At 71.1% G+C, this 43,043-nt stretch carries 38 protein-coding genes and 4 pseudogenes; 20 read left to right on the top strand and 22 right to left on the bottom strand.

The genetic code is table 11. The annotated features are described in order from the left end of the window. Positions 1 to 106 precede the first annotated feature (106 nt). Positions 107 to 874 (bottom strand): GntR family transcriptional regulator, encoded by a 768-nt coding sequence (locus ACFU8Q_RS08410; RefSeq protein WP_384449641.1) that lies wholly within the window; start codon positions 872 to 874, stop codon positions 107 to 109. Positions 875 to 1,201: 327 nt separating this feature from the next. After that, entirely contained in the window at positions 1,202 to 2,086 is an 885-nt protein-coding gene (locus tag ACFU8Q_RS08415; protein WP_384449644.1) for an RNA polymerase sigma-70 factor, read from the bottom strand. A 154-nt stretch (positions 2,087 to 2,240) separates the two neighbouring features. Between ACFU8Q_RS08415 and ACFU8Q_RS08420 the strand changes: the two are divergent. Continuing rightward, positions 2,241 to 3,069: pseudogene (locus ACFU8Q_RS08420) on the top strand (alpha/beta fold hydrolase). Positions 3,070 to 3,126: 57 nt separating this feature from the next. Here ACFU8Q_RS08420 and ACFU8Q_RS08425 read toward each other — a convergent pair. Next, a pseudogene (locus ACFU8Q_RS08425) lies at positions 3,127 to 3,975 on the bottom strand (DMT family transporter); the annotation flags it as partial. 47 nt (positions 3,976 to 4,022) lie between these two features. Here ACFU8Q_RS08425 and ACFU8Q_RS08430 point away from each other — a divergent pair. From ACFU8Q_RS08430 to ACFU8Q_RS08440, 3 genes are all read left to right on the top strand, one after another. Continuing rightward, complete coding sequence (locus ACFU8Q_RS08430; protein WP_384449647.1) at positions 4,023 to 5,516, top strand: PLP-dependent aminotransferase family protein; 1,494 nt, start codon at positions 4,023 to 4,025, stop codon at positions 5,514 to 5,516. Positions 5,517 to 5,608: 92 nt separating this feature from the next. Beyond that, positions 5,609 to 7,189: an alkaline phosphatase D family protein gene (locus ACFU8Q_RS08435; protein ID WP_384449650.1), complete on the top strand. Its 1,581-nt coding sequence runs from the start codon at positions 5,609 to 5,611 to the stop codon at positions 7,187 to 7,189. 707 nt (positions 7,190 to 7,896) lie between these two features. After that, positions 7,897 to 9,393 carry a GNAT family N-acetyltransferase gene (locus tag ACFU8Q_RS08440; protein ID WP_384449653.1) on the top strand — a complete coding sequence of 499 codons (1,497 nt, stop codon included), beginning with the start codon at positions 7,897 to 7,899 and terminating at the stop codon, positions 9,391 to 9,393. On the opposite strand, the gene ACFU8Q_RS08445 is transcribed toward ACFU8Q_RS08440, so the two are convergent. Then, positions 9,329 to 10,621: a trans-sulfuration enzyme family protein gene (locus ACFU8Q_RS08445; RefSeq protein ID WP_384449656.1), complete on the bottom strand. Its 1,293-nt coding sequence runs from the start codon at positions 10,619 to 10,621 to the stop codon at positions 9,329 to 9,331. The two genes, ACFU8Q_RS08440 and ACFU8Q_RS08445, sit on opposite strands and share 65 nt — an antisense overlap. A 59-nt stretch (positions 10,622 to 10,680) precedes the next feature. Between ACFU8Q_RS08445 and ACFU8Q_RS08450 the strand changes: the two genes are divergently transcribed. Next, positions 10,681 to 11,178 carry an Lrp/AsnC family transcriptional regulator gene (locus ACFU8Q_RS08450; protein ID WP_384449659.1) on the top strand — a complete coding sequence of 166 codons (498 nt, stop codon included), beginning with the start codon at positions 10,681 to 10,683 and terminating at the stop codon, positions 11,176 to 11,178. A 115-nt stretch (positions 11,179 to 11,293) separates the two neighbouring features. Continuing rightward, positions 11,294 to 12,979 carry a DUF885 domain-containing protein gene (locus tag ACFU8Q_RS08455; RefSeq protein WP_384449662.1) on the top strand — a complete coding sequence of 562 codons (1,686 nt, stop codon included), beginning with the start codon at positions 11,294 to 11,296 and terminating at the stop codon, positions 12,977 to 12,979. A gap of 167 nt (positions 12,980 to 13,146) precedes the next feature. Here the strand turns inward: ACFU8Q_RS08455 and ACFU8Q_RS08460 are convergent. Beyond that, positions 13,147 to 13,520 (bottom strand): annotated as a pseudogene (locus ACFU8Q_RS08460) (rhodanese-like domain-containing protein); the annotation flags it as partial. Between ACFU8Q_RS08460 and ACFU8Q_RS08465 the strand changes: the two are divergent. Continuing rightward, a pseudogene (locus tag ACFU8Q_RS08465) lies at positions 13,509 to 13,604 on the top strand (Lrp/AsnC family transcriptional regulator); the annotation flags it as partial. The pseudogenes ACFU8Q_RS08460 and ACFU8Q_RS08465 sit on opposite strands and share 12 nt — an antisense overlap. On the opposite strand, the gene ACFU8Q_RS08470 reads toward ACFU8Q_RS08465, so the two are convergent. The 3 genes from ACFU8Q_RS08470 to ACFU8Q_RS08480 all read right to left on the bottom strand — a co-directional run bounded on the left by ACFU8Q_RS08470 (position 13,594) and on the right by ACFU8Q_RS08480 (position 18,867). Next, positions 13,594 to 16,830 (bottom strand): AAA family ATPase, encoded by a 3,237-nt coding sequence (locus tag ACFU8Q_RS08470; RefSeq protein WP_384449665.1) that lies wholly within the window; start codon positions 16,828 to 16,830, stop codon positions 13,594 to 13,596. The pseudogene ACFU8Q_RS08465 and the gene ACFU8Q_RS08470 overlap by 11 nt on opposite strands. Then, on the bottom strand, positions 16,827 to 17,993 hold the full coding sequence (locus ACFU8Q_RS08475; RefSeq protein ID WP_384449668.1) for an exonuclease SbcCD subunit D: 1,167 nt from the start codon (positions 17,991 to 17,993) through the stop codon (positions 16,827 to 16,829). The genes ACFU8Q_RS08470 and ACFU8Q_RS08475 overlap by 4 nt, the downstream gene beginning before the upstream one ends. A 247-nt stretch (positions 17,994 to 18,240) precedes the next feature. Next, entirely contained in the window at positions 18,241 to 18,867 is a 627-nt protein-coding gene (locus ACFU8Q_RS08480) for a YigZ family protein (protein WP_384449671.1), read from the bottom strand. Positions 18,868 to 18,925: 58 nt separating this feature from the next. On the opposite strand from ACFU8Q_RS08480, the gene ACFU8Q_RS08485 reads away from it, so the two are divergent. Then, the gene (locus ACFU8Q_RS08485; protein WP_384449674.1) at positions 18,926 to 19,336 is read left to right on the top strand and encodes a CoA-binding protein; all 411 of its coding nucleotides are present in this window, start codon (positions 18,926 to 18,928) and stop codon (positions 19,334 to 19,336) included. 73 nt (positions 19,337 to 19,409) lie between these two features. Continuing rightward, the gene (locus tag ACFU8Q_RS08490; RefSeq protein WP_384449677.1) at positions 19,410 to 20,234 is read left to right on the top strand and encodes an aminoglycoside N(3)-acetyltransferase; all 825 of its coding nucleotides are present in this window, start codon (positions 19,410 to 19,412) and stop codon (positions 20,232 to 20,234) included. Between the two features lie 35 nt (positions 20,235 to 20,269). Here the strand turns inward: ACFU8Q_RS08490 and ACFU8Q_RS08495 are convergent, their stop codons facing one another. Beyond that, positions 20,270 to 20,830 carry a YbaK/EbsC family protein gene (locus ACFU8Q_RS08495; RefSeq protein WP_384449680.1) on the bottom strand — a complete coding sequence of 187 codons (561 nt, stop codon included), beginning with the start codon at positions 20,828 to 20,830 and terminating at the stop codon, positions 20,270 to 20,272. A gap of 44 nt (positions 20,831 to 20,874) precedes the next feature. Then, entirely contained in the window at positions 20,875 to 21,447 is a 573-nt protein-coding gene (locus ACFU8Q_RS08500) for a helix-turn-helix domain-containing protein (RefSeq protein ID WP_384449683.1), read from the bottom strand. 93 nt (positions 21,448 to 21,540) lie between these two features. On the opposite strand from ACFU8Q_RS08500, the gene ACFU8Q_RS08505 reads away from it, so the two are divergent. Continuing rightward, positions 21,541 to 22,407 carry an EamA family transporter gene (locus tag ACFU8Q_RS08505; protein WP_384449686.1) on the top strand — a complete coding sequence of 289 codons (867 nt, stop codon included), beginning with the start codon at positions 21,541 to 21,543 and terminating at the stop codon, positions 22,405 to 22,407. 22 nt (positions 22,408 to 22,429) lie between these two features. Here ACFU8Q_RS08505 and ACFU8Q_RS08510 read toward each other — a convergent pair whose 3' ends face one another. Then, a complete protein-coding gene (locus tag ACFU8Q_RS08510) occupies positions 22,430 to 23,185 on the bottom strand; it encodes an acyltransferase (protein WP_384449750.1) in 756 nt (251 codons plus the stop codon). Between the two features lie 181 nt (positions 23,186 to 23,366). Between ACFU8Q_RS08510 and ACFU8Q_RS08515 the strand changes: the two genes are divergently transcribed. Further along, positions 23,367 to 23,897 (top strand): gamma carbonic anhydrase family protein, encoded by a 531-nt coding sequence (locus ACFU8Q_RS08515; RefSeq protein WP_384449688.1) that lies wholly within the window; start codon positions 23,367 to 23,369, stop codon positions 23,895 to 23,897. A 203-nt stretch (positions 23,898 to 24,100) separates the two neighbouring features. Here ACFU8Q_RS08515 and ACFU8Q_RS08520 read toward each other — a convergent pair whose 3' ends face one another. Both ACFU8Q_RS08520 and ACFU8Q_RS08525 read right to left on the bottom strand, forming a co-directional pair. Continuing rightward, positions 24,101 to 24,760: a DedA family protein gene (locus ACFU8Q_RS08520; protein ID WP_384449691.1), complete on the bottom strand. Its 660-nt coding sequence runs from the start codon at positions 24,758 to 24,760 to the stop codon at positions 24,101 to 24,103. A 162-nt stretch (positions 24,761 to 24,922) separates the two neighbouring features. Next, a complete protein-coding gene (locus tag ACFU8Q_RS08525; protein ID WP_384449694.1) occupies positions 24,923 to 25,375 on the bottom strand; it encodes a DUF4442 domain-containing protein in 453 nt (150 codons plus the stop codon). 138 nt (positions 25,376 to 25,513) lie between these two features. On the opposite strand from ACFU8Q_RS08525, the gene ACFU8Q_RS08530 reads away from it, so the two are divergent. After that, on the top strand, positions 25,514 to 26,581 hold the full coding sequence (locus ACFU8Q_RS08530) for a hypothetical protein (RefSeq protein WP_384449697.1): 1,068 nt from the start codon (positions 25,514 to 25,516) through the stop codon (positions 26,579 to 26,581). 63 nt (positions 26,582 to 26,644) lie between these two features. Then, complete coding sequence (locus ACFU8Q_RS08535) at positions 26,645 to 27,943, top strand: MFS transporter (RefSeq protein ID WP_384449701.1); 1,299 nt, start codon at positions 26,645 to 26,647, stop codon at positions 27,941 to 27,943. Here ACFU8Q_RS08535 and ACFU8Q_RS08540 read toward each other — a convergent pair. The 3 genes from ACFU8Q_RS08540 to tuf form a co-directional block, all read right to left on the bottom strand. Then, positions 27,905 to 28,750, bottom strand: a complete 846-nt coding sequence (locus tag ACFU8Q_RS08540; protein ID WP_384449703.1) for a spermidine synthase — start codon at positions 28,748 to 28,750, stop codon at positions 27,905 to 27,907. The genes ACFU8Q_RS08535 and ACFU8Q_RS08540 overlap by 39 nt on opposite strands. A 22-nt stretch (positions 28,751 to 28,772) precedes the next feature. Beyond that, positions 28,773 to 29,618: a patatin-like phospholipase family protein gene (locus ACFU8Q_RS08545; protein WP_384449706.1), complete on the bottom strand. Its 846-nt coding sequence runs from the start codon at positions 29,616 to 29,618 to the stop codon at positions 28,773 to 28,775. A 72-nt stretch (positions 29,619 to 29,690) separates the two neighbouring features. Beyond that, positions 29,691 to 30,860, bottom strand: coding sequence for an elongation factor Tu (tuf, locus tag ACFU8Q_RS08550; protein WP_384449709.1), 1,170 nt, complete (start codon positions 30,858 to 30,860; stop codon positions 29,691 to 29,693). Positions 30,861 to 31,289: 429 nt separating this feature from the next. Between tuf and ACFU8Q_RS08555 the strand changes: the two genes are divergently transcribed. Both ACFU8Q_RS08555 and ACFU8Q_RS08560 read left to right on the top strand, forming a co-directional pair. After that, positions 31,290 to 32,003, top strand: a complete 714-nt coding sequence (locus tag ACFU8Q_RS08555) for a TVP38/TMEM64 family protein (protein WP_384449712.1) — start codon at positions 31,290 to 31,292, stop codon at positions 32,001 to 32,003. A 215-nt stretch (positions 32,004 to 32,218) separates the two neighbouring features. Further along, positions 32,219 to 33,091, top strand: coding sequence for an undecaprenyl-diphosphate phosphatase (locus ACFU8Q_RS08560; protein ID WP_384449715.1), 873 nt, complete (start codon positions 32,219 to 32,221; stop codon positions 33,089 to 33,091). Between the two features lie 441 nt (positions 33,092 to 33,532). Here the strand turns inward: ACFU8Q_RS08560 and ACFU8Q_RS08565 are convergent, their stop codons facing one another. The 3 genes from ACFU8Q_RS08565 to ACFU8Q_RS08575 form a co-directional block, all read right to left on the bottom strand. After that, on the bottom strand, positions 33,533 to 33,832 hold the full coding sequence (locus tag ACFU8Q_RS08565; protein WP_384449718.1) for a hypothetical protein: 300 nt from the start codon (positions 33,830 to 33,832) through the stop codon (positions 33,533 to 33,535). 131 nt (positions 33,833 to 33,963) lie between these two features. Further along, positions 33,964 to 34,212 (bottom strand): hypothetical protein, encoded by a 249-nt coding sequence (locus ACFU8Q_RS08570; RefSeq protein WP_384449721.1) that lies wholly within the window; start codon positions 34,210 to 34,212, stop codon positions 33,964 to 33,966. A gap of 456 nt (positions 34,213 to 34,668) precedes the next feature. Beyond that, the gene (locus ACFU8Q_RS08575; RefSeq protein ID WP_384449724.1) at positions 34,669 to 35,595 is read right to left on the bottom strand and encodes a hypothetical protein; all 927 of its coding nucleotides are present in this window, start codon (positions 35,593 to 35,595) and stop codon (positions 34,669 to 34,671) included. Between the two features lie 249 nt (positions 35,596 to 35,844). Here ACFU8Q_RS08575 and ACFU8Q_RS08580 point away from each other — a divergent pair, with 249 nt between their 5' ends. From ACFU8Q_RS08580 to lnt, 3 genes are all read left to right on the top strand, one after another. Further along, the gene (locus ACFU8Q_RS08580; RefSeq protein WP_384449727.1) at positions 35,845 to 36,708 is read left to right on the top strand and encodes a universal stress protein; all 864 of its coding nucleotides are present in this window, start codon (positions 35,845 to 35,847) and stop codon (positions 36,706 to 36,708) included. Between the two features lie 69 nt (positions 36,709 to 36,777). Further along, a complete protein-coding gene (locus ACFU8Q_RS08585; RefSeq protein WP_384449730.1) occupies positions 36,778 to 37,275 on the top strand; it encodes a nuclear transport factor 2 family protein in 498 nt (165 codons plus the stop codon). A gap of 92 nt (positions 37,276 to 37,367) precedes the next feature. Next, the gene (lnt, locus tag ACFU8Q_RS08590) at positions 37,368 to 38,990 is read left to right on the top strand and encodes an apolipoprotein N-acyltransferase (RefSeq protein WP_384449733.1); all 1,623 of its coding nucleotides are present in this window, start codon (positions 37,368 to 37,370) and stop codon (positions 38,988 to 38,990) included. Between the two features lie 25 nt (positions 38,991 to 39,015). Here the strand turns inward: lnt and ACFU8Q_RS08595 are convergent, their stop codons facing one another. The 3 genes from ACFU8Q_RS08595 to ACFU8Q_RS08605 form a co-directional block, all read right to left on the bottom strand. After that, positions 39,016 to 39,363 carry a hypothetical protein gene (locus ACFU8Q_RS08595; RefSeq protein ID WP_384449736.1) on the bottom strand — a complete coding sequence of 116 codons (348 nt, stop codon included), beginning with the start codon at positions 39,361 to 39,363 and terminating at the stop codon, positions 39,016 to 39,018. Positions 39,364 to 39,537: 174 nt separating this feature from the next. After that, positions 39,538 to 40,437 (bottom strand): Gfo/Idh/MocA family protein, encoded by a 900-nt coding sequence (locus ACFU8Q_RS08600; RefSeq protein ID WP_384449739.1) that lies wholly within the window; start codon positions 40,435 to 40,437, stop codon positions 39,538 to 39,540. A gap of 83 nt (positions 40,438 to 40,520) precedes the next feature. Continuing rightward, positions 40,521 to 41,732 (bottom strand): FAD-dependent monooxygenase, encoded by a 1,212-nt coding sequence (locus tag ACFU8Q_RS08605; RefSeq protein ID WP_384449742.1) that lies wholly within the window; start codon positions 41,730 to 41,732, stop codon positions 40,521 to 40,523. 76 nt (positions 41,733 to 41,808) lie between these two features. Between ACFU8Q_RS08605 and ACFU8Q_RS08610 the strand changes: the two genes are divergently transcribed. Both ACFU8Q_RS08610 and ACFU8Q_RS08615 read left to right on the top strand, forming a co-directional pair. Continuing rightward, positions 41,809 to 42,426, top strand: coding sequence for a TetR/AcrR family transcriptional regulator (locus ACFU8Q_RS08610; protein WP_384449745.1), 618 nt, complete (start codon positions 41,809 to 41,811; stop codon positions 42,424 to 42,426). A gap of 74 nt (positions 42,427 to 42,500) precedes the next feature. Further along, entirely contained in the window at positions 42,501 to 42,950 is a 450-nt protein-coding gene (locus ACFU8Q_RS08615; RefSeq protein ID WP_384449748.1) for a hypothetical protein, read from the top strand. Positions 42,951 to 43,043: the final 93 nt, after the last annotated feature.

Here is a 43,043-nt window from a genome sequence, read left to right on the forward strand (position 1 = left end):
ATGTCGAGGAGCAGCTTTTCGCTGTGGAGGGAACGGTGACGGCCCGCCGCTGAGCGCGACGGGCCGTACGCGAACTGAACGTCTCGGGCGGGCGGGGCCGACCGTGTCAGGAGGCTTGGCGCTCCTGGCCGTGATGGCTGATCTCCAGGTCGCCCGAGTCGCCGAAGGTGAGTCGGCACGTGTCGGCCCGGTAAGTGGCGATGGAGAGCGCAGCGGTGCCACCGGCCGCGAGGTAGCGGGTAGTGACGACGAGAACGGGGGCGCCGGGAAGCCGGTCGAGCTCCTTGGCATCGTCCACCCGCGCCGAGCCGAGCTCTACCGAACGGTCCTGGCCATCGAGGCCGAGCCGGTGCAGTTCGCGCAGGACACTGCGGGCCCGGGCAGGACCGGCGGGGGCGTCGATCATGGAGAGTTCGGGCACGGACGACGAGGGGACGTACAGGAGTTCCGCCGCGACCGCCTGTCCGTGGGTGATCCGGATCCGGCGGACGATGTGCACCGGCTCGTCGCTTTCCACGTCGAGCACGGCCACCACTGACGCCGGTGCGATCGCCGTCGTGCAGTCCACGGGCTGCCATGCCTCGCCGGCACCACCGTCGGCCCAGTCGCGCTGTGCCGTGGAGACGGCGACCCCGACCCGCGGCGGGGCGACAGTGGTCCCGACGCCACGACGGCGTTGCAGCCTGCCTTCGAGTTCGAGCTGTTCCAGAGCTTGCCGGAGCGTCGCCCTGGCGACTCCGAACCGGGCGGCGAGTTCACGCTCGTTGGGCAGGATCTCGCCCACCGCAAAGTCCGAGTCGAGTGCCTCACTGAGCACGGTCTTGAGGTGCCAGTACTTCGGCTCCTGCACCGTTTCCAGCTGCGTGGTCCCCACCCTGTCCTCCGCAATCGCCCAGCGGCTATTCCGCGACGTTATTTATTAAAGGTTCCTGTCTTAACGTTGAGACCATAGGACGGGACACCCCCTTGGTCAAGACCAATCCTCCTCCGGTCACGCAGCGAAACGGACCCCTGCCACAGAGCGTTCACAGGACGTTCTTGGTGCCGTGAGCGCCGCCCGCAGCACAAGACCCCACGGCCCGGCGGCGTGGGGATTCGGGCAACCGTGGGGCTTCGAGGCAGGGCGACAGACGGGTTCCTGCACAAACCGGAGGCGCTTGCGCCAGCTGGAAACGCGCGGCCCGGCGGCCGGAATGTGCGGCTATTCCCCAGCCAGACTGGCGAGCTTGTCAGGATTACGCACGATATATACGCACTGAATGAGCCCGTCCCTGACATCCACCTGGAAGACGGAGTCGGGCCTTCCACCCGAGAGCACCAGCAGGCCCGGCCCGCCGTTGAGCTCCAGGAACCGGATGTCGAGGTCCGGGACCTGATCGTGAACGACCGCGAAGAGGAAACGGCCGACCTTTCCGGCGCTCTCGATGACCCGTAGCGGCGCCTTGGACTTGCCACCACTGTCACCGACGAGCCGCACATCGGGTGCGAGAAGGACCAGCAACTCCTCGATGTCGCCGCCCGCCGCCGCGGCGAGGAACCGCTCAGTAAGGTCACGGCGGTGGACAGGGTCGACGTCGTAGCGCGGCTTGCGCTCCTCGACATGGCGCCGCGCACGTCCCGCGAGCTGGCGCACCGCCGCCTCGGACCGGTCCAGCGTGGTGGCGATCTCCGTGTACGGAAAGCCGAAGGCCTCGCGCAGAACGAAGACGGCCCGTTCCAGAGGTGACAGCGATTCGAGGACGACAAGCACGGCGATGGACACGGAATCGGCGAGAACGGCCTGTTCCGCGGTATCCGGCACGGTCGGCCCGAAGTCGGTGACCACGGGCTCCGGCAGCCACGGCCCGACATATGCCTCGCGCCGCGACTTCGTCTGCCGCAGTCGGTCGATGGCCAGTCGCGTGGTGACCCTTACGAGGAAGGCGCGCGGCTCCCGCACATCCTCGCGCGATGCCGACGACCAGCGCAGCCACGCTTCCTGCACGACATCCTCGGCGTCGGCGATCCTGCCCAGCATGCGGTAGGCAACCCCGGTGAGCATGGAGCGGTGCTCCTCGAAGACGTCGGTCGCGGTGTCAGTCGTCACCCCTTCATCCCAGCCGACCCACCGCACCCTGTCCAGCACGAATCACCCAGCCCCCTTGAACTGCAAGCTACCGAACGGTGATTGTTATTGACAAGGCGTCTAAGTCACCTTCAGGCGTGGCTCGTTCATGCCGGATCATCCCGGGAGAACCAGCATGGCCACCACGGTCTCGTTCGACGTCGACTCACCGCAACCCTCGGAGCGTATCCGTGGCGTATGAACGGACCGGTTCCGGTGAGCCGTTGCTGCTGCTCCACGGCATTGGCCACCACCGTCAGGCCTGGGATCCGGTGCTGCCCGTCCTCACCACGGAACGAGACGTGATCGCTGTGGACCTTCCCGGTTTCGGTACCTCTCCGGCGCTGCCCGAGGAGGTTCCGTACGACCTGGCGAGTGTGGTCCCGGTGCTCGGTGCGTTCTGCGCACAACTCGGCCTGGACCGTCCGCATGTGGCGGGCAATTCGCTCGGCGGTCTGCTGGCCCTGGAACTGGGCCGGGAGAAACTCGTGCGATCGGTGACGGCGCTGTCGCCCGCCGGTTTCTGGACGGAGGGTGAGCGTCGCTATGCGTTCGGGACGCTGCGCGCGATGCGGCAGGGCGCACTGTCGATGCCCATGCCGGTGATCGAACGGCTCTCGCGCAGCGCGGTTGGCCGGGCCGCCCTGACCAGTACCATCTACGCCCGGCCGGGGCGCCGTTCACCCGGTGCCGTTGTCGCGGAGACCCTCGCGCTGCGCGAGGCGACTGGTTTCCACCAGACGCTTGCCGTCGGGCGGAGTGTCGCGTTCACCGACGATGTGCCGGGGCTGCCCGTGACCGTCGCCTGGGGCAGCCGTGACCGGCTGTTGCTGCGCCGTCAGGGAATCCGGGCCAAGCGCACCATCCCCGGCGCCCGGCTGGTGCGGCTGCCCGGTTGCGGCCATGTTCCGATGAACGACGATCCGGCCCTCGTGGCGCGCGTCGTCCTCGACACCAGTCGCTGAATGGGCGCCCGGCGCCACGTCGCGCCCCGCCAGGAATCCCGAACCCAGCACCACTCCCAGACCGACCAGAAGGCTGCCGCCGGCCTGCGGGATGCCGTACGAACCGGTGCCGACGAGCGGTGCGGTGAGCGCGGCGGAGACCGGGATCAGGCCGGAGAAGAGCGTGGCGCGTTCGGCGCCGATGCGGTGCATGCCCATGTACCAGCAGACGAAACCGACGACGGTGACCACGACCGCCTGCCAGAGCAGCGCCATCGCCTCGCCAGGTGTCGGCGTCCGCAGAACGCCCCCGCCGTCGAGCAGTACACCGAGCAGCACGGACTCCGCGGTGGCGATTCCGCAAACGGTGGCGGCCAGCAGCTTCGGCCCCAGCGGGCGCAGCACCGGTACGGCAAGGACCGCGAAGCCGACCTCGCCCGCCAGTGCGCCGACCGAGCAGAGGATGCCTGCCAGGTCCGTACGGCCCCATCCCTGGACGGCGAACGCTCCGGCGGCAACGAGCACGGCCGCGTACAGGACCGTTCGCGTCGGCCGACGCCCGTCCAGCAGCGGCAGGAGAACGGCTACGAGGATCGGAGCGCAGCCGACGAACACCCCTGGAACGGCGGGTTCCGCCGAGCGTTCCGCGCCGAGGACGGCCAGATTGAAGCCGACCATGCCGACGGCCGCCAACAGCGCGAGCCGTCCCCACTCGCGCAGGGTGAGGGCACGCAGCGCGGCAGCCGGGCGGGACTTTCCGTCGCGGGCCAGGAGGGGCAGGAGCAACACCGCCGCGAGGCCGTACCGCAGTGCCTGACCGCCCACGTACGGGTAATGGCCGAGGACGCTGTTGACGGTGAAGGAGGCGCCCACGAGCATGCAGGCGAAGGCTGCGAGGAGCGCCCCGCGCAGAGAAGTGGCGTTCATGGAGCCGACGCTAGGCAGCCCTGCGGTCCGGTTTAAGGTCCACTTTCATGACGTCTTCGGGGACCAATCCGTCATCGGACCGTATGAAGACCGGGGATTTCGGCTCCGCTGCCTGGGAGTTGCTGCTTCCGGCTGCCGCCACCCCGGCACGCCGGCGCGGCCGCGCGCTCCAGTCGGCTCTGCGTGAAGCCGTGCGCTCCGGCAGTCTCGTTCCGGGTACGAGACTGCCGTCCAGCCGGGCGCTCGCCGCCGATCTGCGGGTGTCGCGAGGACTGGTCACCGAGGCGTACGAACAGCTCACGGCGGAGGGGTACCTGCGCAGCGGACGGGGTGCGGGCACATGGGTGAGCGAGACCGTTCGGGCCGCCACCCGGGACGCGCGCGATCGCGCTCCGCGCGCGCCCGGCGCACGTGTGGACTTCCGTCCAGGTACGCCGGATCTGTCGCTGTTTCCGCGCAGCGCGTGGGCCGCGACCTACCGTTCGGTGCTCGGTCGGCTGCCGCACAGCGCACTCGGATACCCCGATCCGCGCGGGCTGCCCGACCTGCGCGAAGCCCTGGCCGCCCTGCTGACCAGGCGCCGGGGAGTGGTCGCCGATCCGGAGCGCCTGGTGGTGTGCTCCGGCGTGGCGCAGGCGATGACGCTGCTCGGGTTCGTTCTGCACGGGCGGGGGATACGGACCGTCGGCGTCGAGGATCCCGGCAGTCCCGAGCATCCCGCGCTGTTCGCATCGGCCGGCGTCACCACCACCCGGCTGCCGCTCGACGACGAGGGCCTGGCCGCCGAGGCTCTCGGACGCTCGGGCGTCCGCGCGGTCGTGACGACTCCGGCACACCAGTTCCCCACCGGAATCGCCTACTCAGCCGCCCGACGGGGCAGGCTCCTGGACTGGGCACGCACCACGGACGGCCTGATCGTGGAGGACGACTACGACGGCGACTTCCGCTACGACCGCGCGCCCGTCGGCTCGCTGCAGGGTCTCGACCCGGAACATGTCGCGTACACCGGTTCGGTGAGCAAATCGCTGGCCCCGGGGCTACGGCTGGGCTGGCTGCTCGCACCGGCGACGATGACCGACGAGATCGTCGCCCGCAAACGCACGATGGATCTGGGCAATCCGGCCGTCGACCAGGCGGTCCTCGCCGACTTCATCGTGCGCGGCGGCTACGACCGGCAGTTGCGCCGCTGCCAGCGCGCCTACCGTGAGCGCCGCGACGCGATGACCGCGGCGTTGACGGAGCACTTCCCCGGTACCGAGGTCAGCGGGGTCGCCGCCGGTCTGCACATCATCGCCCGACTGCCCGAACGGTACGGACCCGAGCCGGTGTTCCTGGCTCACGCGGACGAGGCCCGAGTGGCCCTTCGACCGCTGAGCGACTTCGGCACCCTGCCCTTCGCCGACCGAACGGTGAACCTGGCGCTCGGCTACGCGCATCTGCCTCCCCCGGACATCGCGGCAGGGGTGCGGTTGCTGGCGGCGGCTCAGCGGGATGCGAAGGGGCCGGACACCGGTGAGAGCAGTAGCCGGGTGTTCACCTGAGGTTGGTGCGTGCGCCGCCGACGGGCACAAGGGTGGGATCGGCCGGCCGGCCACGCCGCTTCGTCCGCTGACCCCTGCCCGGAGGCGCCTCGATGTCGTACCGTCCGCGTATTCCGTCCCTCGACCGCCGTGGTGTGCTGCGCGGTTCGCTCGCCGCATCGGCCGCGCTCACGCTCCCCGTGGTGGGTGCCGCGGCCCCTGCCTTCGCTCTGTCCGGCCGGCCGCGCGCCGCATGGGGCGTGCAGGTGGGCGATGTCACCTCGTCCTCGGCGCTGGTGTGGGTTCGTTCGGACCGCCCGGCACGGATGGTCGTGGAGACGTCGGCGACGGAGTCCTTCCGGCGGGCCCGCACCTGGCACGGTCCGCTGGTCAGTTCCGGCACCGACTACACCGGAACGACACCGCTCTACGGGCTGCCGCCGGGTGAGCAGGTGCACTACCGGGTCACACTCGCGGACCCCGAGGACCCCCGCCGCACCGGCGAACCGGTGTACGGAACCTTCCGTACCGCGCCCGCCCGGCGCCGGGACGGGGTGCGTTTCCTATGGTCCGGCGACATCGCGGGCCAGGGCTGGGGCATCAACCCGGACATCGGCGGCTACGTGGTGTACGACGAGATGCGCCGCCTCGACCCGGACTTCTTTCTCTGCAGCGGCGACAACATCTACGCGGACGGGGTGATCGAGCCCAGCGTGAACCTGCCCGACGGGCGGGTCTGGCGCAACATCACCACCGAGGAGAAGGCTAAGGTCGCCGAGACCCTTGCCGAGTACCGTGGGAACTTCCGCTACAACCTCCTCGACGAGAACGTTCGCCGGTTCAACGCACAGGTACCTTCGATCGTTCAGTGGGACGACCACGAGGTGCGCAACAACTGGTACCCGGGGCAGATCCTCGACGACTCCCGCTACACCGAGAAGAACGTCGATGTGCTGGCGGCCCGTTCGACGCGTGCGTTCCGTGAGTACTTCCCGGTGTCCACACTGCGTGCCTCGGCCGGCGAGGGCCGGATGCACCGCGTGGTGCGGCACGGTCCGCTGCTCGATGTGTTCGTTCTCGACATGCGGTCCTTCCGCAACGCCAACTCCCCCGGCCGGCAGCCCGACGACACCACCGGGATCCTCGGCGCCGAGCAGCTCGGTTGGCTGAAGCACGAGTTGTCGCGATCCCGCGCGGTGTGGAAGGTGATTGCCGCGGACATGCCGCTGGGGCTGGTGGTCACGGACGGTGCGACGGACTTCGAGGCGGTCGCGCAGGGCGATCCCGGAGCGCCGCTCGGCCGTGAGCTCCAGATCGCGGAACTGCTCCGGTACATCAAGCACCGAAAGATCACCGGCACCGTCTGGCTGACGGCCGATGTGCACTACACATCGGCGCAGCACTACGATCCCGAGCGTGCGGCATTCAAGGATTTCGCACCGTTCTGGGAGTTCGTGTCGGGCCCTCTGGCCGCCGGCCAGTTCCCGGCAAACGCACTCGACGCGACGTTCGGTCCCGACCGGGTCTTCGTGCGGGCGCCCGACCGCGCGAACGTGTCGCCGATGGAGACTCCGCAGTACTTCGGTGAGGTCGACATCGACGGCCACAGCGGCGAGTTGACAGTGCGACTGCGGGCACAGGGTGGCTCCGTCCTGTTCAGCAAAGTGCTGCACCCGGGCCGCGTAGGACAGTGAACCGGCCTGCTGTGCCAAGGCCCCGGGTTGTGGTCCGGGCCGATTGTCAGTGCCGGGTTCTACGGTTCTTGCATGACCCGATCCGTGCAGGGCATTGGCCTACTCACGCCCGTCCGCCCTGGAGTTCTCGCAGGCCGGACAGAACCTCGGCCTGGAGACTTCAGGTGGCCTCACACCGCGCGGCACCGAACCACATCGGTGGGCACCGAGCCGATACCCGGGCTCGCCGAAACGGCCGGGCGCGGCGGATCGTCACAGCTGGTACGTCAAGCGGTGCGCCTGAGGACGGTCTGGAAGCAGAGTCCGGGACCGAGGTAACGGCCCAGGACATCGTGGCGTAACCGGCAGCGACCTGTAAGGCCGATGGGTTCCGCCCGGGCCGGGAGGAGCGATGAGTTCCGCCCGGGCCGGGTGACAGCGTCCGGGCAGCACCGCGGTCTGCGTGGCGCCGTCCGGCCCGAGGGCACCCCTCCGGGCCCGTCGTCGCCCGCCCTCCGGGCCCTCGCAGGAGCTGTACGGGGCCGGGCAGGAGCTGCCGTACCCGCTGGCTCACAACCCGGGTTCGGCGGCCCAGCCGTACTGCTCCGAACCGTAATCGATCAAGACATCAATCGACCAAAATAGGTGATAGTGGACTAGATCCATACTTAACCCATCAGTCACAGAGCGTTCGTGATCAGGCAACACCACTCAGTCACAGTGAAGGCATGACTGATGCGACCTCCGCCAAGACTGCCCGACGCTCCCACCACTGGCGGCGGGACGTGACCGAACTGGCCGCGCTGTTCACCGCCGTCGCGGTGGCCGACGCGATCGCCAACCTGATCGGGCACCAGCCGGACGGACCGTATCTCCTGATCGCCTCGGCCGTGGCCCTGGCTGTGACAGCCGCGTTCCATACCTGGTGGGCACGGCGCCACAGCCACGCCCCGCCGCCGACCGGCACCGACCTCATCACCGATACCGGCAGCACCGACAGCTCGGCCCCGTACAACAACACCAAGAGCACCAGCGACACCGGCAACAACACCCACGGCGGCCACAACAATCACACCGCCGCGACAGTGCTCGTGACCGCGACCGTCGCCAAGGGCTCGGGCCCCTCCCCCGAGGACACGGTGTTGTGGCGGATGCGCACGACCGTTCGGGACGTCCCGGGCAGTCTGGCCGCACTGTGCAGCACGCTCGCCCGGCACCGGGTCGACATCCTCACCCTGCAGACGCACCCGCTGGCACAGGGCACGGTCGACGAGTTCCTGCTGCGCGCCCCCGCCCCTCTCCAGGCTCCGCAGCTGAGCCGGGCGATCTCCGCAGCGGGGGGCGGCTCGACCTGGATCGAACGGGCGGACGCGCACGACCTGGTGGACGCCCCGACACGCATCCTGGGTCTCGCCACGCGTACGGCTCTGGATGCGGCCGAACTCCCCCTCGCCCTGCGTCAGTTGCTCGGCCGCTGCACGATCCACTCGCTGCCCGCCGTCTCGATCACCGGCCGCGCAACGGGTGAGACCGCCCTTGTGGAGGGTCTGCAGGAGGAGACGGTGATGCGGCTGCGCGACCCGTCCGGAGGCGCCATCACCATCGAGCGGCCCTATCTTCCATTCACCCCGACCGAGTTCGCCCGGGCCCGCGCCCTGGTGGAGCTGGACGCCCGGCTCGGCCCCCGCGTCCCGCGCAGCGAGCACGTCCTCACGCTCCCCGAGGGCGACGAGATCACCGTGCGCCGCGCGGACCGCCGCGACCTCGGAGCCGCCCGCGCCATGCACGACCGCTGCTCCGAGCAGACCCTGCGACTGCGGTACCAGGGCCCGGTCCGTGACGCCGACCGTTACCTGGACCACCTGCTGAGCCCCCGCTTCGGCCGCACCCTGGGGGTGCAGACCGCCTCGGGCCGGCTGGTGGCCCTCGGCCACCTCCTGTGGGACGGTGACGAGACCGAGGTCGCCCTCCTCGTCGAGGACGAGTGGCAGCGTCGCGGGATCGGCTCCGAAATCCTCGGCCGCCTGGTGGCGCTCGCCATCGAGGCAGGCTGCGAGAGCGTCTACGCCGTCACCCAGTCGTCCAACACCGGCATGGTCGCGGCCATGCGCGCGCTGTCCCTGCCGCTGGACTACCAGATCGAGGAGGGCACGCTGGTCATCACCGCCCGGCTGGATGCGACTCCCGTCCGTTCGCTGCCGCCGTACGAGCAGGCCGGCCGCTGACACCCCCCTGACGTCCGCCGTCCTGCCGGCCGACGCCGTGCGAACCGTCCTCCCTGCGGCCGTCCGGCTCCTGTGAGCTCAGCGCCTGACACAGGTCGGCCCACAGATCCTCGACGTCCTCCAGACCGACCGACATCCGCAGCAGCCGGTCCCCGACCCCGGACGCCTGACGGTCTCCCTCATCCACGATGCGGTGGCTGATGGAGGCCGGATGCTGGATCAGGGTGTCCACACTGCCGAGACTGACCGCGGGCGTGACGAGCCGTACGGCCGAAATCACCCGGTGCGGATCCCCGTACACCTCGAACGAGACCATCGCCCCGCCCAGCTTCGGGTAGTGGACCCGGGCGATACGCGGATCGGCCGTCAGCCGACGGGACAGTTCGGCCGCGCTCGCGGATGCCGCCCTCACTCGCACCGGGAGTGTGGCGAGCCCGCGCAGCAGCAGGTACCCGGCCATCGGATGCAGCACTCCGCCGGTGGCGAAGCGGACCTGACGCAGACGGGCCGCGAACTCCTCGTCACAGGCGACGACCCCGCCCATCACATCGCCGTGCCCGCCGAGGTACTTGGTGGCGCTGTGCAGCACGATCCGCGCGCCGTGCTCGACGGGACGCTGGAGCACGGGTGTGGCGAACGTGTTGTCGACGAGCAGCGGGACGGAACCGCAGGAGTGGGCGATCGCCCGGATGTCGACCTCGGCGAGCGTCGGGTTGGCGGGCGTCTCTACCATCACCAGACCCGTGTCCGGACGGAGCGCCTCCGCGATGCCCGCCGGGTCGGTCCAGGTCACTTCGGTGCCCAGCAGACCGGCACCGAGCAGGTGATCGCTGCAGCCGTAGAGCGGGCGGACGGCGACCACATGGCGCAGTCCCATGCTTGCCCTGACCAGCAGGACGGCGGTGAGCGCCGCCATTCCGCTGGCGAACGACACCGCGCTCTCCGCTCCTTCGAGCCGAGCGAGGGCGGTCTCGAAACGGGCCGTCGTCGGGTTGTCCAGCCGCGCGTAGACGGGCGGCCCTTCGAGTCTCGCGCCGGTGGCGGCGAAGGTGTCGATCCGCTCGGCCTCGCCCCTGGAGTCGTACGAGGGGTAGGTGGTGGACAGATCGATCGGTGGGGCGTGCAGGCCGAGCGCCGCGAGATCGTCGCGGCCCGCGTGCACGGCTTCGGTGGCCAGCGCCCTGGACCGGGTTGTCGTCGAGGGCGCCATCAAGGGTTCGGTGTCCATGACAGCACCCTGAACAAATGCCGGGTGATCACGAGTACCTCCCGTGCTACGTTCGGCAGATGGCCGATTCAGTCGTTCTCGACCCGGTGGATCTGCACATTCTGCGGCTGCTGCAGAACGATGCCCGGACCACCTACCGCGAACTGGCCGCCGAGGTCGGCGTCGCGCCGTCGACCTGCTTGGACCGGGTGGCCAGGCTGCGCCGCTCCGGCGTCATACTCGGCCACCAACTGCGTCTGGACCCGGCGAAGCTCGGCCGCGGTCTGGAGGCGTTGCTCTCCGTACAGGTCCGTCCGCACCGCAGAGAGCTCATCGGCCCGTTCGTCGAACGCATCAGGACGCTGCCCGAGTCCCGCGCGCTCTTCCATCTGACCGGGCCCGACGACTATCTGGTCCACGTCGCGGTCACCGGCACCGCGGATCTGCAACGCCTGGTGCTGGACGAATTCACCTCGCGCCGCGAAGTGGCCCGGGTCGAGACCCGGCTGATATTCCAGCAGTGGGAGTGCGGCCCCCTGCTGCCGCCCGCCACCGGACGGCCCGGGACGGGCGGCTGAGAACGCACGCCCGGCGTGCCACCGAGGCCGGATGATGGTGACGTGCAGGCCCCCGGCGGGCCACCGAGGCCGAATGATGGTGACGCGCAGGCCCCCGGCGTACGAGGATGTCCGCATGTCAGATATTTCCAGTAGCGCACTGCCCCGCCAGGTCGCCGACGCCTATGTCGACGCGTTCATCGAGCTCGACCCGATCGCCGGCACCTACCTGGGTGTCGCGGAGAGCTCGCGCCACCTTCCCGACTTCTCCCCCGCGGGGCAGGAAGCCCTCGCCGAACTCGCCCGTACCACCCTGGCGAAGCTCGACGCCGCCGAGCAGCTGCCCGGCGCGGACAGCGATGCCGAGCGCCGTTGCGGCCGCCTTCTGCGCGAGCGTCTCACGGCGGAACTCGCCGTCCATGAGGCCGACGAGAAGCTGCGCGCCGTCTCCAACCTCTCCTCCCCGCCGCACAGTATCCGTGAGGTGTTCACGGTGACACCGACCGAGACCGACGAGGACTGGGCGGCGGTCGTGGACCGGCTGCGCGCGGTTCCCGCCGCGCTGGAGGGCTACCGCGAGTCGCTCGCGCTCGGCCTGGAGCGCAAGCTGTACGGCGGCCCGCGCGCCACCGCCACCTTCATCGGCCAGCTCGACGAGTGGTCCGGCGACGGCGGGACGGGTTTCTTCCAAGACTTCGCGGCCGCCGGCCCGGCGTCCCTGCGTACCGATCTGGACGACGGCGCCCGCCGGGCCACGGAGTCGGTCGTGGCGCTGCGGGACTGGATGCGCGATGTGTACGCCCCCGCGATCGAGGGCGCGCCCGACACGGTGGGCCGTGAGCGGTACGCGCGCTGGGCGCGCTACTTCAACGGCACCGATCTCGACCTCGACGAGGCGTACGCATACGGCTGGTCCGAGTACCACCGGCTGCTCGCCGAGATGAGGACCGAGGCCGAGAAGATCCTGCCCGGCGCCGGTCCCTGGGAGGCACTGGCCCATCTCGATGTGCACGGCAAGCACATCGAGGGAGTCGACGAGGTCCAGGCCTGGCTGCAGCGTCTGATGGACGAAGCGATCGAGGCACTCGACGGAACGCACTTCGAACTCGCCGAGCGGGTGCGGAAGGTGGAGTCCCGCATCGCCCCGCCCGGCGGCGCCGCCGCCCCGTACTACACGGGCCCGTCCGAGGACTTCTCCCGCCCCGGCCGCACCTGGCTGCCTACCATGGGCGAGACCCGCTTCCCGGTGTACGACCTGGTCTCCACCTGGTACCACGAGGGTGTACCGGGCCACCATCTGCAGATCGCCCAGTGGACGCATGTCGCCGACAGTCTCTCCCGCTATCAGGCGTCGATCGGCGAGGTCAGTGCCAATGCCGAGGGCTGGGCGCTGTACGCGGAGCGGCTCATGGACGAGCTGGGCTTCCTGCCGGACGCCGAGCGCCGTCTCGGCTATCTGGACGCGCAGATGATGCGGGCCTGCCGGGTGATCGTGGACATCGGCATGCATGCGGAGATGGAGATTCCGGCAGACTCGCCGTTCCACCCGGGCGAGCGGTGGACCCCGGACCTGGCCCAGGAGTTCTTCGGCAACCACAGCGGCCGCCCGGCCGACTTCGTGGAGAGCGAACTCACCCGCTATCTCTCGATGCCGGGTCAGGCGATCGGCTACAAGCTGGGCGAACGCGCCTGGCTGCTCGGCCGGGAGAACGCCCGCAAGGCGCACGGCGACGCGTTCGACGCCAAGGCCTGGCACATGGCCGCGCTGTCGCAGGGGTCACTCGGTCTCGACGATCTCGTGGACGAACTGTCCAAGCTCTGACCACCGACGCACTGTCCACACTCTGACCGTGGACGAGCTGTCCAAACTCTGACCTGCCCCTCGCCCCCTCCCGTCGCCGCCTCCGGACCTCCGCACCACTCGCGGAACGCCCCGGCAAGGGCGGCAGGAAGGGGCGAGCGGGAGGGGCACGCGTCCGGCGCAGCCGGTCAGCAGTCGCCGGAGTCGACCGGTGCGGCGAGCGGGTCGGTGTCGAGCCGTTCGCGCCCCTGCCAGGTCTCGAACGCGAAGCCCTCGCGCACCCAGTACTCGAAGCCGCCGAGCATCTCCTTGACCTGGTAGCCGAGTTCGGCGAGGGCGAACGCGGCGCGTGTGGCGCCGTTGCAGCGGGGCCCCAGCAGTACGTGACCACGGGGACGGCCGGGCAAGAAGGCTGCGGGCCTGCTCCGGTATGAGGGCGGTCGGCAGATGGACCGCGCCGGGGACGTGTCCCTGGTCCCAGGATTCGGTGGAGCGCGGGGTCGAGGAGTACGAAGCCGGGGTCGCCGTCGGCCACGAGCGCGGCGGTGACATCCAGGACGTCCGGGGAAGGATCGGCGCCCTCGCTCCGTCACCCACGAGCGTCGTCTACTCCTCGCCGCTCCCTCGGCGCGCCATCAGCCGCTGACCCCGCCCGCGGTGCGGTGCCGTACCGCCGATCCGTATCGCTCCTTCACCACTTCGAGCTGTGCGGGGATGCGGCGGCGCAGGTCGCCGACATGGCTGACGATGCCGACGCTGCGGTCCCGTTCGCGCAGCGAGTCCAGCACGTCGAGCACCTCGTCGAGGGTCTGGTCGTCCAGGCTGCCGAAACCCTCGTCGATGAAGAGGGTGTCCAGTCGTACGCCGCCGGCCTCGTCGGTGACGACATCGGCGAGGCCGAGCGCGAGGGCGAGCGAGGCGAAGAAGGTCTCGCCGCCCGAGAGCGTCGCCGTGTCGCGTTCACGTCCGGTCCAGGCGTCGACGACGTGCAGGCCGAGGCCCGATCGGCGGCCTCCGGTGCGGGCATCGGAGTGGACCAGCGTGTAACGGCCGGACGACATGCGCTGCAGCCGTGCGGTGGCGGCGGCCGCGACCTGTTCGAGCCGGGCGGCGAGCACGTAGGACTCCAGCCGCATCTTGCGTTCGTTGTCCGCGGAGGTACCCGCGGTGAGCCCGGCCAACCGTGCCACCCGGTCGTACTCCTCGCGCAGCGGTCCGAGCCCGCGTACCTCGTCCGTGGCACTGCGCGACAGCCTGACCAGCTCGGCGCAGCGCTCGCGTGCGGCTGCCAGTGCCGCGGAGGCGTCCCGCAGCAACCGTTCGGCCGTGTCGTACGCGGCCTGCGCGGCGTCCACCGCGGCGGGCGGGGCGTCGGCGGCGGCTCGGGCCGCGGTCTCGGCGAGACGGTCGGCGACAGCGGCCGCTTCGGACTGCCAGGCGTCGATCAGACGCTGGAGTCCGCGCTGTTCGGCCTCGGTGAGGAGGACCCCGGACGCGGCCTGCGGGGTGTCGAACCCGGCACGGAACGCGGCGTCCGCGAGTCGGCCGTCGGCCTCCTTGCGGCGCTGTGCGGCCGATTCCTCCTCGCGCACCGCCGCGGCGGCGGAGGCGAGCAGACCGACCCGGCGCTCCAGCAGCTCGGCGTGCTCGGCGACGCTGCCGGACTCCCCTCGGGCGACCGCCAGCTCTGCTTCCAACGTGGCCTGTTCACGGTCCAGGCCTTCCCGCCGAGAGGTACGGGCCGCAGCCCGGCGCTCGGCCAGTTGCCGGCTCTCGAGGCGTTCGGCGTGTTCCCGCTCGGCCACGGCGAGTGCCTCGCGCGCCGCGTGCATGCCGGCGGCGGTCCGGTGCGCCTCGGCGTGTCCGCGCGTCAGCCTCTCGACGAGCGCGGCGAGTTCGGCGGCGGTGGGATCGGCGACGGGCTCGTCCGCGGAACCCGGAAGGGGCCGCTCGCCGCAGGCCGCATCGGTCGCAGCCGCCTCGGTCCCGGCGCCCGGCGCGGGCGGCGCCGACCCGGCAGCAACGCCTCCGGCCACCGATACGGACACCGCCGACTCGGCCGCGACGCCCCCGGTCCCCCGCCCGGAGGCATCCGGGTCGGCGGCAGCTGCGCCGTCCCTCGGCTGCGGCACCCTCGGCTGTGCGGCGGCGGCGCGGGCCGCCAGGTGTTTCTCGCGTACGACCCCGAGCTCCCGGTCCGCCTCCATGCGCGCCTCCTCGGCCCGCCGGTACGCGTCGAGAGCCCGCTCCTCGGTGGCCCGGTCGACATGGCCGTCACCGGTATGTGCGGGCCTGGGGTGGTCGGCGGAGCCACACACCTTGCAGTCCTCGCCGTCCACGAGCTCGGCGGCCAGTTCCGCGGCGATGTCGCGGAGCCGTCGCTCGCGAAGCTCCAGCCACTTCTGGTGGGCGTCCGAGGCCCGCTCGCGGGCCTCCGCCAGCCGCTCGGCGGCGGCCGACGCCCGGATGGCGAGCGCGTCACGGCGGCGGGCCGCTTCCAGCCGTGCGCGGGCCGGATCCATTCGGCCGGCGAGCTGTTCAGCGCGGGTAGCGGCCTCCTGGGCCTCCTCGATGCGGGCCCGCAACTCGTCACGGGTGGCTTCCCAGTCGGCCAGCCAGCCCTCCGCCTCGCGGATCAGCTCGTCGTCGGCCCGGGCCTGGCGTTCCATCCCGGCCCGCTCGGCGTCGATCTGCGCGCTGCGCCGCTCGGCGCGCTGCGCGGCATCGAGCCCGCCGAGCTCCTGGCGGTGTCTCCGTTCCGCTTCCGCCAGTTGTTCGGCACCGGCGTCGGCCAGGGTGTCGGGCAGCAGTGCCCGGGCGCCGTCGCGGGCCTCGCGGGCCGTGCGGTACGTGCGCTCGGCCTCGTCGAGCAGCTCCAGTGCCGGTGCGACGAGGTCCGCCTTGCGGGCCCTCGCAAACCGTTCACGGTGCCGGTCGTGGTCGGGACGGCCGGCTTCGAGTGCCTCGGCGCGGCGCTGAGTCTCCTCGTACCGCTGCTGGAGCGCGGCACGTTCGCGTTCGCTGTCGAGGGCCAGGCGGGCGGCCGACTGCCGCCCTTCGGCCGTGGCCAGTACGGACGCGGCGATGTCGAGCCGTTCCCGGGCGCTGCTGCGGGCCGTCGCGGCCCATGCCAGCACGCCGTCGGCGAGCCCGGGTTCGCCTGGCTGGATGTCGGGCAGCGGCGATTCGCGGGCGGCCGGTCCGGCGGCCTGGGCGATCCGCTGGGCGACCGCGAGGATCCGTTCGTCCCCGCCCCTGACCTGTGCTTCGGCGGTACGGCGCAGTTCGGCGAGGCGCTCCTCGACGGCGGCGAAACGGCGGGTGTCGAAAAGCCTGCCGAGCAGTTTGCCGCGCGCCTCGGCATCCGCGCGCAAGAAACGTGCGAAGTCGCCCTGGGGCAGGAGGACCACCTGGCAGAACTGGTCCCGGCTCATCCCGATGAGCTGGGTGATCTCCTCACCGATCTCCTGGTGCGAGCGGCTCAGCGGCCGCCAGCCGTCGTCCGGGTCGTACTCCCGCAGCCAGCTCTGGGCCTTCTCCGTGGTGAAGCCGTTGCCCTTCTTCTTGGGGCGGGGCTGTGCGGGGCGCCGGGTGACTTCGAGGCGCCGGCCGCCGACGGTCAGTTCGAGCGTGACCTCGGTGGGGAGGCCGGCCGGGGCGTGGTCGCTGCGCAACGACGTGCCAGGGCTCTGACGGGCGCCGGGCACCGCGCCGTACAGGCCGTAGCAGACCGCGTCGAGGACCGAGGTCTTCCCGGCACCGGTCGGCCCGTGGAGCAGGAAGAGCCCGGCCGAGGAGAGTGCGTCGAAGTCGACGTCCTGGGTGGCGCCGAACGGCCCGAAGGCGGTGAGGGTGAGCCTGTGGAGTCTCAACGGTTCACCTCCCGAACACCGTCGTCGACCCGTACGTGGTCGAAGGCGCCGCGCAGCACCGTGCGCTCCTGCTCGTCCGCCGAAGCCCCGCCCCGCACATGTGCCACGAAGTCTTCCGCGATCTGCTGGTCGTCGCGCCCCTGGAGGCGCTGTGCGTACGAGGCGAGCGGGTCGTCGGGGGCCCGGTCGGGTTCGAATACGAGACTGAGGGTGTGCGGGAACCGCTCGACGAGGCGGGCCATCGGCTCGACCGGACGCACCGGGTCGGTGAGCGTGGCCTCCACCCAGGCGTCCCGGTGCCGCTCCAGCGCGGGGTCGTCGACGAGGGTGTCGAGGCGGCCGCGGAGTCTGGCGAGCGGACGGGGCACCGGGCAGTCGATGCGTTCGGCGGCGATCGCGCCCGAGGCGTCGAGGTCGATCAGCCACATCGTCTTGCGGTGGGCTGCCTCGGAGAAGGAGTACGCGAGCGGCGAGCCCGAGTAGCGGACCCGCTCGGTGACGGTCTGGCAGCCGTGCAGATGCCCGAGCGCCACGTAGTCGACGCCGTCGAAGACTCCGGCGGGTACGGCGGCCACCCCGCCGACGGTGATGTCGCGTTCGCTGTCGCTGGGCTCGCCGCCCGCCACGAAGGCATGGGCGAGCACCACGGACCGGGTGGTGTCGGGGCGGCTCGCGAGGTCCGCGCGCACCCGGTCCATGGCTGCGGTCAGCACCGCCTCGTGCCCGGCACGCTCCGCCTTGAAAACGTCCTTCACCAGGGCGGGTTCCAGATAGGGCAGCCCGTAGAACACCACGTCGCCGTGTGCGTCGCGCAGGACGACGGGGGTGGCGCAGTGGGCGGGGGCGGTACGCAGGTGGATTCCGGCCCGCTCGATCAGACCCGCGCCCACGCCCAGTCTGCGTGCCGAGTCGTGGTTCCCGGAGATCATCACGGTGGGCACACCGGCGGCGGCGAGCCGGTGCAGCGCGTCGTCGAAGAGTTCGACGGCGGGGAGCGGCGGAACGGCCCTGTCGTACACGTCACCCGCGACGAGGACCACGTCCACCTCGTGTGCGTGCACCGTGGCCACCAGGTGGTCCAGGTAGGCGGCCTGGGCTTCGAACAGGGAGACCCGGTGGAACGACCGCCCCAGGTGCCAGTCCGATGTGTGCAGAATCCTCAAGAGCCGACTCCGACCTGCGTCATTCTCTTCCTCCGCCCCCGGGGCCCGGCTCCGCCGCGCACCGTGACCACACCGGCCGTCGCGGGTACCGGTCGCACCTGCACCGGTGGGCCCCTGTTTCCTCACCGGCCCCCAGTCTCCCATCACCGCCGACCGCCCCGGGCCTTCGGCCGGACTTGTCGCGCGGGCGTGGGACCTGGACAGCGTGGCCCGGACCCCGACCCCGGCTCCGGACCCGACCTCCCGGTCAGACGTCCCCGTACGCCTCGCCGCCCAGCTCCAGCCGGGCCTCGCCCGCCGTCGCGTCGGCCAGCCAGCCGCGGAATCCCTCGACGTCGGCGTCCGGCAGCCCGATCTCGATGACTACGGCCTCCGCGTACCGGACCTCGCGCACCGTCCGTCCGGTGGCCCGGAGGTCGTTCTCCAGCTTGCCCGCGCGCTGATGGCCGACGGTGATCGTGGCGAGGCGGAACCGCTGCCGGGTGAGGGTGCCGATCGCGTCGAGGGCCTCGCCCACCGCTCCCCCGTACGCCCGGATCAGTCCGCCCGCGCCGAGCTTCACACCACCGTAGTAGCGGGTGACGACGGCCACGACGTACCGCATCTCACGGCGCGTCAGCATCTGCAGCATGGGCACACCCGCGGTGCCGCCGGGCTCTCCGTCGTCGCTCGCCTTCTGTACGGAGGCGTCGGCGCCGATCACATAGGCGAAGCAGTTGTGGGTGGCGGTCGGGTGTTCCTTGCGAACGCGTGCGACGAAGTCCTGCGCCTCCTGCTCGGTGGCGGCGGGGGCGAGCGAGCAGATGAAGCGTGACCGGTTGATCTCGGTCTCGTGCACGCCCGCTCGGGCGACTGTCCGGTACTGCTCCTGCATCCGGCCAGCCTATGCCCCGGCCGGGAACAGTCCGGGGCCGCCGTCCGTTGTCCGGATCATGTACGCAGACGCAGAGACGATCCGCAGGATTCTCCGGGACACGGGCGAGACCTGGGCCGTGGTGGGCCTGTCCAACAACCGGTCGCGCGCGGCCTACGGCGTCGCCGAGGTGCTTCAGCGCTTCGGCAAGCGCGTGGTCCCGGTGCATCCGAAGGCGGAGCGGGTCCACGGCGAGGACGGCTATGCCTCGCTGGCCGACATACCGTTCCCGGTCGATGTGGTGGACGTCTTCGTCAACAGCGAACTGGCGGGCGGCGTGGCCGACGAGGCAGTGACCGCGGGCGCGAAGGCGGTCTGGTTCCAGCTCGGGGTGGTCGACACCGAGGCGTACGACCGCACGCGCGCGGCGGGGCTCGACATGGTCATGGACCGCTGCCCCGCCATCGAGATTCCGGCGCTGAGCCAGTAGCCGCAGCGGCCCCGTCGTTCGTCCGAATGTGCGTGGTGTCACACTCGCGGCCCGGCTGGGAGAATGGCCCGCTGTGGGTACTACGACTGCGCCGATCGTCCGTCACGGCCGAACCGGGCTGGCCGGGCAACTGTCCGAGCTCGGAGTGGAGCGGAACGGCGTCCTTCTGGTGCACGCGTCGATGCGGGCGGTGGGCACGGTCGGCGGCGGGGTCGGGGCGGTGGTCGGTGCGTTGCGCGACGCCCTCGGCGGGCGCGGCACACTCGTCGTCCCGGCTTTCACTCCGGAGAACTCCGACACCTCTCCGCACTATCTCGACCGGGTGCGCGGTCTCACCGACCAGGCCCGGGAGGCGGTGCGGGCGAGCATGCCGCCGTTCGACGCGGCGACTTCGGCCGCGCCGTCGATGGGCCGCCTCGCCGAGGCGGTCCGGCTGACCGAGGGGGCGGTACGCAGCGGACATCCTCAGACGTCCTTCGCCGCGCTCGGGCCGCTGGCCGGGAATCTGGTGGCGGACCACCGATCCGACTGCCATCTCGGCGAGGACTCCCCGTTGGCCCGCCTCTACGACCTGCGGGCCCAAGTGCTCCTGCTGGGCACCGGCTTCGACACCTGCACCGCGTTCCATCTCGGTGAGTACCGGGTACCCTCCCCGCCCCGCCGCAGCTACCGCTGTGTGGTGACGACCGAGGGCCGACGCCATTGGTGGGAGTACGAGGACGTCGCGCTCGACGACAGCGACTTCGCGGCCCTGGGAGCGGACTTCACCCGCTCGGACCACGGTGCGGCGGTCCGCACCGGTCCGGTGGGCGCGTCGACGAGCCGGCTCTTCCGCCTCACCGATGCCGTCGACTTCGCCTCCCGCTGGCTGTCGTCACACCGCAGCGGATGCCGGTGAGGGCCCTTCGCCGCACGCACGGCTGAGCGGCGGCCTCAGACCCTGACGCCCAGGCCCTCGACGATCACCGCGCCCGGCAGCGCGGCCAGCGCCTTGCCCGGAACGATCAGCTTGCCCCGGCGCCTGCCGCTGCCGATCAGCACCCACTCCTCGTCGACGACGGCGGGATCGATCAACAGCGGCCATCCGGCCGGGAGTCCGATCGGTGTGATGCCGCCGTACTCCATGCCGGTCTCGCCGACCGCCGTGTCCATCGAGGCGAAAGACGCCTTGCGGGCACCGAGGTGCTTGCGGACCGCGCCGTTCACGTCGACGCGGGAGTGGGAGAGGACGAGGCAGGCCGCCAGCGTCACTTCGCCGCCGCGCTTGCCCGCCACCACGACGCAGTTGGCCGAGCGGTCGAGCAGTTCCGCGCCGTGGTGCTCGACGAAGACCGCGGTATCGGCGATGGCCGGATCGGTGTCGACGTGGATGACATGCTCGGCGGGGACCCCGCCCCAGCCCTCGGTCACAGCTGCGGCGACGGGCTCGGTGAGCAGGTCGAGGCGGTCGGCCGCCGGGCAGGCGTTCTCGAAGGATCCGATGGGTGCGCGCATGCGCACCACGCTAACAGCGTCCTGGAGGCGGCCGATGGGCCGTCTCACCGTACGGGTGGGATCGAGACCACCATCGTCACCTCGGTGGGCTCGGAGCCGTCGTTGCGGTAGGCGTGCGGGTGATGCGCCTCGAAGGTGGCGGATCCACCGGCCGGTACGCGGTACGAGGAGCCGTCGACGACCAGAGTGAGCTCGCCCGCCGTGACATGGAGCAGTTCGACGGTGCCCTCGGGGTGCGGATCGGAAGTGCTGCTGTCGCCGGGCATCAGGCGCCACGACCAGAGTTCGAGCGGACCCCTGGCCTCCGTACCGACGAGCAGGGTGGTGGCGCTGCCCGCCTCCGTGGACCACATGCGTACCGCCTGGCTCTCGGGCACCAGCCGGACCGGTGAGCCCTGTTCATAGTCGAGCAGGGTGGTGATGCTGACGCCCAGCGCGTCGGCGAGCTTGACCGTGGTGCCGACGCTCGGATTGGTGCGGGCCTGCTCGATCTGAATGATCATGCCGCGGCTGACCCCGGCACGAGCGGCGAGTGCGTCCAGGGTGAAGCCGCGTTCCCCCCGCCAGCGTTTGAGATTGCGCGCCAGCGACTGAGTGAGCTGATCCAGGTCAGACACATTCCGTCCAATATTTTGGATGACAGGGTCAAAAATACTGCACTACGGTGTGGTGGACCACACCGTTCATCGCACTGTACTGCGAGGCATGCCATGACAGCACTGTTCGCCCTGGCCACCAGCCTGCTCTGGGGGTTGGCCGACTTCGGCGGCGGGCTGCTCACCCGGCGGACGCCCGCACTCACCGTGGTCGTCGTCTCGCAGGCCGCCGCGGCCGTCGTGCTGGGTGGCATCGTGATCGCGACCGGCGGCTGGAGCGAGGCAGGTCCGCACCTCTGGTTCGCCGTCGCGGCGGGTGCCGTCGGGCCTGTCGCGATGCTGAGCTTCTACAAGGCCCTGGCGCTCGGCCCGATGGGCGTGGTCTCACCGCTCGGATCACTGGGTGTCGCCGTTCCGGTGAGCATCGGGATCGCCGTCGGGGAGCGGCCGGGGCTGCTGCAGTTCGCGGGAGTCGGCGTGGCCTTGGTGGGCATCGTGCTGGCGGGTGGTCCACAGTTGCGCGGGGCGCCGGTGCAGCGCCGGGCGGTGCTGCTGACCCTGGTGGCCGCCTTCGGCTTCGGTTCGGTGATGTCCCTGATCGCAGAGGCGTCCACCACGGTCACCGGGCTGTTCCTGGCGCTCTTCGTCCAGCGCCTGACCAACATCGCGGTGGGCGGTACGGCCTTGTACGTATCGGTGCGGCGCGGGGCGCGCGCACTGCCCGAGGAGGGCGGTGTCGCCGTGGTGCTGGCCGCGCTGCCGGCCCTGGCGTTCGTCGGGCTCGCGGACGTGGCGGCCAACGGCACTTACTCGATCGCCGCACAGCACGGCCCGGTCACCGTGGCCGCCGTGCTCGCCTCGCTCTATCCGGTGGTCACGGCCCTGGCCGCGCGCGGCGTGCTCAAGGAACGACTGCGCGGGGTACAGGCGGCCGGGGCCGGTCTCGCGCTGGTGGGCACAGTGCTGCTGGCGACCGGCTGAGGGCCCCCGGCGGCCGCCGCCCTCAGTCGCCGGACGGACCCGAAGCCTCGCTCGGTTCCGCCAGGGACAGCAGCTGCTCGGGCGTGACGCCCGACGGAATCGGTACCGGGGCAGGGGTGCGCAGCGGGGGCTGCCAGCCCTTCTCGGGGTCCCAGCTGCGCACGACACGGGCGGGAGCACCGGCCACCACCGCGTGGTCGGGCACCTCTCCGCGTACGACCGCGCCAGCCGCGACCACCACGTTGCGCCCCAGCACGGCCCCCGGCAGGATCACCGCTCCGGTGCCGATCCAGCAGCCCGGCCCGATGGCGACGGGCTCCATGCGGGGCCACTGCTTGCCGACCGGCTCGTGCGGATCGTCGTAACTGTGGTTCGTGGACGTGATGTACACATACGGCCCGCAGTACGTGTCAGAACCGATGGTCACCCTGGTGTCGGCGACGACATGACTGCCGCGGCCGAGCACCACTCCGTCCCCCAGGGTCAGGATCGGCTCGGCGCCGAGGTCCAGGTCGGGCATGAGTCCGGCCGTCAGCGTGACCTGCTCACCGATCACACAGTGGGCGCCGAGCTCGATCCACGGCTCTCCGAAGACCGTGCCCTGCGGGAAGGCGAGCCGGGTGCCTTCGCCGATCCGGCCGAACCGCAGCCCGCCGGGGTGTTCCGCGGTGACCGCGCCCGACTCCTGCACCCAGCGCCAGCCGCGATGGACAGCCCGGGACACGGCGCGCCGCCGCCAAGCGGCGAGGGAAGAGCACGCGTTCCAGTTCTTGGGCACTCGCACACGGTAGTCGGCGGCGCCCGGCGTGATCACCGGGGCACCCTGTGATGTTCACCCCACTCGGCGTCAGCTCTTCGCCCGTCGCATACCGTTTCTCCGACGCGATCGGACAGCGGCGGACGGGCCGTGGCGGTCGGACGACGCGACCGCACCACACCTGAGCACGGAGGAACGGGCGATGGCAGAGCAGGCGTTGATCACGGGAATCGGCGGCAAGGAACCGGACATCGATGCGGAAGCCTTCACCGCACCGATGTCGGTCGTGATCGGCGAGATCACGATGGCGGCCGGCTCCAGCCTCTGGTACCAGGCCGTGCTGCGCGCCGACTGCGGCCCCATCGCCATCGGCGCCGACAGCAACATCCAGGACAACTGCAGCGTGCATGTCGACCCCGGGTTCCCGGTAACGGTCGGCGAGCGTGTCTCGGTCGGGCACAACGCCGTACTCCACGGCTGCACCATCGAGGACGACGTCCTGGTCGGCATGGGGGCCACGGTCCTCAACGGCGCCCGCATCGGCGCCGGTTCGCTGGTCGCGGCACAGGCGCTGGTTCCGCAGGGGATGCAGGTACCGCCGGGGTCGCTCGTCGCCGGCGTCCCCGCCAAGGTCAAGCGGCAGCTGACCGAGGAAGAGCTCGAAAGCATCAAGTTCAACGCGGTGGGCTACGTGGAACTGGCCAAGGCACACCGCCAGGCACACGCGAGCTGAGCGGAACGCGACAGTACGGAGCGGAACCCGGAGGCACGGGCGGGCCGGCGGAGGGAAGCGAAGGAAGCATCGGACAACGATTCCCGCAGGTCCGTTCCACCCCCGGCCCGGCCTACACCCCAGACCCATACAGCCCCGGCCGGGACGGTTCATCCCGGCCGGGCCCCGTACGGCCTCAGCCGGGATGCTCCGGCCCGGCGCGGTCAGTCCACGGCCGGCACGGTCTCCGCGTCGGGCGCCGATGCGGCCGACGCCTGTGCCGCCGCCTTCTTGGCGCGGTTCTTCAGCACCAGCATGGACGTCACACCGATCAGCACCGCGGCGACCAGGCCGAGGTACGAGAACCGCTTGAGCCAGGCCTCGGCGACGACACCCATCGAGTAGACGACGGCCGTGGTGCCACCGGCCCAGACGATGCCGCCCAGCACGTTCGCGATCAGGAACCTCCAGTACGGCATGTGCAGCACACCGGCCAGCGGACCCGCGAAGATCCGCAGCAGTGCGACGAAGCGGCCGAAGAACACCGCCCACATGCCCCACTTCTGGAACGACCGTTCCGCCATGCCGATCTGGCTCTCCCCGAAGTGCTTGGGGAACTTCCCGCCGAGCCAGGCGATCAGCGGCCGTCCGCCCTTGCGGCCGATGGCGTAGCCGACCGAGTCACCGACGACCGCGCCCGCCGATGCGCAGGCGCCGAGGATCCAGGGGTTGATTCCGTCGTGTCCGACGGCCAGAAGCGCCGCGCTGACCAGGACGATCTCGCCCGGCAGCGGAATGCCGAGGCTCTCCAGCCCGATGACGACGCCCACCAGGACGTACACGCTGACCGCCGGGACGGTCTCCAGCCACTCCTGGATGTGCAACGCCGATTCCTCCCGTAACTGATGTCCGGTTGTCCGCCGGTCAACTCCTCGGCGCACCGCGGGAATGCTACCTGCCTGGCCATCCGCACGAACAGCGCGAAGGACCGCCACGGCCCCTGGGATCCAAGAGTGCGGGGCGGCCCTTCGCAGAGCCGTTCCTGGTCAGGCGTTCGAACGCAACGTCCAGACGACCGTCATCTCACCGGTCACCGCGCCGTCCGCGCGCCGGATCTCGATGGCCACGGGGAACTCGGGGCGCATGCCCTCGTCCAGTTCGGCGATGACCTCGGCCACCGGGCGGCCGAGGGTTGCCGTGGCCGTGACGACCCCCTTGGCCAGCTTCTTGTAACCGATCTCCGCTTTCACCGCCAGCGGAACTGCGCGGGACAGCTGGTCGCCGAAGGCGGCGAGGACGATCGCACCGCTGGCGGACTCCGCGAGCGTGAACATCGCGCCGGCATGGGGTCCGCCGACGTGGTTGTGGTAGTCGGCCTGGTCCGGCAGACGGACCACCGCACGCTCGGCGGTCGTCTCCAGGAACTCGAGGTTGAGGGTCCGGGCCATCGGGACCGTCGCGGCGAGCATCTCGCCGACGGTTGTCTGTTCAGCACTCATGACCAGATGTTACTTACGAGTAGAACTGTTTGGCCATCCCGGGGTCCGGTGCGTCCGGTCCCGGGATCGCTTCCTTCACGGTTCGCTCGCAGGGGCGGGCGTGGCCGACCGGGCACCGCACCTCTATCGTTACTCGCCATGTGGCCAGGACAGCAGCCGCCCGGGGGCGAGCAGAACCCGCAGGACCAGAGTCAGAACCCGTATCAGCAGCCGGGGTACCAGCAGCCGAATCCCTATCAGCAACCGGGATATCAGCAGCAAGGACAGCCCGGGCAGCAGCCGGGGTACCCGCAGCAGGGTCAGCAGCCCGGCTATCCGCAGCCGAACCCGTACCAGCAGCCGACCGTGCCGCAGTACGCGGTGCCCGGCCCGCCCGGTGGTCCGCGGCCCGACGGCGGCAAGAAGAAGACCACCGCCGTCGCGATCGTCGCGGCCACCGCCGTCGTCGTGGCTGCCGTGGTCACCGGTGTCGTCGTGATGAACAAGGACGACAACAAGGGCAAGGACGTCGCCGACGGCAAGAACTCCTCGGCGCCCGCCGAACCGTCCGAATCCGCGTCCTCGCCCGAGGCGAACCCGCGCGGCACCGGCGGGGACGCCAAGCCCCAGATCGCGGGCTGGAAGGTCGTCACCAACCCCAAGTGGGGCACGCAGTTCGACGTGCCGGGCGACTGGGAGGTCAGCGCTCCCGGCACGTCCTCGTTCTTCGAGGACGACAAGAAGGGCGACGGCACGCCCCTCATCGGTTTCTCCGCGCCGACGTACTACCAGAAGAAGTGGTGCGTGGACGATTCCGACAAGGACGGCATCACGGAGAACATCAGCCTCGCAAGTGCTGGTACCCGGGGCGCCCAGGGCGCCACCGATGCCGCCAAGAACGCCCACAGCGAGGCCGGCACCTGGGCATGGGCCGCCTATGCGCAGCACATGCCGCAGAGCACCATCAAGTTCACCCCGGCCAAGCAGTACACCACGAAGTCGGGGCTCACCGGCCAGGTCGTCACGGCCACCGCTCCCAACGTCACGAAGCGGAAGAAGTGCGACAGCGACGGCAAGACGATCGCCTTCACCTTCAAGAACAAGAAGGGCGAGTTCGCGTCCTGGATCCTGTACGGAGCGGACAACGTCAAGAACGAACTCCCTGATACGACGATCCAGAAGATTCTGAGCACTGTGCGGCTGGTGGACGCCGCCCCGTCCCCCTGACCCACTCCCCCGCGTCCCGGAAAACAATTGGCGGGGCGGGCCCGCGGCGGCGATAGTCCCTTGGTGACTGCCGCTCCCGCCTCCCCCGTCCGCCGCCCCGGCCGCAACTATCGTCTGCTGACCGCCGCCGCGATCATCACGGGCCTGGGTACCCATGGTGCACTGATCGCGGCGGCGTTCGCGGTTCTGGAGGCGGGCGGTGACGGCGGCGACGTCGGCCTGGTGGCCGCCGCCAGGGCCGCACCGCTGGTGCTCTTCCTGCTGATCGGCGGGGCGGTCGCCGACCGGCTGCCACGCCACCGCGTGATGGTCGCGGCGAACGCCCTCAACTGCGTCTCGCAGGCCGCCTTCGCCTGGCTGGTCCTGGCCGGCGATCCGAAGCTGTGGCAGATGATGCTGCTCACCGCGTTGTGCGGCACCGGGCAGGCGTTCTTCAACCCGGCAGCCGAGGGCATGCTGATGTCGAGCGTCAGCCGTGAGCAGGCGAGCCGCGCCTTCGCCCTGTTCCGGATGGCCATGCAGGGCGCGACGATCGGCGGTGCGGCGCTCGGCGGCGCCATGATCGCCGCGATGGACCCGGGCTGGGTGCTGGCCATCGATGCGGCGTCCTTCGCTTTGGCGGGTGCGCTGCGTGCCTTCCTCGACGTCAGCCACATTCCGTCGCGCGTGCCGGGCGGCGGCCTGCTCGCCGATCTGCGGGACGGCTGGCAGGAGTTCGTCGGCCGCCCCTGGCTGTGGAGCATCGTGGCGCAGTTCTCGGTGGTGGTCGCCGCGGTGGGGGCCGCCGAATCGGTGTACGGGCCACTGGTCGCCAGGGACGAACTCGGTGGCGCGCGTCCCTGGGGCTTCGCGCTCGCCGCGTTCGGGGCCGGCACGCTGGGCGGGGCGTTCCTGATGACGCGCTGGAGGCCCCGGCGGATGCTGCTGGCCGGAACTCTCTGTGTCTTCCCGCTGGCGCTGCCGTCGGCGGGACTCGCGGTGCCGTTGCCGGTGGTGGGGCTCTGCGGGGTGATGTTCGTCAGCGGCGTCGCCATCGAGGTGTTCGGGGTCTCGTGGATGACGGCCATGCATCAGGAGATCCCGGAGGAAAAGCTGTCGCGGGTCTCGGCGTACGACTGGTTCGGCTCGGTGGCGATGATGCCGGTCGCCACCGCGCTCGCCGGTCCGGTGGAGTCCCTGGTCGGGCGCGGTCCGGCCCTGTGGGGCTGCGCGGCGCTGATCGTGCTGGTCACCGGTGCCGTGCTGTTCGTACCCGAGGTACGCAATCTGACCCGAGCCGCCGTCACCACCGAGGTGGTGACGGCCAAGGCCCTGGCGTCGGGCTCAGCCGATGCCGAAGGCTCCGTCGGGCGGCTCGGGTGAGGCGACCGCCTCGCTGTCCACGACTGGCCGGGCCGCACCGGCGAACCGTTTCAGCGCGGGGCCGTACTCGACCCTGGCGGGGAAGGCGTCGGCGGCGCAGCGACGGGTCAGTGCCCCAGTGTCGACGGGGAGCGGGGACGCGACGAGGATGACGTTGCCGAAGCGCCGGCCGCGCAGCACCGCGGGTTCGGCGATCAGCGCGAGCTCCTCGAAGACGGTCGCGAAGGTGGCCAGTTGGGAGCGGAGGAACCCGAAGGGCGCGCCGTCGGCGAGGTTGGCGGCGTAGATTCCGCCGTCGCGCAGCACCCGGCGGGCGGCCTGCGCGTACTCGACGCTGGTGAGGTGGGCAGGCACCCGCGAACCACCGAAGACGTCCGCGATCAGGAGGTCGACGGAGCCGGGCCGGGTCTGTTCCAGCCGGCTGCGGGCGTCCGTGCCGTGCACCGTGATTCCGCTGCCTTCGGGGACCGGCAACTGCTCCGCGACCAGGGCGAGGAGCCCGAGGTCGGCCTCGGCGACGTCCTGACGGGAGCCGGGCCTGGCCGCGGCGACGTAGCGGGGCAGGGTGAGCGCACCGCCGCCGAGGTGGAGTACGTCCAGCGGTGCGCCCGGTACCGCCGCGCAGTCCACTACGTGGGCGAGCCGGCGAGCGTACTCGAATTCGAGGTGGTCCGGCGCGTCGAGGTCGACGTACGACTGGGGCGCGCCGTCGACGGTGAGCAGCCAGGCCCGGTCCCGGTCCACGTCGGGCAGGAGTCTGGCGGTGCCCTGGTCCACGTCCCGGATGACAGGTATCGACTCGTTCACTCCCCCATTGTGAGGGGCCGGATCAGCTGTTCACGACCGCGGCGACGGCCTCGGTGTGCGCCGCGGCCTGGGCGAGCCCGGCGCGGGCTGCCGCGGCCCGGTGGCCCGGGTCGAGGGGGTTGTGGCCGAACGCCTTCTTGGCCGCCGCGTCCGGGGTGATCACCTCGACGCGGGTTCCCTTCGCGGCGAGTTCGGCCGCCTGTGAGCGCGGCGAGGCGATGGCCTTGTTGCCACTGGCCGTCGGTGCGATGACGACGACGCGTCCGTAGCCCGCGGCAAGATGGGCGTTGGCCGGGGAGTGCACTCCGCCGTCGATCCAGGACCGTCCCCCGATGGTGGCGACCGGCCAGACGGCCGGAACGGCGCAGCTCGCGGTGACGGCGTCGACAAGGGGCACTGCGCTGTCCTTGTCGAATGTGTGGAGTTCACCCGTGACCGCGTCGACTGCGGTGACGCGCAGGGGCCGCTCGGGCCAGTCGGTCGTGGGGAGGCGTTCGGCGATCGACGCGCGCCGCTCTTCCGCGGTGACGCCGAGGCGGGCGCCCTGCGCGATCGCGGCCAGCTTCCGGCCGTACGCCTCGGGGGTACGGGCAGTCAGTACGGCCCCCGCGTAGCGCAGGAGCGTGAGCGCCCCGAGCTTGCCGCCGGTCATGTCCTGCGGATCGGCGAGCTGGAGTTCGTACAGTTCCGGCAGGCCGAGCAGCCCTGAGGCCAGCTGCGCGCCGACCACCGCGCCCGCCGAGCTGCCGATGATCAGATCGGCGCCGGTGAGGTCCACGCCCGCCTTCGCGAGCCCGTACAGAATTCCCGTTTCCCAGGCGCTGCCGGTGACGCCGCCGGCACCGAGCACCAGTGCTGTTTCTGTCATGCCGTCAGTCTTGCGCAAGGCATCGGGCCCGCCTCCCGCAGGGTACGGGAGGCGGGCCCTTGGCGACACGCGTCAGAGCAGTCCGGTCACGGTGCCCGCGCCGACGGTACGGCCGCCCTCGCGGATCGCGAAGCCGAGTCCGGTCTCCAGCGGGACGTCACGGCCCAGTTCGACGGTCAGGTCGACCGTGTCACCGGGGCGCGCCACCGCCACCGTGCCGAGGTCGACATCGCCGACGACGTCCGCGGTGCGGATGTAGAACTGCGGCCGGTAGCCGGTGGTGACCGGCGTGGTCCGGCCGCCCTCGCGCGCCGACAGGACGTACACCTGCGCGGTGAAGCGGCGGCTCGGCGTCACGCTGCCGGGCGCCGCGACCACATGGCCGCGACGGACCCGGTCGCGCTCCACACCGCGCAGCAGCAGCGCCACATTGTCGCCGGCCTCCGCGGACTCCATCGGCTTCCCGAAGGTCTCCAGACCGGTGACGACCGTCTCGATGTCCGGGCCCAGCACCGACACCCGGTCGCCGACCCGCACGGTGCCGCGCTCGACGGCCCCGGTGACGACAGTGCCCCGGCCGGTGATGGTCAGGACGTTCTCCACCGACAGCAGGAACGGCGCGTCGGTGTAGCGGACCGGCATCGGCACATACGTGTCGACGGCGTCGAGCAACGCCTCGACGGCCGCGGTCCAACGAGGGTCGCCTTCCAGGGCCTTGAGGCCCGACACACGTACGACGGGGACGGAGTCACCGCCGTAGCCGTGCGCGGAGAGCAGTTCGCGGACCTCGAGCTCGACCAGGTCGGTCAGCTCGGGGTCCCCCGCGTCGGCCTTGTTGAGGGCCACGACGATGTGGTCGACGCCCACCTGCCGGGCGAGCAGGACGTGCTCGGCGGTCTGCGGCATGATCCCGTCGAGCGCGGAGACGACGAGGATCGCTCCGTCGAGCTGGGCGGCGCCGGTGACCATGTTCTTGATGTAGTCGGCGTGGCCCGGCATGTCGACATGGGCGTAGTGGCGGGTGTCGGTCTCGTACTCGACGTGCGCGATGTTGATGGTGATGCCGCGCTGCGTCTCCTCCGGCGCCCGGTCGATCCGGTCGAACGGGACGAACGTGCCGGTTCCGCGGTCGCTGAGGACCTTGGTGATGGCGGCGGTCAGGGTGGTCTTGCCGTGGTCGACGTGGCCCATGGTGCCGATGTTGAGGTGCGGCTTGGTGCGCACGTATGCCGTCTTGGGCATGGCTCATTCCTTGGAATTCGAAGCTGAGAGAGAAGACCCCAGGGCCCCGCCGACCCTCCCCTTACGGGGTCCGCCGGACTGTCGGGGGAGGGTCAGCTTCGGGCGCCGCCGATGGGCGCCGCGGCAGCGGTGAATGCTGCCGCTGCGACAAGTGCCGCTGCGATGACGGGGTTCACGGCAGCCTTCGGCGCGTCCGCGACTGCGGACCGCGCTGCGGGAAAGGCGTACCGGAACATGGGTCCGATCATGGCCGAGGGACGTGGCGGCGTCGAATGGTTTTCCGGCTGACATCGCGGGCGGATGCGGGAGTTCGGCGTCCGGCCGGCGTCGCAGGCATGGCGTCCGGCAGAGCGGGGAGTGGTACGGGCCGCCCGTCCCGTACCGTTCGCGTTACGGCGATCACCCGCGGGCGTCGGTTAGTCTCCCCGCATGCTCGACCCCGTCCCCGCCGCCCGGCCCGCCACCGGTCTCGCCGCGCGCTGTACGAGGGCGCTGCTGTCGCCCTGGTCCCGGTTCTCGCTGCTCGTGGTGGTGCTGCTGGCCGCCGCGGCGGCGATGCTGCTCCTCCAGCCCCAGCGGTTGCTGGCCGCCGACTGGCCCGGCCGGCTGAGCGGGGGCGCCGCCGCGGTCGTGCTGTTCGGTGTCGCGTACGGCGCGTGCACCGTGGCCTTCGTACCGAGGCCCCTGCTCAATGTCGCCGCGGGCGCGCTCTTCGGTTCGCAGGCGGGTCTGGCGGCGTCGCTGGCGGGCACGGTCCTCGGCGCGGGCATCTCGTTCGGGCTGGGCAGGGTGCTCGGTCAGGACGCGCTCCGTACGCTGCTGCGCGGGCGCTGGCTCAGGGCGGCGGACGGTCAGCTGAGTCGGCACGGTTTCCGCTCGATGCTGGCGCTGCGGCTGTTCCCCGGTGTCCCGTTCGCGGCGGCCAACTACTGCGCGGCGGTCTCGCGCATGGGGTACTCACCGTTCCTGGCCGCCACCGGGCTCGGCTCGATCCCGAACACCGCCGCGTATGTCGTCGCGGGCAGCGAGGCCTCGTCACCGACATCGCCCGCGTTCCTGGCGGCAATGGGCTTCATCGTACTGACGGGGCTCGGCGCGGCCGTCGTCGCCTGGCGCAAGCGCCACCGACTCTCCGCCGAGTGAGCCGTGTGGTCCGGTTCGCGCCGGAGCGGGCGGCAGGGGCGGCGCGGGTACGCGTAAAGCTGTTCATCTGAGGGCGATACTCTGCCCGCGACCGACCGAAGATCTCCGGGCGCGGCACCGTGCCCTGCCCTCATTCGACCGCAAATCCGCACATGGCCGACGGCACCCATGGCCGTCGGCCGATGCACGATCACCTCCGGGATGGCCAAAGCCCCATGAGCTGGTTCGAATCGTTCGTCCTGGGCCTCGTTCAGGGACTGACCGAGTTCCTGCCGATCTCCTCCAGCGCGCATCTGCGGCTGACCGCCGCGTTCGCCGGGTGGCACGACCCGGGTGCGGCGTTCACCGCCATCACCCAGATCGGCACGGAGGCGGCCGTCCTCATCTACTTCCGCAAGGACATCGTTCGGATCGTCTCTGCCTGGTTCCGCTCGCTGGTGGACCGGTCCATGCGCGGCGACCACGACGCCCGGATGGGCTGGCTGGTCATCGTCGGCTCCATCCCCATCGGCGTGCTCGGTGTGACGTTCAAGGACCAGATCGAGGGGCCCTTCCGCGATCTTCGGCTGATCGCCACCACTCTGATCGTCATGGGCATCGTCCTCGGTTTCGCCGACCGTCTCGCCGCCCGCGACGAGTCGGGAGGCAGGCACCGGGCCGGCAAGGAGCGCAAGACACTCAAGGAACTCGGCGTCAAGGACGGCCTGATCTTCGGTTTCTGCCAGGCCATGGCCCTGATCCCGGGTGTCTCCCGCTCCGGCGCCACCATCAGCGGCGGTCTGCTGATGGGGTACACCCGCGAGGCGGCGGCCCGCTACTCCTTCCTGCTGGCGATCCCGGCAGTGCTGGCCTCGGGTGTCTTCGAGCTGAAGGACGCGGGTGAGGGACATGTGTCGTGGGGGCCGACGATCTTCGCGACGTTCATCGCGTTCGGCGTGGGGTACGCCGTCATCGCGTGGTTCATGAAGTTCATCACGACCAAGAGCTTCATGCCTTTCGTGGCCTACCGGATCATTCTGGGCATTCTGCTCTTCATCCTGGTCGGCGCCGGGGTTCTGAGCCCGCACGCGGGCGAGTCCGCGGGTTGACCGAGTCACCACGCCTAGCACCATCTAGCGCATTCTGACGCTTGCGTCGTGTTCGTCTCCTACTCGTCTCCCACTCGGGAGACTGGGAGACGCGCGGCCAAAGAGCTGTGCGACAGCAAATCCGGGGACCGAAAGAAGGGCCTGCACAGCCTCAAGCAGCTGTGCAGGCCCTTCTACGCGGCGGCCGGGTTCGGGTCAGTCCGGGTCGGGGCGGGCCAGTAGACCTTGAACGCGCTCGGCGAGCGCCTTCTCCGGGTCGGCGGCGGAAACTGAGGGCTCCCAAGCGTCGTGCGGTGCGCCCGGCCCAAAACCAGCGGCATGCAGGGAGCGTAGCGGCCTGCGTCCCGCAATCAGAAGACGCAGCACAGGCACGGCCGCGGGGCGGTCATTCCACCCGCAACCGCTGCACCCAGCCACAGCCAGGCACAGCGGTTGAGATGGTCAGACCCGCGAGGTCTCCGCACCAGGTGCGTGTGCTGCCGGTTCAACCTTCTGCGTCCGGAGTTCCCTGACCTCAGCCTGAAGGTCTGTGAGTTGCCGGTGAAGTGCCTGAATCGCCACGATCGCGACGCCGTTGGCATCGGTGCAGCAGATCGTCCTGTCGTCGGCTCCCAGGCCGAGGTGGGCCCGCCAGTCCTGTGCCATCGGCCCCAGGTGGCGCACTTCGTCGTCCTCCCACCGGTACCGCCATGTGCTCACCGGTAGGCCGATCACCGCGGCGAGGACATCGAACCCGTTCACGCCGTCACCCGCCTCTGCGACGGTTTCCCCGGAGGCTGTGGACGTCAATCCGGCAGGAGAGGGTGTGTCGGGGTGCAGGCGCGCCCGGTAGGCCCGAATACCGGCGGTCCGGGCGCGGTGAAGTCGTTCGGTCAGCGATCCCATCGCACCGGGCTCACGCTGGTCTTTACGGCCCGGTCGGAGAACAGCAGACTGCCCAGCGGGACGAACTGAACGGAGGCTCCGGGGTCGTCGTCGGCCGGGGCGGCGCTCTGCTCCACCGCCCGCACCTGCGCGGGCTCGGCGGCCTCGGCGGCCGAGGTTGCGCCCAGGCACACCGACACGGCGGCGATCGCAGCGGAGGACACTGCGGCAAGTCGGGTAGCTGTGGTAAGAGACATGAAGCACGCTCCAGGTTGGTCAGAGATCGGATCAACCAGGCAACGACACCGCCCCCCATCGGTCACGAGCAGCACGACCACACGTTGACCGGACCCAGCGGTCCGAATCAGAGCGCTTCGTGAAGAGCCCGAGCGAGGAAGTTGTTCGCAGTCGTTCCAGGATGGTGAACAACGGCTGCGTACACGGTCCGCCCGCCCGCCTGGAACCGCAGCGCGCGGCAGACGGGGCGTCTACACCATCACCGTGGGCAACGCCGGGCCCGGCCCAATGGACCGGCACCGTCGTCAGAGTCCACGATCTCCTCCCGCCACGGCTCAAAGCCCGCAGTCTCAGCGGCCCCGGATGGACCTGCACCCTGAGCACCCTCACCCGGCAACCAGCTTCGGAACCGGATCAGACGGCTACCGGAAAACCGGCCACACCATCGTCATCGTCCCACCCGCAGCCGTCACCCCTCAGAGCATCGCCGACGTGCTCGAAGGCGGAACGCTGGGCGTCGAGCGTACAAAGGTGTAGATGTCCATGGTCACGTGGATCGAGCTGTGGCCCAGAGGTTTCGTGCTTCGGGCGTCGGCGACCGCCCACGCCAGGGCCGCGACGACCAGCGCCGCACAACACCCTGCGGCGGCCCGTACGACGGAGCGGCGGGTGCGCGCACTCCAGGAGGTCCGGGCGAGGAGCCGGGCGAGCGCCGGGAGCACCAGGATCGCGTGCAGGCTCACGCCGTGCAGCGGTTTGAGCGATGCGGTGGACCGGTAGCCGGCCGACTGGTGTCCGGTGCGGGTGAGGTACACGCCGCGGGCGATCATGGCCATGCCCGACAGCAGTCCGACGAGGAGGATCGCCCACCCCGCCCGCAGGGCCAGGGCCATACCGGCGGGCCCCTGCGGGCGCCAGGTGAACGAGGCGATCGCGAGAGTGGCGAGGATGCCGACCAGCAGTCCCCCGCCGACAGCCAGCGACATGGAGACCGCGGTGTCGAACGGGGTCTCCATGTTGAAGTGGGACGGTACGCCGCGCCACGCCTGGAGCGTGATGCCGCCGACCTCCAGTACGCAGTCGGCGGCGAGCAGCCCGAGCAGCACGGCCCGGACCCGGTTCCCGAGCCGTATGTACGAGGACACCCAGGTCACCGTGGCGAGCGTCAGACCGAAGGAGAACCCGAAGGTGACCGGTTTACGCCAGGACACCGGGCCCTCCCAGGAACCGCCGTCGACGGCGAGGACGACGAGGTGGAACAGCCCGGAGCCGACAAGCACCGCTCCCGTCACATGACAGAGTGCCTCGACGGGGCGCAGCCGACGCCACTCGGTGCTGAAGGGCGGCTGCCCGGCGCTCGCGGGCCCGGGCACGGTCGTCTCCACTGCGGACTGGTTCTCCATGGCCCGAAGCCTCCCCCGGTCCGCCGCGCCGGGCGTCGTACCGGCGGAGGCGGTCGTCCTACGCCGCGCGGAGTACCGGCGGTGCCGTCCGGCGGACCACGACCGCCCGTAGCGTACGGGGCGTGCCCCGGCCGGACACGAGTCGACCGGTCCGGACAGCCGGCCCGGCGGAAGGGGCCGAAAGTCCCTGCCGTACGGCTCATGCGCGCACCAGCCTGGGACAGGTACCGCCGGAATCTGGAGGGAATCATGACCACCACCGACCGTCCCGTGATCGCAGCTGTCGACGGCTCGTCGCACAGCCGCGAGGCACTCGACTGGGCCACGCGCGAAGCCGTCCGCCGGGGGCTCGCGCTGGTGATCGTGCACGCCCGGACGCCGACCCGGCGCGCCGTCCGGGAGACGCAGCTGCGCGGGGCGGAGGAGCTGCTCACCCGGTCCGTACGGAGGGTGGGCGAGATCGCTCCGGATCTGCACCCGACGACGCTCGCACCACTGGACTTCCCCACGGCGGCGCTCACCGCCCTGAGCCGCGACGCGTCGCTGGTGGTCATCGGCTCACGGGGTCTGGGCGGTTTCCGGTCCCTGATGCTCGGCTCCAACAGCCTGGCGACCGCCTCGATGGCCAAGTGCCCCGTGGTCGTCATCCACAGCGGACCGTCGGAGGAGGACGAGGGGGAGGCGGCGGAGGCCTACCCCGACATCGTCGCGGGTGTGGCTGCCGACGAGAGCAGTGAAGCGGTGCTGGACTTCGCCTTCGTGACGGCCGCGTCCCGGCCGGGTGCGCGGCTGCGGATCGTGCACGGCTGGACGATGTTCTCCTCGATGCTGTCCGGTGGTGCCGTCTTCGACCGGGACGCGGCGGCGGGCGCGGCCGCGCGCACCCTCGCCGAACTCACCGCGGGCCGGCAGGAGAGGTACCCGCAGGTCGAGGTCGTCAGGGAACCGGTCGGAGGCTCCGCCGCACGCACCCTGGTCACGGCCTCGGCGACCGCGGCGCTGACCGTGATCGGGCGGCGCAGGGGCGGTGAGTCCCTCGGGCTCGGGCTCTCTCCCGTCGCACAGACCACGCTCACGCACGCGCTCGGCCCGGTGGCCGTGGTGCCCTGCTGACAACGGCGCCGCGCGCCCGTGCGTGCACGCCCCCTTGGCGTCGCACTCCCGCGGGCAGACACTGACCCGATGACGCAGCGCGTGGATCTCTCGACCGTGATGGACCAGCTGTCCATCGATGCAGTGATCACCGGATACGCGAGGGCGGTGGACGACGGCGCATGGGCGGACTACCGGGCCCTGTTCACCCCGGACGGCCGTGCCGACTACCGCAGCGCGGGCGGCATCGAAGGGCCCGCCGCCGAGGTCGCCCAGTGGCTTGCGGAGACCATGCGGCTGTTCCCCGTGCGCCAGCATCTGATCGTCAACCGCCGACTCGACATCCAGGACCTGGGCGGCTACCCGGGCGACCACGCCGAGGTGCGGGCCGACTACCTGAACCCGATGCGGCTGGAGGCCACGGCGGGCGGCCAGGGCGGTTCCGGAGCGGGGGCGGGCGCGCCGAACTTCGTCTCCGGCGGGCGGTACGCCTTCACCCTGTCGCGCACGGGGAGCGGCTGGGGGATCCGTTCCGTGACCGTCGACGAGAAGTGGCGCGACACAGCGGGCTCGCACACCGCGGGCTGACCCCGCCCACCGGGTGCTTCCGTTCGCCGGCGCCGGGGAAGAACTGCGGAACGGGAGCCCAGGGGCGACACTGCTGATCAAGGAGGCGCGGCATGCGGATTCCGGCGGGTCGGCGCGAGCGGTGGCAGCGGATTCTGCGGTCCGGAGGGTGGCGCGGCTGCATCGCGCTGCTCGCAGGTGCGCTGCCCGCGCTCGCGTTCCCCGCCCCTTCCCTGTGGTGGCTGGCCTACGTCGCTCTGGTGCCGTGGCTGCTGTTGATCCGGTCCGCCGGTACGGGGCGCCGGGCGGCGCTCGACGGCTGGCTCGGCGGGACGGGCTATCTGCTCGCCGTGCATCACTGGCTGATGCCGAGTCTCCATGTGTTCATCGTGATCCTGGCGGCGCTGCTCGGTCTGCTGTGGGCGCCGTGGGGGCTGCTGGTCTTCCGGACGATGCGCGGGCGGGTGCGCGTCGCATCCGCGGCGGCCGCGGTCGTGGTGGTGCCGTGCGGCTGGCTGATGATCGAACTGGTCCGCTCCTGGGAGGGGCTCGGCGGTCCCTGGGGGCTGCTCGGCGCGAGCCAGTGGGAGGTGGCTCCGGCGCTCCGCGTGGCATCGGTCGGCGGGGTGTGGCTGGTGAGTCTTCTGGTGGTCGCCGTGAACACCGCCGTCGTCCTGCTGTTCGTGAGCACGGCCGCCCGGACGGTCGCCGTGGTCTCCGTCCTGACGTGCGCCCTGGCGGTGGGGGCGATGGTCGGGTGGGCGCCGCGGCCCGTGCCGTCGGGCGTGGCCAGGGTCGCCGTCGTGCAGCCGGGTGTGCTCGCGGGTCCCCACAGCATCGAGCGGCGGCTCGCCACGAGTGAGCGGCTGACCGGATCACTGGCGGGACGCGGTCTCGATCTGGTGGTGTGGGGCGAGAGCAGTGTCGGGGTGGATCTCTCCCAGCACCCGGACATCACCGCCCGGATCGCAGCCCTGTCGCGTCGGGTGGGCGCGGATGTACTGGTCAACATGGACGCCCGACAGACCGACGCATCGGGCCGGACGGGGATCTTCAAGTCCGCGGTGCTGGTGGGTCCGCACGGGCTGACGGGACAGCGGTACGACAAGATGCGCCTGGTGCCGTTCGGAGAGTACGTCCCGGCCCGTTCGGTGCTCGGGTGGGCCACGTCCGTGGGCAAGGCGGCGGGCCAGGACCGGCTGCGCGGCACCCACCCGGTCACGATGTGGCTCCCCCGAGCCGACGACGGGAAGGGGCTGCGTATCGGGCCGCTGATCTGCTTCGAGTCCGCGTTCCCCGACATGAGTCGGCGGCTGACCCGGGACGGTGCGCAAATCCTGGTCGACCAGTCCTCGACCGCGACGTTCCAGCACAGCTGGGCTCCCGAACAGCACGCCTCGCTCGGGGCACTGCGAGCCGCCGAGAACGGCCGCCCGATGGTGCATGCCACGCTCACCGGCGTCAGTGCGGTGTACGGCCCGCAGGGCGCACGGATCGGTGCGCCACTCGGTACGGATACGAGTGGGGCAGCGGTGTTCGACGTACCGCTGGCCTCCGGCACCACCCTCTACGTGCGGCTGGGCGACTGGCCGGTGCACGGGGCGTGGGCGGTGCTGGCCGTGTTCTGCGCGTACGAGGGGGTGCGGATGATCAGGAGACGCGACGGGGGCGGGCCGGGCGGTGCGCGGGATGCGCAGGCTCCGGTGGTCGGCTCACGCGGCGGGCCGACGGTGTGAGCCTGGGTGGGGGCCGGCCGCCGGACTATCCCGGGCCGTTCACGGAGATGATGTGCCCCTGGGCGTCGACGGTGAGCGAGACCCGCTCGACCTTGTGAGTCACGGCCAGCACCAGCCACACCGCACCCCAGAGAAAACAGGTGAACACCATCAGGAGGGCGTGGAGCACATGATTGAGCGGCCGGCCCCGGACCATGACGACCTGCGTCTCGGACCGCGACTCCACACGCCAGCCGCCGGCGATCCGCTGATTGACCGCCCAGTCGAGGATCAGACCGCGCTGCATCGCGTCGGGCGGCCGCCCGTCGGCCGAGTAGTAGCCGGGCGGCGGCTGGAGCGCTCCCCAGCCCTTTGGCTCGTCGTGGGGCCTCACGAGGTCACCTCCACGGGCCGTGGTCCATCTCCTCAGCCTGCACCGGAGCGGGTCCCGACGCATCCCGGAGCGAAGAGCCCCGGAGGGCGCTGAAGATCCTGGCGGAGCCCGACCTTCAGCACCCTCCTGACCTCGCCTAGGGTCTGTCCGGCCCGATCCGCCGGACAGACCCTTCTAGGCACAGTCCAGGTCGCGCAGGACGCGCTCGCACAGCTCGTGCGTCTGCAGGGCGTCCCTGGCGCTCAGCACCTTTCCGGCCCGTACGGCGTCCAGGAACGACAGCACGCTCTGTTCGATGCCGCGCTGACGGGCCACCGGGACCCAGTCGCCGCGCCGTCGTACGCTCGGCTGGCCCTTGTGATCGATCACCTCGGCAAGGTTCACGACCTCGCGCTTGGAGTCCTGGCCGGAGACCTCCAGCCGTTCCTCCGTCGAGCCGCTGAGCCGGTTCATGAGGCCGATCGCGGTGAATCCGTCACCGGACAGCTGCAGCACGACGTGGTGCATCAGACCGTCGCGGATCCTGGCCTGTACGACGGTGTGCTCGATCGGCCCCGGGGCGAGGAAGCGCAACGTGTCGACGACATGGATGAAGTCGTCGAGCACCATGGAGCGTGGTTCCTCGGGCAGGCCGACCCGGTTCTTCTGCATGAGGATCAGCTCGCGCGGGTGCTCGGCGCACTGCGCGTATCCGGGCGCGAGCCTGCGGTTGAACCCGACGGCGAGGCTCGCCCCGCGCTCCTCGGCCAGGCCCACCAGCCTCTCGGAATCGGCGAGTTCATAGGCCAGCGGCTTGTCGACGTAGGTGGCGACGCCCGCGTCCAGCAGACGCCCCACGATCTCCGGATGTACGGCGGTGGGAGCGTGCACGAACGCGGCGTCCAGGCCCTCGGCAAGCAGCGATCCGAGGTCGGTGTGGCGCTGCCCGGACGGGATCCGGTGCGCCTCGGCGACCGCCGTCAGAGTGGCGGGGGTGCGGGTCTGCAGATGCAGTTCGACCCCGGGCAGTGTGGTCAGAACCGGCAGATACGCCTTCTGCGCGATGTCGCCGAGCCCGATGCAGCCGACCTTCACGGGGGTCTCCCTCTCACTGTTCGGCGCCGGCCGACGTGGCGTTCACCGGGTGAGGATGCCCGTCGGGCCGTTCGAGCCGGTGTCTACCGCGGTGGCCGGTGCGCGTCCTTCGTCCGGGCAGCATACGTGTGCCCCGGCGGCCGCCAGTCCGCGATGCCGTCGAAGGTGCGCAGGACGAGAGTGGGCCCGATCCGTGAGACGCCGGCGATCAGGGCGTCGCGCAGCAATACGGCCGGGGCGCCGGTCCATCGCATCAGCCGGGAGGCCTTCGCTGCCTTGCGGACGATGGCCGTCGTGCGCGGCAGCCGGTCGCCGGTGTACGCGGCCAGGCCCGCGCCGAGGTCCCGGTCCGGCGTCACGTGGTGGGCGAGCACGATGGCGTCCTCGACCGCCTGGTTGCCGCCCTGGCCGAGGCTGGGAGCCATGGCATGCGCGGAGTCACCGACGAGAACGGTGCGGCCCCGGTGGAAGGAGGGCAGGGGGTCGATCAGGTGGTGCACGTCGTTGCGGAGCACCTGGCCGGGCTCGGCGGCGGCGATGACGGATGGGATCGGGTCGTGCCAGCTGCCGAACCGGCGCATCAGCTCCGCCTTCTCGTCGTCGGCGGCATGGGCTCCGGCGGGGGCGACGGCGGCCGCGTAGGCGTAGATCCGGCCGTCCTTGAGCGGCTGGGTGCCCCAGAGGGCGCCGCGCCCCCAGGTCTCGTGCGGGGCGAAGGGCCGCCCGGACGCGGGGACGACGAGACGCCAGGTGGTGAATCCGGCGTACGAGGGTCCGGGGTGGGCCGGGAAGAGGACGCCGCGTACGCCGGACCTGATGCCGTCGGCACCGACCACGAGGTCGGCTTCGACGGTCCCGGACGCCGTGCGCACCACGGCACGCGCACCGCCCACGACGCCCGGGTCCAGCAGTTCCGCGGCGGCACCGGTGTGGACGGTGGAGTCGGGGAGCCGGGCCACGAGGCGGTCGACGAAGGTGGCCCGGTGCAGCAGGACGATCGGGCCGCCGAACCGCTCGGTCGCGGCGGCGCTGTTCGTGCGGGAGAGCCAGCGGCCGCCCGGGGTGCGCATGCCACCCGCGCCCTGCCAGGCGGCGAGGGACCTGATCTCGTCGCCGAGGCCGATGACGTCAAGGGCTCGCTGGGAGTTGGGAGCGAGGGCGATACCGGCGCCGACGGGTTCCAGGGAGGCGGCGCGCTCCAGAACGGTGACCCGCCAACCGCTCCCGCGCAGGGCCACCGCCGTGGTGAGGCCTCCGATTCCGCTGCCGATGACGACGGCGTGGGGATGGTCCATCACTCCTCCTTGAGACTACACCTGTAGTGACACGCTCACCTTACTACAGGTGTAGTGCCACGGGTAGGTTGGCCCCATGGCCACACGCACCACCGGCACCTCCCGGGCCGATCTCATTACCGATGCCGCCCTCGCGCTCCTCGCCGAACGCGGGATGCGCGGGCTGACCCACCGCGCGGTGGACGAGCGCGCCGGACTCCCCCAGGGGTCGACGTCCAACTACGCACGCACCCGGCAGTCCCTGCTGGAGGCGACGGTGCGACGGCTGGCGGAGCGCGAGGCACGGGTGCTCGCCCCGGGTGAACTTCCGGCTCCGGACGCCGCACAACCCCCTGGCCCGGAAGCGCTGGTCGCCGGTCTGGCGCTGGCCCTGCACCGGTATCTCACCCGCCATCCCGAACTGCTCGTCTGCCGCTACGAGCTCGCCCTGGAAGCCACCCGCCGCCCCGAGCTGCGGGAGTTCTTCGACGCGACGGGCCGGCAGTTCCGCGAGCCGCTGATGGCGCTGATGACGGCGGCCGGGTCGGCCGAACCCGAGCGGCACACACTGTCCCTGGTGGCCTGGTGCGAAGGGCTGATGTTCTCGTGCGCCGCGGGGTCGTACCACCGCTCCGTACCGACGGAGGAGGAGCTGCGTACCGGCTTCGCCGAACTACTGCGCGGGATGCTGGGATCCGCGTGGGCATTGCGCTGACCGGCGTCACTCGTGCGGGCCAATCCCGGCTTCCCGGCTCACCTGATGCCGGTTCCGCACCGCAGAGTGATCAGGTGCAACGAACCAGAATCATCGTGAAGCTCCTCGTCGGCGTGGCGGTCACTACGCTGTCCGGCTGTGTGTCCGTGACCCCGCAGCCGGATGTGCCGCCCCGGCCCCGGAACAGCGGCCCCGCCCGGGACCTGGCGCCGCAGATCGCGCGGCCACCGGTCCACGACAGCCTGGAAACCGTACCGGCCCCCGTGCCGTCCGCCGCCGCGTCCACCCCGGCGGGCGCACCGCCGGACACCGGCCGCGCCGCGGCCCGCGCACCGCGGCAACGGAACCACCCCGCGGCGGCCCGGCCCCGGCCGCGTCACGCCCCGCCCGCCGTGACGGCCCCCGTCCCGGCCCCGCCGGCCCCCGCCACCGGAACGGACGTCTGCGCACTGGGACGGGGGTACGGGCACTGGCCGGCGGGCAGCCCGCAGTCCCGGATCTGCGAGAACACCTACGGCCACTGAGCCCGGTACGGCAGCGACGAACGGTCGTCCGGCACCGGCAAAGCAACCACTGAACCCGACACGACAGACACAAGCCGTCGCCCGATACCGGAA

The organism is Streptomyces sp. NPDC057543, from assembly GCF_042801895.1.
GTDB lineage: Bacteria > Actinomycetota > Actinomycetes > Streptomycetales > Streptomycetaceae > Streptomyces.

What these genes read in the sequence shown, in the direction of transcription:
- ACFU8Q_RS08515 (WP_384449688.1), top strand. Translation starts at nt 23,367, where the DNA reads ATGGCAGAGCAGGCGTTGATCACGGGAATCGGCGGCAAGGAACCGGAC.
- lnt (WP_384449733.1), top strand. Translation starts at nt 37,368, where the DNA reads ATGCGGATTCCGGCGGGTCGGCGCGAGCGGTGGCAGCGGATTCTGCGG.
- ACFU8Q_RS08575 (WP_384449724.1), bottom strand. Translation starts at nt 35,595, where the DNA reads ATGGAGAACCAGTCCGCAGTGGAGACGACCGTGCCCGGGCCCGCGAGC.
- ACFU8Q_RS08610 (WP_384449745.1), top strand. Translation starts at nt 41,809, where the DNA reads ATGGCCACACGCACCACCGGCACCTCCCGGGCCGATCTCATTACCGAT.
- ACFU8Q_RS08435 (WP_384449650.1), top strand. Translation starts at nt 5,609, where the DNA reads ATGTCGTACCGTCCGCGTATTCCGTCCCTCGACCGCCGTGGTGTGCTG.
- ACFU8Q_RS08545 (WP_384449706.1), bottom strand. Translation starts at nt 29,618, where the DNA reads ATGACAGAAACAGCACTGGTGCTCGGTGCCGGCGGCGTCACCGGCAGC.
- ACFU8Q_RS08450 (WP_384449659.1), top strand. Translation starts at nt 10,681, where the DNA reads ATGGCCGATTCAGTCGTTCTCGACCCGGTGGATCTGCACATTCTGCGG.
- ACFU8Q_RS08560 (WP_384449715.1), top strand. Translation starts at nt 32,219, where the DNA reads ATGAGCTGGTTCGAATCGTTCGTCCTGGGCCTCGTTCAGGGACTGACC.
- ACFU8Q_RS08530 (WP_384449697.1), top strand. Translation starts at nt 25,514, where the DNA reads ATGTGGCCAGGACAGCAGCCGCCCGGGGGCGAGCAGAACCCGCAGGAC.
- ACFU8Q_RS08505 (WP_384449686.1), top strand. Translation starts at nt 21,541, where the DNA reads ATGACAGCACTGTTCGCCCTGGCCACCAGCCTGCTCTGGGGGTTGGCC.
- ACFU8Q_RS08570 (WP_384449721.1), bottom strand. Translation starts at nt 34,212, where the DNA reads ATGTCTCTTACCACAGCTACCCGACTTGCCGCAGTGTCCTCCGCTGCG.
- ACFU8Q_RS08580 (WP_384449727.1), top strand. Translation starts at nt 35,845, where the DNA reads ATGACCACCACCGACCGTCCCGTGATCGCAGCTGTCGACGGCTCGTCG.
- ACFU8Q_RS08480 (WP_384449671.1), bottom strand. Translation starts at nt 18,867, where the DNA reads ATGCAGGAGCAGTACCGGACAGTCGCCCGAGCGGGCGTGCACGAGACC.
- ACFU8Q_RS08440 (WP_384449653.1), top strand. Translation starts at nt 7,897, where the DNA reads ATGACTGATGCGACCTCCGCCAAGACTGCCCGACGCTCCCACCACTGG.
- ACFU8Q_RS08495 (WP_384449680.1), bottom strand. Translation starts at nt 20,830, where the DNA reads ATGCGCGCACCCATCGGATCCTTCGAGAACGCCTGCCCGGCGGCCGAC.
- ACFU8Q_RS08585 (WP_384449730.1), top strand. Translation starts at nt 36,778, where the DNA reads ATGACGCAGCGCGTGGATCTCTCGACCGTGATGGACCAGCTGTCCATC.
- ACFU8Q_RS08525 (WP_384449694.1), bottom strand. Translation starts at nt 25,375, where the DNA reads ATGAGTGCTGAACAGACAACCGTCGGCGAGATGCTCGCCGCGACGGTC.
- ACFU8Q_RS08430 (WP_384449647.1), top strand. Translation starts at nt 4,023, where the DNA reads ATGACGTCTTCGGGGACCAATCCGTCATCGGACCGTATGAAGACCGGG.
- ACFU8Q_RS08605 (WP_384449742.1), bottom strand. Translation starts at nt 41,732, where the DNA reads ATGGACCATCCCCACGCCGTCGTCATCGGCAGCGGAATCGGAGGCCTC.
- tuf (WP_384449709.1), bottom strand. Translation starts at nt 30,860, where the DNA reads ATGCCCAAGACGGCATACGTGCGCACCAAGCCGCACCTCAACATCGGC.
- ACFU8Q_RS08485 (WP_384449674.1), top strand. Translation starts at nt 18,926, where the DNA reads ATGTACGCAGACGCAGAGACGATCCGCAGGATTCTCCGGGACACGGGC.
- ACFU8Q_RS08445 (WP_384449656.1), bottom strand. Translation starts at nt 10,621, where the DNA reads ATGGACACCGAACCCTTGATGGCGCCCTCGACGACAACCCGGTCCAGG.
- ACFU8Q_RS08455 (WP_384449662.1), top strand. Translation starts at nt 11,294, where the DNA reads ATGTCAGATATTTCCAGTAGCGCACTGCCCCGCCAGGTCGCCGACGCC.
- ACFU8Q_RS08555 (WP_384449712.1), top strand. Translation starts at nt 31,290, where the DNA reads ATGCTCGACCCCGTCCCCGCCGCCCGGCCCGCCACCGGTCTCGCCGCG.